Below are 57,671 nucleotides of genomic sequence, written 5' to 3'. Positions count from 1 at the left end.
AAGTCTCCAGAGACATCCCTATAGGTCAAACCACCTGAATGATCATGATGCATATGAGTCATGAGAACAACATCAATCTGACTAGTAGTCAATCCTAAGAGTTCCAAACTCTCCTCAACCCTGCTCTCTGATAAAATACCTAAATTTCGTCTTTGTTTTTCTGATAATTTAGCTGTATCAAAACTAGTATCAATAAGGTAATTTTTCTCCTTATATTGAATCAAAATTGGATCTGTTAGCTCAGCCATCATATTATCCTCATTGGTTGGATAATAGCGCGACCATACAACTTTAGGAACAGGGCCAAAAAGTGTTCCTGCATCAGTTAATTTATCTGCACCACGTAGCCAAGTCAACTTCATATCATGGAACTGGTATTCCTGTAGTGTGAGATTTGTCATTCTTTACTCCTTTAGCCACTGACAGGCAATTCGCTTGCGAATCGAATCTCCTGATTTACCATACATTTCAAGCGTTTTAGCATCTTTTAAATACCGGTCAATGGGAATATCTTCCACAGTATGCAGAGGGCTCATCAACCGAATAATATCCTCAGAAATCTCCAAGGCAACTTTTGTTGTATAAAGTTTAATCTGACATACAAACAAAAGTGCATCTCTCATGTTATCTTGATACGAATTAAAATACGCTTTTGCTGAACACAATTTTGTATACAAGTCTGCAAACTGATACTGATAAACAGTTGCATCTAGTAAACGCTTGCCAAACCCACGTTTAACTTTCACAAAAGACAATCCTTTTTCAAATGCACCTTCAGCAACTCCGAGGGAGACTGCACTAAGACCAAGCTGTAATTTTTGAAGAATATCATTCAATTGTTCAGCACCTGATAAGCTCAAACCCAATAATCTGTCTTGCGTCAGAAGCACATTGTCAAAGGCAACAGAACTGATGGGTAACCCCTTTAGACCTGGTTTGCTAATGTCATCACCAATAACAACACCTGGATCTCTTGTATCGACTATGAAAAAACCAAAAGAATCTTTTCCCCCATCTGCTTCTATCTTCGCAAGTATCAATAAAATATCAGCAAATCGACAATTAGACACAATTGATTTTTCACCTGATAAACGCCAACCAGTAGCTGTTTTCGCAGCAGTAGTTTCAATTACTGACAAACTTTCCATGGATTTTCCTTCAGAGAATCCCAAGCCTACTAATCTCTCACCTTTTACTAATGATTCAAGATAGTGAGACTGCTGGTCTATGGTTCCAAAACGCATAAAAGGGTAGATTCCATAGTAAGCTTGAGTCAATAAAATTGTAGAAAATGCTGGAAAATACTTTGCAATCAGACGAATAAGAGTTAGAAAAGGTACAGTCGACCCATCAAGCTGACTATCTACACAAGAGGAAAAAATATTATATTTATCAATAAATTTAGAGAGTAACTCTTTCGGAAATTGATTTTCATCCTCCCTGTTCCTCAAATAGGGTAAAAGTAAATTCCGTAACTCTGCATCCAGTTCATGCTCCAAGGCATTATTATCAATCATCATCTTCACCTCAATTTAATTATCAGCAACAGGTTGGTAATAATCCCTCAATAGCTCTTCGTAAACATATGATTCAACCTCACTATAGGAAGGTTTATATGGTCTACAAAACCAAATATTAAATGGAATCGAATCTTTAAAAGTCACTGCTTTAAAGCGACTACTATCTACTAGATGGCTAATCGGTTTAGGTAAAATCGCGATTAAGTCCGTTTGGTAAGTTGACTCAACCAAAAAGTCCCATGTAGAGGAAAGATAAGCAAATTTAGGAGAAATTCCCTGTGAAGCGAATTTTTCAGTAACCAAATCATAAGTAGTAAAGGACTTATTAAAGGTTGCTATCTCATAGTCAGATATATCTGACCATTCCAGCAATCCTTTATCTGAAAGTGGATGATTTTTATCCATATAAGCAACATACTCATCCAGTTGGATAATATGCTGATCAAACTTCTTTGTATCCAACAAAGTAGGCTCAATCAAAAATGCTAGGCTCAAATCTCCTTCCGTCATTTTTTGACGAATTTCTTTTCCCCCTCCTTCTGTCACTTGTATATGGATATGAGGGTTATTTTTGAAAAATTGTGGAAGCAAACTAGCAAAATACACACGTAAAATCAAGGATGGAATTCCAAGGTTTATTGTCCCTTTTTGTTTTTGCGCTTCACTATGAATCATGGAAAGCATTTCTTCATGACGATTCACAATCTCAGTAGCAAACCGATAAATCTTTCTTCCAGCTCCAGTGAGACTTTCTAATCTCCCATTTTTTCTATGAAATAACTGAACCCCTTCAGTCGCTTCAAAATTTGTTACAAACTGACTTAAGGCAGACTGACTGATGTGGATTTTTTTCGCAGCAATGGAAAGATTACATCCACATTCTATAATATTGATAAAATAATTCATTTGAATAATATCCACTGGCCAATCACCTCTCTTTCCTTCGCTACTATAGATACTATCTTTTTCACCAAACTTATACGCAAACAGGAAACTCTAAACTAACACAAGCTCAGTTCTATCTCCGTTATTTATACAAGCTACCCAATAATTAAATCTTATAGCAAATCATATAATTTAGAAATCTTTCAACCTCTTTTCATTAGGTATAGTCTGTTAGATAACTATTGCACTCTCATTTATAAATCGCTTACAAAAGTTATCAATATATATCATACCACACTATGAAAAAAATATCTTCCTACCGATTGCTCATTATCAAATAGGCATGATTTTCAAATCATCTGAAACAATAACATCTCCGTCTGTCTTTTCAAGGACTTCCTCTAAAGTCACACCAGGAGCTAATTCCTTCAATAAGAATTTACCATCTTGGATTCCAAAAACAGCTAAATCAGTAATAATCAAATCCAATACTCCTTTAGCTGACAAAGGAAGGGTACACTCTTTCAACAATTTTGATTGACCATCCCCTGTCGTATGTTGAATCGCACCAATAACACGTTTTGCTCCAACAAGTAAGTCCATAGCACCACCCATACCTGGGGCAAACTTACCTGGAATAATCCAGTTTGCGATACTACCGTCTTGGCTCACTTCAAGTGCACCTAATACTGTAGCATCCACATGACCTCCACGAATAATCGCAAAAGATGTTTGCAAATCAAACAAGGCGGCTCCTGGCAACAAGGTGATTGGGGCACCTCCCGAATTTGCCAAGTTTGCATTGTATCCATCTTTGGTAGGGGTTTCCCCAAAACGAAGAGCTCCATTTTCTGCTTGAAGAATGACATTAACTCCCTCAGGGATATAATCGGCAGATGCATTTGGAATACCAAATCCCAGATTCACAACATCCCCATCTTTAAACTCAAGCGCCACACGTCTTGCAATAATTTCTTTTGCCTTCATTTTAGTTTACCCCCGCAAGTTTCTTAGTCTCTGTCCACAAATCACCCATCATTTTATGATGCTCTTCTGGAGACAATCCCTGAACAACATAATCGACAAGGATACCTGGGATGTAAATATCATTAGGATCAATTTCTCCCACTTCTAACAACTCATTAGTTTCTACAATGACTGTATTAGCTGCCAAAGCTAGCTGAAGTGAAATATTTTTTGTCGTACCGTCCAAGTATAAGTTCCCATACTTGTCTGCCTTCGTAGCCTTAATCAAAGCTACATCAATCTTCAATGGATCATAAATTAAATATTCTTTTCCATTGCGAGTAACCTTCTCCTGATCTTTTTCCAAAATAGTACCTACACCTGTTGGTGTCAATACTGCTCCTAGACCAGCTCCAGCTGCATGTAATCGTTCAACAACAGTTCCCATTGGAGTAAATTCAACTTCCATATTTCCACTGAAATACTCGTGTTGAGCTGCTGCAGACGTTCCTACGTGAGCTGCAATGTATTTTTTAACTTGGTGATTTTCACAAAGACGCCCCACACCGACTTCCTTACCAGGTTGAGATGTTACGACTGATACCAATGTCAAATCTTGCTGGTTTTGAGAAACCAATTCTTCAATCAATTCAAGTGGTTCCCCTACTCCAAGAAAACCTGAAATTCCTACTTTATCTCCTGAGTGAATCAAGGAAATTGCATCCGATAATGTTACAACTTGCATCTTCTATCTCCTCTTTCTATTTACGCTGAAACTCAGCTTTGCGTTTCTCAACAAAAGCGCGCATTCCTTCTACCTTATCTTCTGTTGAGAAGAGGAGAGCTTCAGCTTCTGTTTCTAATCGAATCGCATTTTTCAGTGGGAGTTCTGATCCAACTTGAATAATATGCTTGGCTTTTTCAACTGCCAAAGGAGCGTTTTTCATAATAGAGACTGCCAATTCCTCAGCTGCTGTCAACAATTCCTCGGCTGCCACCAATTTATTCAAGATGCCTAATTCATAGGCTTCTTGACCTTTAACCATTCTAGCAGTAAAAATTAGTTCTTTTGTCTTGCTGGTACCAATTAAGCGAGACATTCTTTGTGTTCCAGCAAATCCTGGAATAATACCTAGGCCTACCTCTGGAAATCCTACAGTGGTCTTTTCGTAACCAATACGAATATCTGTTGATAGAGCTAATTCCAAACCACCTCCTAAAGCATAACCGTTTAGAACTGCAATAGTTGGTTGCGTTAGTTCAGATAGACGGGTAAACGTATCATTAGCATAGGTCATATAATCATGTGCTTGGATAGGAGACATTTGATCCATCTCTTTGATATCCGCTCCTGCAACAAATGCTTTTTCACCTTGTCCAGTTACAATCACAACACGAATATCATCACTTGCTTCAATTTCGTCTAAAACATGATTTAAGTCAGTCAAAACTTCTGAACTTAAAGCATTCAAAGCTGCTGGACGATTTATTGTAAGGTAACCAATCCCATTCTTCTGCTCTAATAAAACTGTTTTACTCATTATTCTGCTCCTACTTAATTTTTTTTGAGTACAGAGTACAGTGTCAACAAATACCGATACCAAATGTAAGAGCTTACATTTTTATGATAACTCATTTAAATCAATCCGTCTACTTAATCTTAGTTTATAATCCTATAAGTACAGCTTATAGTTTAATTTTGCTTCAAATAATCCCCATCAAATGAACGATAGCAATCATATAAATACATATATGACCATTAAAAAATAGTTCATTTCAACAATATCAACTACCTTAAGTCTAGGAAAATATATAGCGAAGTGAATCTGGACTAGTGCAATATCGTTTCTAAACTATTATAAATTGATTTGAATTCAAAAATTAAATTGTTAAATTCTTGTTTCACTTTAATATAGAAGTTACTTCTTAAACGCCTTTTCCTAACAGCTCTACTACAATTCTTATCCAGCAGACTTAGATCTTAATTTAATCTATGTTCCATGACTGCTACTAACTTACACTATCAAAAATACCTTATCACGCAGCATCATGAAGAGCATGCGTGATAAGGTATAAGAATTATCAGTTTCCAAATAAAACTCTATTTAATAATGGTATATTAAAAGAAAGACACACGACATAAATAGTTCATTAGCGTTCAACGATAAGAGCTGTGCCCATACCGCCTCCAATACATAGAGTCGCTAATCCAGTTTTGGCATCGCGCTTCATCATCTCATGTACAAGAGTCACTAGGATACGACAACCTGAAGCCCCGATTGGATGACCAAGAGCAATAGCACCACCGTTAACATTGACAATATCTGTATTGAAACCAAGCGTTTTACCAACCGCACAAGCCTGGGCGGCAAAAGCTTCATTTGACTCAATCAAGTCAAGATCATCAACTGTCAAATTGCCTTTTTCAAGAGCCTTGCGTGTCGCATAAATCGGTCCACATCCCATAATCTTAGGATCCAAACCTGCGCTTGCATAAGAACGAATGCGAGCAATCACTGGAAGTCCTAATTCTTCAGCTTTGTCAGCACTCATGACCAAGACAGCTGCTGCTCCATCATTGATACCAGAAGCATTCCCCGCCGTAACAGAACCGTCTTTTTTGAAAACAGGACGTAACTTAGACAAGCTTTCCAAGCTGGCATCTTTTCTAGGAAATTCGTCTGTATCAAAGACAACCGGATCTCCTTTACGTTGCGGAATGACCACTGGAACAATTTCTTCTTTAAAGCGTCCAGATTCTATAGCTGCCACTGCTCTTTTTTGTGATTCTAAAGCAAGAGCATCTTGATCATCTCTGCTAATACCATATTCTTCAGCCACATTCTCAGCTGTAATCCCCATATGATATTCGTTGAAGGCATCAGACAACCCATCTTTAATCATGGTATCAACAACGTTAGAGTCTCCCATGCGTCCTCCCCAGCGGAAGTTTGGCAATACGTATGGAGCTTGACTCATATTTTCTGCCCCACCAGCTACGATAATATCAGCATCCCCACACTGAATAGCTTGAGCAGCCAATTGTACTGCCTTCAAACCTGAACCACAAACCTTATTGATAGTAAAAGCTGGTGTAAATTCAGGGAGTCCTGCATGAATACTCATTTGGCGAGCCACGTTTTGACCTAAACCTGCGCCTAGGACATTCCCCATGATCACTTCATCTACCTGCTCTGATTTAATATTCGCTTTTTCCAAAACACTCTTAATTACCAAAGAGCCCAATTCGACAGCTGAAATATTCTTCAAGCTTCCTCCAAAGGAACCCAAAGGAGTACGTACCGCCGATACAATAACTACATCTTTCATGACTACCTCCATTTTTTCTAGTAAGTAAAGAACCCTTCTTTTGACTTACGTCCCAATTTTCCAGCCTCTACCATTTTCTTCAAAAGAGGAGCAGGACGGTATTTTTGATCACCAAATCCTTGGTTCAAAACACCCATAATTGCAAGGCAAACATCCAATCCAATCAAATCGGCCAAAGCTAAGGGACCAATAGGATGATTCGCACCTAGTTTCATTGCCTCATCTATTTCTTCAGCACTAGCAACTCCTTCTCCTAAGATATAAATAGCTTCATTGATCATAGGAATCAATACACGGTTTACTACAAATCCATAAGAATCTTTAACATCAACAGGAGTTTTTCCAATTTTCTTTGTAAGTTCACGGATTTCTGCCACTACTTCATCCGAAGTCTGCAAAGCTTTAATCACTTCAACTAATTTCATCACTGGAGCAGGATTAAAAAAGTGCATTCCAATCACACGTTCTTGGTTCTTAGTTGCGGCTGCAATATCTGTGATAGATAGAGAGGAAGTATTTGATGCTAGAATTGTTTTAGAATCTGTGATTTCGTCCAATTGTTTAAATATACTGAGTTTAATATCACGATTTTCAGTCGCAGCCTCGATAACCAATTGTACATTTTTCGCGTCTTCGTATGAAGTAGAAGGAATTAAATTGGCAACCACTTTGTCTTTCTCATCTGCAGATAGACGTCCTTTTTCAACCGAACGTTCCAACTGTTTTGTTATGTTATTCAATCCTCGTTGAACAAATTCTTCTTTAATATCATTCAAATAAACCGTAAATCCAGCTTGAGCAAATACTTGAGCAATACCACTTCCCATCTGACCAGAGCCAATTATCATTACATTTGAGATCATTTTTTCTCCTTTTTATTCTAAGTAAATCACGTTATGAAGCAAGGACGATTGAAAATAAACCCTTCAATCGTCCTAGTTCTATTAAACAAATGCACCCAATCCAGTAATTTCACGACCTACAATCAAAGCATTGACTTCGTGCGAACCTTCATAAGTATAGATTGATTCCGCATCTGCAAAGAATCGTGCCACATCTGTTTCCAAAGTAATACCATTACCACCACATGTTTCACGCGCAAGAGCTACTGTTTCACGCATTACTAAAGAGTTATGCATTTTCGCTAGAGCAGAATTGAGCATCAACTCATTACCCTCTTCCTGCATTTCAGCAATACGAGTTGAATATGCAAGAGCTGCTACAGCATTGGCTTGCATTCTAGCTAATTTTTCTTGAACAATTTGGAATTTGGCAATCGGACGTTTAAACTGTTGACGGTCTTTTGCATATTTAAGAGCTGCCACATATGAACCACATGTTACTCCCATAGCAATGTGCGCTACATCGGCACGAGTAAATGTTAAAATACGTGCTACATCTCCAAATCCATTGATGTTAACCAAACGATCTGAGTCTGGAACTTCTACATTCTTCATTGTAATATGACCATTGCGGATACAACGCAGTGCAATCTTATGTGGAATAGGCTCTGCATGGTAGCCAGGAGCACCTTTACGGACAATAAAACATTTCACCTTACCGTCTGCCACATCACGAGCAAATACAGGAACAACATCTGCTGTATCTGAGCCACCAACCCAACGCTTTTCTCCGTTCAAAATCCACTTATCTCCAACACGCTCAGCAGTTGTTGATAGACCACCAGCAATATCAGATCCAGAAAGCGGTTCTGTTAAGGCAAAACATCCTTGCCAGTCAAATGAAGCCAACTTAGGAAGAAATTCTTTCTGTTGTCTTTCATCCCCACCCAATAAAATAGTGTTATAGCAAAGTCCTCCATGAACTGTATAGAAAGTTGCGATTGAAGCATCGAAGCGAGCTAGTTCTAGATATAAAAAGGTAATATACAATTCAGATGGTTTATAACTTCCTTCACGCCCTTCAAACAATTTTGGATTGTTCATGATTTGAGCACCCTTAGCGACAGCGTAAAATTCCTCAAATGGGAAATCAGGTTTTTCCCAGTATTCGTTGATAACTGGACGTAGATGTTTTTCAATCAAACGACGAGTTTCTTGTAGTACTTCAGCTTCCCCTAATGTTAAACCATCAGCGTAATGAAAGAGATCCTCAGGATATAGTTCACGTAAAATTTCTTGTTTTGTTGCCATAGTTATGACTCCTTCTTTTATTTTAAGAACGCTTACATTTTATTGCTCGCTATTTGTTGACAAGTCCATTCTATCGCTTCAACCAGTATTTTGTCTACTTAATAAAAATGAATAGAGCTATAAGTTGAATTTATAGATAGTTCTTCCACTTACTTTTTGAAAATTTATCCATAGAGACAAGCCATCTCTCTTATATAATCAATAACTGTTTTCTTCCAAACTTCCATTCTACAATCTACATACCCTCTAATGTCTCAGTAATTATTTAGATATCTATTACTCCTCATAGCTACTTGTATTACAAAAGACAAAATAGATAAAAAATACTTAAACTAGACATAATCGCTTTATATAGTGAAATAAAATCTAAACAAATTGACTAGGAAATTCAATCCAGTTACTAGCAATATTTTAACACCTAATACGTTCAACTCTAATTTCAATTAGCTACACAAACTCCCTCTTTCTTGAAATATAAAAAGTGATTTACCCGAAAGTAAACCACTTTTTATATTTCATTTTTCTTAAGATTCTTTAACTTCTAACAAACCAATTTCGCCATCCTCACGACGATAAATCACATTAGTTGTTTGATCTTCAACATCCACATAGATAAAGAAATCATGTCCCAACAAATCCATCTGTAGAATAGCTTCTTCCAAATCCATTGGTTTTAAATCAATTTGTTTTGAACGAACAACTTTAGACTGGACAACATTTGAATCTTCCACCAAAGCATCTGTAAATAATTGACTAGTTGCTACCTTATTTTTATTTTTACGCTCGATTTTTGTTTTATTTTTACGAATCTGACGTTCAATTTTATCAGTTACAAGGTCAATTGAACCATACATATCTTGAGACACATCTTCTGCGCGGAGAGTAATAGATCCAAGCGGAATCGTTACTTCCACTTTAGCCGTTTTTTCACGATAAACTTTTAAGTTAATTCGGGCATCCAACTCTTGTTCTGGCTGAAAGTACTTTTCGATCTTTTCGAGTTTAGAAACTACATAATCACGAATTGCTTCTGTTACTTCTAGGTTTTCACCACGGATACTATATTTAATCATATGAGTACCTTCTTTCTAAACATTTTTGTTTTTATGATTTTATTATAACGCTTTCATTCTATTTTTGCAAATTTTTTCCTCATCTTACAAGGGAAAATGTTTTTACATCCTTAGCATCAGCTTCTTCCAACATTCTCTTAACACGATTTATAGTTGCTCCTGTAGTATAGATATCATCTATAAGTAGGATTTTTTTAGGAATAGTGACTCCACTTTTAATAAAGAAAGGAAGTTCTGTCCCCAAGCGCTCTGAACGATTTTTAGAAGAACTGGCTCTCTCTTCTCTTTTCCCTAGTAAATCCAGATACGAAAAACCTGCTGCCTCTACCAAGCCCTCAACCTGATTAAATCCTCTGTCAAGCAATCTTTCAGGGCTTAGGGGAATTACGACAAATCTATACTCTTTGTACTTTTTTAACTCCGCACTTAAAAATGAAGCGAAAACTTTTCTTAACAGGAAGTCTCCATCAAACTTATACCGACTGAAAAAATCCTTCATAGCTTGATTGTAAGTAAAAATCGCTCTATGACTGACTTCAACTCCTTCTTTACACCAAAGTTGACAATCTTGACATTTTGTTGACAAACCTGTTTTCATACAATTTGGACAATTCTCTTCCCCAATTCTTTCAAAAGTAAAATCACAGTCTGAACAAAGACAAGAATCATCATTCCTCAGAAGTAATAGACTACTAAAAGTTAAAACAGTCTTCATAATCTGCCCACATAACAAGCACTTCATAGACCAGCCTCCTTATTCATCATCTGAATTTCCTTAATCGCCTTCTTGATTGAAGCATTTAACCCATCATGGAAGAAAAGCAAATCTCCTGTCGGTCTATCCATGCTTCGTCCAACTCGTCCACCAATCTGAATCAAGCTTGACTTAGTAAACAGACGATGATTAGCCTCTACTACGAAAACATCCACACAAGGGAAGGTAACTCCACGCTCCAAGATCGTCGTACTGATAAGTATTGTCAGTTCTCCATCTCGAAATGCTTGTACCTGCTCTAATCTATCCTCTGTTACAGAAGATACAAAACCAATTTTCTCATTTGGAAATTGCTCCTGTAAGATTTCTTTTAACTGCTCCCCTTTCTTAATTTCTGAAGCAAAAATGAGTAACGGATAAGCTGTCTTTCTCTGTTTCTCAATATAAGTCTTTAACTTTGGTGACAAACGATTCCTATCTAAGTAGCGATTAAAATCCGATAACCAAATTGATTTTGGAATAATCAACGGATTTCCATGAAATCGTCTCGGTAAGCTCAGTCTTTTTAGTTCTCCTAAACGGACCTTTTTATCTAACTCATCGGTCGAAGTCGCTGTTAAAAAGATTCTCAATCCATTCTCCTTTACACTATTCTTGACAGCGTGGTAAAGCGTGGGATTGTCAACATAAGGAAAAGCATCTACTTCATCTACTATCAGCAAATCAAAAGCTTGATAAAATTTCAATAACTGATGGGTCGTCGCAACAACTAGTGGTGTTCGAAAATACGGCTTTGATTCTCCATGTAGGAGGGCTATCTCGCAAGAAAAATCCTTTTGCAGGCGCTTGTATAGCTCCAAACAAACATCTATGCGAGGACTAGCCAAACATACTGAACCACCCCTATTAATCACCTTAGCCACAACTTGATAAATCATTTCTGTCTTTCCAGCCCCTGTTACCGCATGTACTAAGGTTGGCTCGTGCTTGTCTACTGCTTGAAGCAGTCCCTCTGACACCTTCTCTTGAAAAGGAGTTAATTGACCACGCCATTTAAGAATATCTTGCTTCGGAAAATCCTCCTGCGGAAAATAGTATAAAGCTTGATCACTCCTGACTCGCTTCATCAGCAAGCACTCTCGACAATAGTAAGCACCGATGGGCAAATACCATTCTTCTAGAATAGTACTATTACAACGTTGACAGAAAATCTTCCCCTTTTCCTTTCTCATTGCTGGAAGTTTCTCCGCCAACTGACGCTCCTCTTCTGTTAATTCATTCTCCGTAAACAAACGACCGAGATAATTTGGATTTACTTTCATACTTCTTTATTCGTAAAAACCTAGCGCTTTAGATGATTTTTTAGTACAATTAAATCATGGAATTTAGAACAATTAAAGAGGACGGTCAAGTCCAAGAAGAAATCAAAAAATCCCGCTTTATCTGTCATGCCAAGCGTGTTTATAGCGAAGAAGAGGCTCGTGACTTCATTACTGCTATCAAAAAAGAACACTACAAAGCTACGCATAACTGCTCTGCATTTATTATTGGGGAACGTAGTGAAATCAAACGTACAAGTGATGATGGCGAGCCTAGTGGCACTGCTGGTGTTCCCATGCTTGGGGTACTAGAAAATCACAATCTCACCAATGTCTGTGTGGTCGTGACACGCTACTTTGGTGGTATTAAACTAGGCGCTGGAGGACTAATTCGTGCGTACGCAGGCAGTGTTGCCTTAGCCGTCAAAGAAATTGGCATCATTGAAATAAAGGAACAAGCTGGCATTGCTATTCAAATATCTTACGCTCAGTACCAAGAGTACAGTAACTTCCTTAAAGAACATAATCTCATGGAGCTAGATACAAATTTTACAGATCAAGTCGATACGATGATTTATGTTGATAAAGAAGAAAAAGAAACTATTAAAGCTGCACTGGTGGAGTTTTTTAATGGAAAAGTCACTTTAACTGATCAAGGTTTACGCGAAGTTGAGGTTCCTGTAAACCTAGTGTAAACAATAGATAATACAGTGTTTCACTGATATTTTCACCGCTACTTTAATTAGCAACATAAAAAGGTTCTTGCCAAGAGTTACTAGAAAATGAAGCAATTCAAAAAGAAAACTGATAACTTTCTTCTTTACACCTATTTACTAAAATTAACTTATCACAATCGCTTAAAAATTAATGGCTTAGACCTGTGATATAAAAAAATCCTATCACTTCGATAGGATTTCTATATTTTACAAATGGTATAGATAGCGTTATACTAGATATATCTTATACAAAGAGGTATTCATATGTCTATTTATAACAACATTACTGAACTAATCGGTCAAACTCCGATTGTTAAACTAAACAACATTGTGCCAGAAGGTGCTGCAGATGTCTATGTAAAACTTGAAGCATTTAACCCTGGTTCTTCTGTAAAAGACCGTATTGCTCTTAGCATGATTGAAAAAGCTGAACAAGACGGTATTCTGAAACCTGGTTCTACTATTGTTGAAGCAACAAGTGGAAACACTGGTATTGGACTTTCATGGGTAGGGGCTGCTAAAGGGTATAAAGTTGTTATCGTTATGCCTGAAACTATGAGTGTGGAACGACGTAAGATTATCCAAGCTTATGGTGCTGAACTCGTCCTAACTCCTGGTAGCGAGGGAATGAAAGGTGCTATTGCTAAGGCTCAAGAAATCGCTGCTGAACGTGATGGTTTCCTTCCTCTTCAATTTGACAACCCAGCTAATCCAGAAGTACACGAAAGAACAACAGGAGCTGAGATACTAGCTGCTTTCGGTAAAGATGGATTAGATGCCTTTGTTGCTGGGGTTGGTACCGGTGGAACAATTTCTGGTGTTTCTCATGCACTCAAATCAGCAAATTCAAATATTCAAGTTTATGCAGTGGAAGCTGATGAATCTGCTATTCTATCTGGTGAAAAACCTGGTCCTCACAAAATTCAAGGTATCTCAGCTGGATTTATTCCTGATACACTTGATACAAACGCCTATGATGGTATTGTTCGTGTAACATCAGATGATGCTCTTGCACTCGGACGTGAAATTGGTGGAAAAGAAGGCTTCCTTGTAGGGATTTCTTCAGCTGCAGCTATCTACGGAGCCATCGAAATTGCCAAAAAATTAGGTTCAGGTAAAAAAGTCCTTGCTCTAGCACCAGATAACGGTGAACGTTATCTCTCTACAGCACTCTATGAATTTGAAGTTTAGTCTCCTAAATACAATTGGCCCTTATTATAGGGCTTTTTATTTTTACCTTGAAAATAGGAAGTTCTCCCTATAAGGATCGACTGCATAGAAAAAAGGAAGCAAATTTACTTCCTTTCTATAATTAGTTATTCAAGGCTGCTGCCATTGTAGCTGCAACTTCAGCTTCAAAGTCGTTTGCAGCTTTCTCAATACCTTCACCAACTTCAAAGCGAGCGAACTCAACTACTGAAGCGTTAACTGATTCAAGATATGCTTCAACTGTCTTGCTGTCATCCATGATGTAAACTTGTGCAAGAAGTGTGTAAGCTTGGTCAACTTTAGTATTGTCAAGCATGAAGCGATCCATTTTACCTGGGATGATTTTGTCCCAGATTTTTTCTGGTTTGCCTTCTGCAGCCAACTCAGCTTTGATGTCAGCTTCAGCTTGAGCAATAACATCATCAGTCAATTGAGCTTTTGATCCATATTTCAAGTGTGGGAGAGCTGGTTTGTTAACCATTGCACGGCTTTCGTTATCTTGGTCGATAACGTGGTTCAATTGTGCCAACTCATCTTTAACAAATTGCTCATCCAATTCTTTGTATGAAAGAACTGTTGGTTTCATAGCAGCAATGTGCATTGAAATTTGTTTAGCAAGTGCTTCGTCTCCACCTTCGATTACAGAGATAACACCGATACGTCCACCGTTGTGTTGGTATGCTCCGAAGTGTTGTGCATCTGTTTTTTCAATCAAAGCAAAGCGACGGAATGAGATTTTTTCTCCGATAGTCGCTGTTGCAGATACGTATGCAGCTTCAAGAGTTTCACCTGAAGGCATAGTCAAAGCAAGTGCTTCCTCATTATTAGCTGGTTTTCCTTCAACGATTGCTTTAGCTGTTGCGTTTACCAACTCAACAAATTGAGCGTTTTTCGCAACGAAGTCAGTTTCAGCATTTACTTCAACAACTGCTGCAATGTTACCGTCAACATAAACACCAGTCAAACCTTCTGCAGCAACACGGTCAGCTTTCTTAGCTGCTTTTGCCATACCTTTTTCGCGAAGCAATTCAATCGCTTTTTCGATATCGCCTTCCACTTCAACCAATGCTTTTTTAGCGTCCATAACACCAGCACCAGATTTTTCACGCAACTCTTTAACAAGTTTAGCTGTAATTTCTGCCATTTTGATTCTCCTATATTTTTTAAAAATAGGAGAGCAGGGCTAAGCCCCGCCCTCCTAGGTAATTACTATTTATTATGAATTAAGCGTTGTCGCCTTCTACAACTTCAACGATTTCTTCAATTGAATCTGCTTGAGTTTCTGAAGCTGCAAATTCTGCTTCAACTGCTGCTGCATCCTCACCTTGACGTCCTTCGATGATAGCGTCAGCCAATTTAGCTGTGATCAATTTAACAGCGCGGATAGCGTCATCGTTAGCTGGGATGATTACATCGATATCATCTGGATCAGTGTTTGTGTCAACCATCGCTACAACTGGGATTCCCAATTTTTTAGCTTCTTTAACTGCAATTTGCTCTTTATGTGGGTCAACTACGTACATCACATCTGGGATACGAGGCATATCTTCGATACCACCCAAGAATTTTTCAAGACGCGCACGTTGTTTGTTAAGAAGTGCAACTTCTTTCTTAGGAAGAACTTCGAAAGTTCCATCTTCTTCCATACGTTTGATTTCTTTCAAACGAGCGATACGTTTTTGGATTGTTCCCCAGTTTGTAAGAGTTCCACCCAACCAACGGTGGTTGATGAAGTATTGACCTGAACGTACTGCTTCTTCAGCAACTGCATCAGCTGCTTGTTTCTTAGTACCAACGAACAATACAACTGCATCGTTAGCTGCCGCATCACGCATGAAGTCGTATGCTTGGTCAGCGTATTTTACAGTTTGTTGCAAGTCGATAACGTGGATTCCGTTACGCTCTGTAAAGATGTATTTAGCCATCTTAGGGTTCCAGCGACGAGTTTGGTGACCAAAGTGTACACCAGCCTCAAGAAGTTGTTTCATTGAAATTACTGCCATGAGTATTTCTCCTTTTTGTTTTTTTCCTCTTCTTGACTTCAACTCGCAAAACGACCCAAGAGCAACTGCTTCACAATTCATCAAGAATGAGTATTATCGTTCACACGACAATTTTCATTTTACCATACTTTTCCAATATTTTCAAGCTATTTTGATATAATTTTTAATAGTTATTGTCTCTGGTAAAACCTAAAAAAGAGGGCTCTATTCGAGTCCCTCTCTCTAATTAGTCTGCATAAATATATGTCACAAAACCTTCAGAAGTCGTTGTTGGATTAAACCATCCACGGTGGTTTCCAAGTGTGCGATTACCTGCATAGTTTGATTCTGATACTTGGATACGTGTTGTTGATTCAACAGCTGTAACAACCGCTACGTGTCCATATCCACCATCGTTCCAACATGCAATTGCTCCAACTTGAGGTGTCGATCCTGTACGGAATCCTGCTGCAGCTGCACTTGTAGCCCACTGTGCTCCATTACCCCAATAGTCTCCAGCCCAAGGTGCTAATGTTTTAACTCCCCAGGTACATTCTCCAATTGGATAAGTTGAGGCATCCGTGTTATATGTTGGACGTACTTTAGCCTGAACAGGTGCTACTGCAGATTCAGATACTGCTTGTACCTGTGCTGTTAGGTTTGTATTACCTGAAGCAAGTACTGATTGTTGTTGGCTAGCTTGTTTTTCTTTATAAGCTGCTTCTGCTGCCGCAGCTGCACGTGCCTCTGCCTCAGCTGCTGCTTTTTGTTCCAATAGACTTGCTTTTTCCCCTTCAGCTGTCGCTTTCTCAGCAGCAAGACTCAATTCAGCAGCTTTTAGTTCTGCCTGTTTAGTAGTCAATGCTTGAGCATCATCTGCCAATTTTTGTTGATTAGCAATTACAGTATTGATAGCATCATTATTTGCTACTTGTTTTTCAGAAATAGCTTTTTTATCTGCCTTTTGTTGTTCTAACATTTTGTTATTCGCAGATACGATTTCACTCATTGCAGCAACACGTGAAATAGCTTCTGTAATTGATTTTGAGTTTACGATTGTATTGATGTAGCTAGTTGCGGCTCCATTTGTTTGAGCACTACGAGCTTGTTTTTCCAAAGATTGGTTACGAGAAACAATGTTTTTAGAAAGTTCTGTAATCTCACCCTCGAGTTTCTTAGATTCTGCTTGTAATCTATCATTTTCAGATTGCAAGTTAGATTGCTCTGCTTGAATAGCAGATACTTGCTCCTGAATTTGATCAACTTGTTTTTGTGCTTCTTCTTGTTGTGCTGTTAAGTTACTAATTTTATTATCTTGAGCAGCAATTTTGTCATCAGTTGTTTCTGCATGGGCAGTCGTCAATACTGCTGCCTGGGAAACCATTACTGTACTTAATAAAAGCGAGGCTAAGATTTTTTTCTTCATGGTTAATAAATACTCCTTCTGTTTAAGACAATACTAGTATACCAAAAAAAACTCCAATAAATATTACGCCTTTGTTACATTTATATGTCGTTCTTATAGATAATATTTTTCAAAAATAAATTGAAAAACAGTAATCCATAAAAAATTTAAAATCATCGTCGGTACCAAACCATATACTATAAAAATCGACATGTTATCCACTGTCAGCCCTACCATAAAAGCCAAAAGATAACTACCCATTTCAAACAGGAAGGTCAGGACAATCATAGAGAGCATTCGTGTCCAACGATTCAACAAAATAACACTATTCAATTTATGAAGAAAGGCTCCCAATAAGATAAATAAGAGAGTTGCAATCCCTATTAGATGGAAAAAGTAAACATCGTAAACCAAGCCCACCATAAAACAATAGACTAGGTAGAGATACTCTGATACTTCTATCGTCTCAAATAAGAGAAATAGAAAAAGAAAATGACTAGCTAAATGTACATGGGGGAAAAATGAGCCCAGAAGCTGGCTAATATGGGCGTCAATTAGAACAAAGAAAGGGAGCAATAAAAACACTCCAACCCGCTTCAACTGTCTCATTATGAATTCCCCACTAATTCTATCACATCCACATTATGAGTATCTGCACTCAATTTAACAGTTACTTCTCGTGTCAAATAGTCTGTACTGTGCATTGTGGCAACCACTTCACCAACAGGAATATCCGCAACGTTAAAGTTTCCTAATCCACCCGTTGTCACCTTATCGCCTGCACTAATATCGCTATTGCTATTTAATTGGCTAATTTTAAGAACTTCATTTTCCTTGTCGTAGCCAACAATAATTCCATAAATTGTGGTAGTGCCGTGTTGAATTTTAACAGAAATCTTATCAGTATTTTCTGTGTTTGTCAGAAGGTTGACCATAGTAGAGTTGTCCTCCACTTTTGAAACACTCCCAATCAAGCCACCATTTGCAATAGCTAACATGTTCTCAGAAGCCCCTTTTGATCTACCTGCATCTAAGGTCAACTCCTGCTTCCAAGATACCGGAGAACGCATAATAACATCTGCTGCTAAAGTCTTTGTGGCTTGCAATTTAGACCTCATATCAAGCAATTGGCGCAATTGTTCATTTTCTGTCTTTAAACTTTCCGCCTCATTTGATTTAACTTCTAACTGGTAAATCTGTTTCTTCAAACTTTCATTTTCATTATATGTTCGTGTCAAATGAGCCAGATCTGATTTGACAGAATCAAACCACCGAAAAGGTTTTTGCACAACCCTATCAACCAATGAGATTCCATCTCCTAATTTTGTCACAATTGTACTTGAATAAGTCGTCGCTAAGAGAGCTGACACAAGCAGAACAGTGACAAAAACAATAATGACATATTTTGATTTTTTAAAACGGTTCATATCCCTACCTTTATATCAAGAACTGTTACAGTAACTTTTAATCAATTCTTTAAATGCTACTAAGATTTTAAGAAAAATAAGCAACAACCAAGTACGAGAATAACAAGAATGGTCAGCGTATCCTTTCGAGTCCATTTCAATTGTCGGTATTGACTTCTACCTTTTCCACCCTGATAACCACGCGCTTCCATGGCGATAGCCAAGGAATCTGCACGTTTTAAACTTGTCGCAAAAAGAGGAATCAAAATGGGAATCATCGCCTTTACTTTTTGAACGATGCTTCCTTCACCAAAATCCACTCCACGCGCTTTCTGTGCATTCATAATCCGCGTCGTATCATCCATTAAGGTCGGAACAAAACGTAGACTCATGGACAGCATCAAACCAATTTCATGAACTGGAACTTTCACACGCTTTAAAGGTGCTAATAAAGCTTCGACAGCTGATGCCAAACTTAAGGGCATGGTCGTTAAGGTTAACAAAGTTGAAAAGAAAATAATCAATACAAAACGACAAAAAATAATCCCAGCTTGTTGCAAAGCATAATCTGTGATTCTCACAAACGAAAACTCAAATAACACATTCCCATTAGAAATGAAAAATAGTTGAAAAATAGTTGTGAAGGCAATCAAGAAAAACATAGACTTCAAGCCCTGAATAAAAAATGAAAGAGATACTCCTGACAAGGCAATAAATATCCCTGTCGCTATAAAAAGAATTAGATTCGTCAAGGGATTATTAGCCCAAAAAACGATCAAAATTAGTAACATCATAGCAAGCAATTTGCTACGTGGATCCAATCGGTGAACAATCGAATCCCCTGGGATATAACGCCCCAAAATCATACTATCCATTTAGCGACTCCTTGAACTCCTCTATCTTAATCGGTAATCGTTTAAATGACACGCCTCTATCAGCCAATCGTTTACAGAAAGCCGTAATCTTAGGTACTCCCAACTGCACTTCTTCCATAAAAACAACATCTTGAAAGACATCACTCGGTTTACCACCCTTAACCAAACGTCCCTTTTCCATTACATAGACTTGATTCGCATATTCAGCAACATCATCCATCAAATGCGTTACCAAGACGATGGTCATCCCTGACTGGTGGAGTTTTTTGAACAAATTCATCAACTCTTTTCTACCCAGAGGATCTAGGCCAGCTGTTGGCTCATCTAAGACTAATATAGCTGGCTCCATGGCAAGTATGCCTGCAATGGCAACACGTCTCATTTGTCCCCCTGACAACTCAAACGGACTGCGATTAAAAAGTGATTCATCAATTCCAACCAGAGCCAGTTTCTCACGCGCAATCTTCTCCGCATCTTCTTCAGAAACTCCAAAATTTTGCGGTCCAAAAGCAACGTCTTTCAAAACCGTTTCTTCAAAAATCTGATTTTCAGCAAACTGAAATACCAAGCCAACCTGTTTTCTAATTTGACGAATATCTTTATTTTTAGAAGTCGAGGTGATTAAGGTATCAAAAACCCTCACACTCCCTTGACTTGGCACCAATAAACCATTTAAGAGTTGTAAAATAGTTGATTTACCACTACCTGTGTGCCCAATTAAAGCCGTATAAGAACCATCTTCAATCGTCAAAGAAACATCCGACAAAGCTGTTGAAGCTAAGGGAGTCCCTTCTTGATATGTAAAACTCACATTTTCTAGAGCAATTCCCATAATTTATCCTCTAGCTCACTTTCTGTCAAATAATTTTCAGGTAAATCATAGCTATTCTGGCTCAAAGAATATTTTACTTGATTGGCAAAAGGATCGTCTAATCCAATTTGATCTAAATCATTTCGAGAGAAAAGTTCTCTTGGGCTACTAGTTGATTCAATTTCCCCTTTTTTCATGACCAATACGCGGTCACTCATGGCAACTTCTTCCAAATCATGGGTAATAGAAATGACCGTCATATCATAGTCTTTCCGAATTCCCTGTACTGTCTCAATCAGTTCTCTACGCCCCTCAGGGTCCAACATACTCGTTGCTTCATCTAAGATTAAAATAGCTGGTCTTAGGGCTACAACGCCTGCAATGGCCACACGTTGCTTTTGGCCACCTGATAGACGCGCCGGCTCTCTCTTTTTAAAGTCTAACATGCCAACTAAAGCCAGAGCTTCTTCCACTCTCTTTTTCATTTCTTGACGAGAAAGGCCCTGATTTTCCAAACCAAAAGCAACATCATCTTCAACAGTCGCTCCAACAAATTGATTGTCTGGATTTTGAAAAACCATACCGATTTGACGACGTATATTCCAAACATTTTCCTCAGTCAGCCGTTGACCATCAATTACAATCTCTCCAGATTCCGCTTCCAATAAGCCATCGATTAACCGGACAGTCGTTGATTTACCACTACCATTATGCCCTACAATCGAAAGCCATTCTCCACGTTTCACGTGAAACGTAATATCTTTCACATCATAGTATTCCTGACTTTCCTTATAGCGAAAAGAAAGATTTTTTACATCAATTATTGATTTCATTTCGAACCAAATGTCCCTTTAAATACATAAGCACTACCCTTGAAATAATCATAGCCAGAGTAGATAGTGAAAAACAAGGCTACATAAAGTAGAACTTGACCAAGCAAAGTCCAATGTAATAGCAAGAAAATAATGGCAAACATCTGACTGAAAGTTTTAATTTTTCCAGGCATTGCTGCTGCTAAAACTTTTCCACCAGTTTCAACCAATAAAAGCCTTAAACCTGTCACAGCCAACTCTCGACAGATAATCACTGCAACAATCCAAGCCGGAGCCATATCTAACTCAATCAACATAATAAAAGCCGACATAACTAGTAACTTATCCGCCATGGGATCTGCAAATTTACCAAAATTACTGACCACATTCCATTTACGTGCTAAATATCCATCTAAATAGTCGGTAATACTGGCAATAGAAAAGATAATAGCTGCCACTATATGACTTTCTATCGAATTTCCTATCGTTAAAATAAAGATAAAAATAGGTATAAAGAGAATTCGACCTATTGTTAAGAGATTGGGAATTTGTTCTTTTTTCATTCGTTTTTCCTTAATTTTTAGTAAAGGTTACAGTGATTTGTCCAGTCTGCGCTGTTAACTTCGATAAATCAACAGTCTGATTATCTACTGTCAAAGTAACACCTTTTACAACACCTAATGTAATGGTTACAGGACTTTTAGTTGCAACTGTTGCTTCTGCACTTTTCTTCTCTGGCGATAGGGTTACACCGCCCTCAAGTTCGCTTTCTGAAACGCTGACCCAACTTGTAACATCTGAAACTGCCAATTGCAATTTAACTGTTTCTTTACTTGTCTTATAAGCGATTTCTACATGATTTCCTTCACCTGATACACTTATAGTTGATTCTACACTAGAAGAACTGCTAGATGAACTACTACTTGAAGAGTGGGGAACAGAGCTAGTTGAACTTATTGAACTTGTTGATTGAACCACACTGTAATTAGAAAGAGAAGACCCCTCTGGTTGAGTTTGAATATAGTTCCAAACATAATAGGTCACAAAAATTAAAATCGATAAAGCAAAAAGGATAAAATAAAATAAAGGTAAAAAGGATGTTTTTTTCTTCTTTTTCTTACTTGAACGTCTACGACCTGTCAACTCATCTTCATCAACATCTACTTCCTCATAAGTAATCATACTCCCAGAATCATAAGCATCCAAAACAATTTGATCATCTAACTCAACAGCCCATGCATATTTTTTCAAGAAAGAACGCGTGTAAAAAGGACTTGGAAGTTGATCGAAATCGTCTGCTTCCATTGCTTCCAACATATCTAACTGGATTTCTGTCTTTTTCTGCAATTCATCTAAACTCAATCCCTGATTGATTCTAGCTAATCGTAAAACCTCACCAATTGTTTTTTTCCTCATACTTGTCATCCCTTCTTTCTAGTATCTATTATGATAGGTTACTACGATGGGAATATTGTAAAATCAACTATATCCCCTTCATCTATTAAGTGATGTCCTGCTTCAAGGACATCCTCTAAAGTAATTTCCTGTAAAATCTTTGGTAAGTCAAAAATTGTCTCACCATGTTCAAAAGCATCATATCGCGTTGCAATAAATTCAAGAGAGTTCATGCTACTGAAAAATTCGCCAAACATCTCTCTTTTGATAATATCTAAATGTTCCTCTGTAATATCTAAATCCTTTGTAAAATTACGAATAGCCTTCCTGAATTGATGAGACAAAGCAACTGGCTCTTTCGTATCCATTGTCAACATGACAAAATGAAAGCGACTTGTTACTTCAATTTCAAGAGATAGGGAAGCATCTAATTTACCTGATTCATAACATTTTTGAAAACGATCCGAAGTCCAACCAAACATCATTGCAAACAATAATTTTAATAAAATATGATGTCGATAGCAATCCGCCTCAGCAACTTCTCGCTTACCTCTAACTCCAATCGCTAGTTTGGGAGAAGATACTTCCATTCTCATACTGTCTGTTGACTTCACAGCCTGTAAAACAAATTTTTCTCTTGCTAGTTCCTGAACATCTAAATCTTTCAGTTCTTTTCTTCCAAAGTAGTTCTGTACTCGCTCCACATCAAAATTACCAACTAAAAACAGAGACATGTTTACAGATTTATAAAATCTTGTAAAATTTTCTTGCAAATTAGTTAGATGGATTTGGGAAATTGACTCCTCACTGCCAACTATATCAGTTGCTAAAGGTGTGCCAGGATACAAATTCGCTAAAGTTGAAAAGAATAAACACGAATCTGGATCATCTTGATACATTTCTCGTTCTTGCTGGATAATATCCTGCTCTCTTAAAATGGAATCTTCAGTAAAGTGTGCTGATGTTACCAATTCATCAAGTAAGTCTAAATTTTCTAAAAAATGATCCGTTGCTGAAAAAAGATAGTTTGTTTTTGTAAAGCTTGTAAAGGCATTACTATCTGCACCTAGACTCGTAAAAGCAGACATCAAATCGCTAGCATCTTCTCTTTCAAATAATTTATGTTCAAGAAAATGAGCAATTCCTGCAGGATATTGTTTTACATCTCTGTCAACTTCTGTGACAAGCGTATCTACCGAACCAAACTGGACAGTTACACTCCCGTAAACCTCTTTAAATTCCTTTTTAGGCAAAAGAGCAACTGTCAATCCATTCGACAAACGAGTTCGATAAACCATTTCTTTTACAGCTGGATAGTATTTTTCTTCAAAAACAACCTTTGTCATTCTATTCCTTCCATAAAGTAAATCGCCTGTAGTTTCACATTATTAGCTGCTCTACAAATAGCATCTTTGTCAACTTGCTCGAGTTTTGCAATCCAACCTTTAAAGTCTGCTGAAGATTTTCCAAGTAAGGCATTTTGATAAGCACGTTCAATCAATGAACTTTGATTATCTTGAGAAAGCAACAAAGACCGACGAATCATTTCCTTGGTCTGCTCTAGCTCAAGCTCTGTAAAATATCCTTTTTTTAAATCAAGCAGTTGATTATTCATCATTTTTCGAGCCTGGTTACGATTTTCTCGATCAATGCCAGCATACATCCTCAAGAATCCACTAAACAAATCAAGCTGACTTGAAATAGTATAAGCCAATCCAGCATTTTCACGGACATTTGTAAAGAGCTTAGAGTGAGCAAATCCACCAAGTAAACCATTCATTACAATTATGGGTAAATGTTGCTCATCACCATATTCAGAAGGGCAATGATATCCCAACTCTAAAATAGACTGTCCCACATTTTTCCGAATCATACCTTCCTGAAGGATATTGGAATAAGGTTGACAATACTGGACCTTCACATCTCCTTCTCGATCTTTAAAGACAAATGATTCTAATACATTTTGAATTTCAACCTCATTAAAATCACCTAGGAAAAAGAAATCTATTCGATCATTGGCCAAAAATTCTTGGAAACAAGAATAAGAACTTTGTGGAGTTTCAGCTAAAATACGATTTCGTAAATCACTATATTCCAATTGAAGACGTTCATCATGAAAAAACAATTTATCCAATTCTTTATGTGCAAAATAAAAAGAATCATCCATATCAGCTGCTAAACTTGCTAGCAATTGCTTTTTCTCAATTTCAAATAAGGCGGGATCAAACCCATTATCAACTACTACGGGTGAAAAAAGAGTTTCTTTTACAAGTTCCAAAACCTGAGAAGTTAGCACATTTTTCCTACTTAAAAACTCATCACGAACATAGGTAAATGTCAATTCTACAATGTGACTTTGCCCTCTTCTGAAACAATTGGTTGACATATCTGTACCGTATAGACTGGCCAAGTGTCTCCTAAAATTTTGAGAAGTGGGGTACATCTGGTTGGCAGTTTCTAGCATACTCGCACTCAACATGCGACCTGCAATCGTATCAAGAGATAATGGAACTGTAAAACGCACGGTAATTTTGTTCGTTTTAAACTTTTTTGATTGGATAAAATGTGTTGAAATTCCATGCACTAACTCCATGATTTACCTCCTTATATACAGACTTCTATTATATCACGAAAACCTGAAATTTTCTTGTTCTCTGTAACACTTTTGAAATAAAAATCGCTTACATTTCTCCCTGTTTCTCTCACTATTTTTAGGAAAATATGGTATAATACCAAAGATTGAGGTGAATTATGGAATACAAATTATTTGAAGAATTTATTACCCTCCAAGCACTACTCAAAGAACTTGGAATCACACATAGCGGAGGAGCTATCAAATCCTTTCTCTCTGAACATTCTGTTTACTTTAATGGGGAATTAGAGAGTCGTCGCGGTAAAAAACTTCGTATTGGCGATAAAATTGACATCCCTGACATGAATATTGACATTTTGTTGACACAACCTACTTCTGAGGAGCAAGATGAATACCAAGCTGATAAAGTTGAAAAAGAACGAATCGCTAAACTTGTTAAGGAGATGAATAAAGGAATAAAAAAAGACAAATCGAAACTTTCTTCATCACCCAAAAGCAAACAAGCTCCGCGATTCCCTGGTAGATAATCATGTGGCTACAACACCTATCTCTTAAAACTTTTCGTAACTACAAAGAGACGAAAATAGACTTTAATCCTAAATTAAATATCTTTTTAGGACGCAATGCACAAGGTAAAACAAATATGTTAGAGGCTATCTATTTTTTAGCCTTAACACGTAGTCATCGAACTCGAACCGATAAAAATCTCATTCATTTTGATGAGGAACAACTTCATCTTTCAGGTCTTATTCAGAAAAAAACGGGATCCATTCCTCTAGAAATAGAACTAACACAAAAAGGCCGGGTGACAAAAGTTAATCATTTAAAACAGGCACGACTTTCAGATTACGTAGGACACATGAATGTTGTCTTATTTGCTCCTGAAGATTTACAACTAATTAAAGGAGCACCTTCAGTTCGACGAAAATTCATTGATATGGAACTTGGACAAATCAAGCCAATCTATTTATCTGACTTAACCAATTATAATCACATCCTAAAACAAAGAAACACTTACCTAAAATCAGCTCAAATAATAGATGAAACCTTCCTTTCAGTACTAGATGATCAGCTAGTTTATTATGGATGTCGTGTAATGAATCACCGCTTAGATTTCATAAAAAAACTAGAATCATTTGGGCGTAAGAAACATTTTGAACTCTCTAATCAGATTGAAGAGTTGTCAATATCCTATCAATCTTCTGTCAATATGACTGACAAACAAAACTTGTCCGAATCTTTCAAAATTGCTTTAGAAAAAAGTAGATCCAGAGATTTATTTAAAAAGAATACTGGTGTTGGTCCTCATCGAGATGATATCTCTTTTTATATAAATGGGATGGATGCTAGTTTTGGAAGTCAAGGTCAACATCGTAGTCTCGTCCTATCGATAAAATTAGCAGAAATCGAATTAATGGAAAGTATTACTACAGAATCTCCAATATTACTGCTTGACGATGTTATGAGCGAACTTGACAACACTCGACAACTAAAATTATTAGAAACGATTTCTCATTCAATCCAAACCTTTATTACAACAACAAGCTTAGATCATCTTCAAAATCTGCCAGAAAATCTAAGTATCTTCACTATTCAGGATGGTAAAGTTGCTGTAAATAGAAATTGACAACATTGTAAAAGAACTCCTGTTTTTACTGGAGTTCTTTTCATTGTTTTTTTACATAGAATAATTTGGTGCCTCATTCGTAATTTGTACATCATGAGGATGGCTTTCTTTCAAACCAGCACCAGACATTTCAATAAATTGAGCATTATCGTGTAGTTCTTTAAGGTTAGCTGCACCACAGTAACCCATACCAGAGCGGATACCTCCAATCATTTGGAAGACAATATCAGCTGCCGCACCTTTATAAGCAACACGACCTTCAATTCCTTCTGGAACGAGTTTGTTTGCTTCATTGACAGAACCTTGGAAGTAACGATCGCTTGAACCTTTCTTCATAGCAGCAATTGATCCCATACCACGGTAAGTCTTAAACTTACGTCCTTGGAAGATTTCAGTTTCGCCTGGAGCTTCATCAGTTCCAGCAAACATTGATCCAAGCATAACTGCATTTCCACCTGCAGCAAGGGCTTTTACAATATCTCCAGAATACTTGATTCCACCGTCAGCAATTATCGTTTTACCATATTCACGCGCAACAGCTGCAGCATCATAGATAGCTGTTACTTGCGGAACACCAACACCAGCAATCACACGAGTAGTACAGATAGAACCTGGGCCAATACCAACCTTGACAACGTCTACACCTGCTTCATAAAGGGCACGTGCACCTTCAGCAGTAGCAATATTTCCAGCAATCAAAGTACGATCTGGGAAGTGAGCACGAATCTCAGCAATTTTACGCAAGACACCTGCAGAATGACCATGTGCAGTATCAATAACAATCGCATCCGCCCCTGCCTCAAAAAGCGCCTCTGCACGTTCAAAGGTATCTGAAGTAACACCTACTGCACCTGCAACTAGAAGACGACCAAACTCATCTTTCGCCGCATTTGGAAACTCAATAACTTTTTCAATATCTTTGATAGTAATCAAACCAGAAAGACGGCCTTCTTCATCGACCAACGGAAGCTTTTCAATACGGTGCTCTTGAAGAATACTCTCAGCTGTTGAAAGATCTGTACCTACAGGAGCAGTCACAAGATTTTCACTGGTCATATGATTTGAGATTGGTTGGTTATAGTCTGAAATAAAACGAAGATCTCGGTTTGTCAAAATACCAACCAATTTACGATTTTCAAGTGTTTCAACAACTGGAACACCACTGATGCGGTAACGACCCATAAGCTCATCTGCTTCAGCAATTGTATGTTCAGGCGTCAAGAAGAACGGATCAATAATAACTCCATTTTCAGAACGTTTTACCTTACGAACCTCGTCTGCTTGTTGAGCAATTGACATGTTTTTATGGATAACTCCGAGACCGCCTGCACGAGCAATAGCAATGGCCATTTGACTCTCTGTAACTGTGTCCATAGCAGCGGTAATAATTGGGATATTTAAAGTCAGATTATCTGCCAATTTAGTTGTTAAATCTGCATCGTTAGGCAACACATGACTTTCAGCTGGAATAAGCAATACATCATCAAAGGTAAAACCTTTTTTCAAAAATTTAGTGTCCCAATTAGACATTCGAAGTTTCCTCTTTTCTTTATTTTTGAGCTTGACTCTTTTTATATTGTATCTATCATACCATTCTATAAAAATTTGTCAAATGTTACAGGGGTAAATAAAAAACTATCTTTTCTTTGAGATAGAAATGATAGTTTCTTGTAAAATAAACTTAGTTAAAGTAATGAAGTCCCATTGCTCCTTTAACCTCAGATAGGGTTTGACCTGCAACTTCACGCGCTCTTTCACTACCTTTTTGAAGCATATTATAAACTTCTCCCATATCCTTAGCAAATTCGATACGGCGCTCACGAATAGGACCCAGTTCACGTTCTAATATTTCAAGTAGATAACGCTTGGTCTTCACATCACCAAGACCACCTCGTTGATAATGTTCTTTCATGTCAGCAATTTCTTGAGCATCTTCTGGGCGACCAAAAACATCTAGATAATGGAAAACCATATTTCCCTCAATCTTACCTGGATCTTCCACTCGAATATGATCTGGATCTGTATACATACTCATTACTTTTTTACGCAAAGTATCCGCATCATCAGCTAAATAAATACCATTATTGAGTGATTTAGACATTTTAGCATTTCCATCTAAACCAGGCAAACGCCCTGCTCTCTCATTTTCTGGATAAATACCTTCCGGCTCTACCAAGACATCACAGTTATATGCATTGTTAAAAGAACGAACAATTTCACGAGTCTGCTCAATCATTGGTTTCTGATCTGTCCCAACAGGAACATAATTAGCCTTAAAAGCAGTGATGTCAGCTGCTTGAGCGATTGGATAGACCAAGAATCCTGTCGGAATGCTTTCTCCAAATCCTTTCTGAGCAATTTCTGTCTTGACAGTTGGATTGCGCTCCAGACGTGCTAATGACACCAAATTCATATAATACATAGACAACTCAGCCAACTCTGGAATCTGGCTTTGAATAAAAATAGTTGACTTACTTGGATCCAATCCAACTGCAAGATAATCCAAAGCCACATTTCCAATAGACTCTACAATGGTTTGAGGATCTTTGGCATGATCTGTCAAGGCTTGTTGGTCAGCCAAGAACACAAACATATCATACTTATCCTCTTCCTGTAATGATACTCGATTTTTGAGACTTCCAACATAATGTCCAATATGCAATTTTCCTGTTGGACGGTCTCCTGTTAAAATAATGGGTTTAGTCATTTTGTTCTCCTTCGATATAGTCCCTTCAATTATAGCATTTTTTTAATGAAATAACCGTAATTTATCAAAATAAATCAGTCTTGCTATTTACAGATTTGTGTAAAGGATGCTGTAAATGTAATTTACACAAAATTGACAAATAAAAATTTGAATATTTCTGTATTTTCTAGTAGAATAAATATATTACGTATATAGGAGAAAAACATTGCTTACAGTATCTGATGTTTCACTACGTTTTAGTGATCGCAAACTTTTTGATGATGTCAATATCAAATTTACAGAAGGAAATACTTACGGATTAATTGGTGCTAATGGTGCCGGAAAATCTACCTTTTTAAAAATTTTAGCCGGAGATATCGAACCTACTACTGGTCACATCTCTCTTGGTCCAGATGAACGTCTCTCTGTTCTTCGTCAAAATCACTTTGACTATGAAGATGAACGTGCCATTGATGTTGTTATCATGGGAAATGAAAAACTTTATAGCATCATGAAAGAGAAAGATGCTATCTACATGAAGGAAGATTTCTCAGACGAGGACGGGGTTCGTGCTGCCGAACTCGAAGGAGAGTTTGCTGAGCTTGGAGGCTGGGAAGCAGAAAGCGAAGCCTCTCAACTCCTTCAAAACCTAAACATTCCAGAAGAATTACACTACCAAAACATGAGCGAATTGGCCAATGGTGAAAAGGTTAAAGTTCTCCTTGCCAAAGCACTTTTTGGTAAACCTGATGTTCTTCTCTTGGACGAGCCTACCAACGGTTTAGACATCCAATCAATTACATGGTTAGAAGACTTCTTGATTGACTTTGATAACACAGTTATCGTAGTATCCCACGACCGTCACTTCTTAAACAAAGTATGTACTCACATGGCCGACCTTGACTTTGGAAAAATCAAACTCTATGTCGGAAACTACGACTTCTGGAAGGAATCTTCTGAGCTTGCTGCTAAATTGCTAGCAGACCGTAATGCTAAGGCGGAAGAAAAAATTAAGCAACTCCAAGAATTCGTTGCTCGCTTCTCTGCTAACGCATCTAAATCTAAACAAGCAACTTCCCGTAAAAAGATGCTTGATAAGATTGTCTTAGAAGAAATCATTCCATCTAGCCGTAAATACCCATTTATCAACTTTAAAGCTGAACGTGAGATCGGTAATGATCTCTTGACAGTAGAAAATCTATCTGTCAAGATTGACGGTGAAACTATTCTTGACAACATTAGCTTCATCTTGCGTCCAGGTGATAAGACAGCGCTTATTGGACAAAATGACATCCAAACGACTGCACTAATTCGTGCAATCATGGGGGACATTGACTATGAAGGAACTGTCAAGTGGGGAGTAACTACTAGCCGTTCTTACTTGCCAAAAGATAACTCGGCAGATTTTGCAGGAGGAGAGTCAATCCTTGACTGGTTGCGTCAATTCGCAAGTAAAGAAGAAGATGACAATACTTTCCTACGTGGCTTCCTCGGCCGTATGCTCTTCTCTGGAGATGAAGTTAACAAACCTGTAAATGTCTTGTCAGGGGGAGAAAAAGTTCGTGTCATGCTTTCAAAACTCATGCTCTTGAAATCAAATGTCCTTGTCCTTGATGATCCAACCAATCACTTGGACTTGGAATCTATCTCAAGCTTGAACGATGGATTGAAAAACTTTAAAGAATCAATCATCTTTGCCAGCCATGACCACGAGTTTATTCAAACTCTAGCCAACCATATCATTGTCTTGTCTAAAAATGGCGTCATTGACCGTATCGATGAAACATATGATGAATTCCTAGAAAATGCAGAAGTACAAGCAAAAGTTAAAGAACTTTGGAAAGACTAAATAAAACTTCAAAACTCAGTTGGGTTAACCAGCTGAGTTTTCTAACATTTTATGAGGTAACATGAAATTATTTTTTAAAACATATTGGACCTATTTTGTTTCTTTCATCATTCCCATAATCATTATGATAGGAGTATATCTATCTCAAGGTATCTACTGGAATAGCGATACATCTCCACTATTAGGAGATGGGTTTCATCAATACGTTATTTTTGATATATCTCTAAGAAATATCCTACACGGAAATGGTAGTTTGTTTTACACCTTTACAAGTGGCCTCGGATTAAATTTCTATGCCCTATCTAGTTATTACTTGGGTAGTTTCTTTTCACCACTAGTTTACTTTTTTGATCTAACAAATATGCCAGATGCTGTCTATCTGACAACTCTCTTAAAATTTGGATTGATTGGACTGTCAACTTACTTTAGTTTAAATAAATTATTTCAATCGATTCCTAATCCTTTAAAACTAGCTTTATCTACTTCCTATGCTCTGATGAGCTTTACCGTTAGTCAATTAGAGATAAAAACCTGGCTAGATGTTTTTATCTTGATTCCTTTAATTATCACTGGTTTACATCTACTGATAACTGAAAAGAATTTCCTATTGTACTTTACAAGTCTGTCAATCTTATTTATTCAAAATTATTATTTTGGATATATGACAGTATTGTTTCTTATTTTCTGGTATCTCTGTCAAATTTCGTGGGACTTTAAAACCCGAAAATCATCGGTTCTTGATTTCATAGTTATCTCCTTTTTAGCTGGTATGGCTAGTTTGATTATGACTCTTCCCACTCTGTTTGATTTACAGACACATGGGGAAAAATTAACTGAAGTTACAAAGTTTCAAACTGAAAGTAGCTGGTATCTTGATCTCTTTGCTAAGCAATTCATCGGTTCCTTTGATACAACAAAGTATGGGGCTATTCCAATGATTTTTGTCGGACTACTTCCCTTTATTTTGACTATTTTATTTTTTACACTGAAAACTATTAAGTTTCACGTGAAACTTACCTATGCAATCTTCTTTGCATTTCTAATTATCAGCTTTTATATAGAAGCTCTTGATTTATTTTGGCAAGGCATGCATACTCCAAATATGTTTTTACATCGCTATGCTTGGATTTTCTCTACCTTGTTAATTTACACAGCAGCAGAAGTCTTAAATCGTCTGAAAGAACTTAAAGTCTGGAATTTTTTAGTTTCGCTTTTTCTTGTAGTATCAGGATTTTTAGCTACCATCTATCTAAAATCACATTATTCTTTTTTAACAGATTTGAATATTCTACTGACTCTTGAATTTTTGGGTGTCTATTCTCTTTTACTCCTTGCAATTATCAAAAAGTTTATCTCTGTAAATCTATTTGCCATTCTAATCTCTTTATTTATAATGGTTGAAATAAGTTTAAATGCTTCATCTCAAATAGACGGAATTGCTAAAGAATGGGGATTTGCTTCTCGAAGTGCATATAGTAGAGATATCCCAGCTATGGAATCTTTCTCAACATATATTGGGAATCAATTTACCCGTACTGAAAAACTAGAAACTCAGACAGGAAATGACAGTATGAAATTCAACTACAATGGAATCTCTCAATTTTCATCTGTTCGAAATCGTTCAGCAAGCTCTACTTTGGATAAAGTTGGATTTAAATCCTCTGGAACCAATCTCAATCTCCGTTATGCCAATAATAGTATTTTGGCTGATAGTTTATTTGGCATCCAGTACAATATCTCAGACAGTCCTATTGATAAGTATGGTTTTAAAGATATCTATCAAAAAGATAATCTTACCCTATATGAAAATCAATTCTCTCTTCCGATTGCATTTGCTAGTCAATCTGTTTACAATGATGTCAAGTTCAATGAACACACTTTGGATAATCAAGCCTCGTTTTTAAATCAACTTGCTAACGTCGATTTTGATTATTTTTCTCCAATCCCCTATGAAAAAACAGAGAATACTGATGATTTGATTAGTGTTACAAGCTCTTCAAATGAGGATGCATCAATCCAGTATCAAATTGAAGTGCCAGAAAACAGCCAAGTTTATCTTTCTTTCACAAACCTTCACTTTTCTAATGACAAACAAAAGAAGGTTGACATCCTTGTAAATAGAGAAAAGAAAACTTTTACAACTGATAATGTCTTCTCCTTCTTTAATCTAGGTTATACAAAAGAGACAAAAACTTTCAATATTCATGTTAGTTTCCCTGGAAATTCACAAGTATCATTTGAATCTCCTACCTTCTACCGTTTAGATACCCAAACTTTAACTGAGGCAATTCAAAAAATTAAAGAACAACCTGTCACAGTATCAACTTCTAAAAACAAGGTCTTTGCTACATATGATGTCCAACAAGATACGTCCATTTTCTTCACCATTCCTTATGACAAAGGTTGGTCTGCCTACCAAGATGATAAGAAAACAGAAATTAAACAAGCTCAAACTGGATTTATGAAAGTTGATGTTTCCAAGGGGAAAGGAACTATTACACTTTCCTTCATTCCCAATGGGTTTATTACTGGAGCAATCTGTTCCTTTACTTCTCTCTTACTATTTGGAATCTATAATTACAGACGAAAGTTATCTAAGATATAAAAAATCGACCAGTTAATCGGTCGATTTTTTTAATCTTCTTCCATTTTCTTAGGTTGATAGGCCAGCATACCTAAACAAATAAATAGTACTAATATAACGGCAAGGAAAATAACTTGATGATGAATATTTCCTGTCATAGAGATTGTTTGTCGTAATCCCGAAACTGAATAACTCATTGGTAACCAAGGACTAATAGCTCTAAAGAAATCATTTGTCAAAGCAAGTGGGTAAGTACCTGCACTTGATGCTAACTGTAATAAAAGCAAAATAAGAGAAAAGAAAGCTCCTATACGGCTATTCCATGTTGTTAAAGCGGTCACCATGGACATGAATACTAAACTTGTTAGGATAATGAGAATAAATGTTCTCATCTCATGATTTGCAGTTAGACCAATAAGATGAACTCCTCCATATACCAAAATTCCTGCCAAAACAGCTATAATACTATTTATTTCAGCTCGAGATTTCAACCAAGCCCAACGGCTCTCCGGATGACATCCTGAAGGCAACTTCGTAAAGATCATATTCGTTGATATTGCTGCAACAAAGAGAGCAACTGATATCATATAAGGAGCTATTGCAATTCCATTTACAGGAACTTGATCATTGTCAGTTTTGGAGAGACTGAGAGGATTTGACAAAATCTCTGCATTTTTAGATTCTGTTGATGCTGATTTGAGTTGATCACTAGCATTACTTAGTCCTTGTCCTAAAGAAGCAACTCCTGTCTGTAAACCTTCCAATCCAGAAGTTAACTTTGTTCCACCTTCTGCTAGTTTCCCAGCTCCATCTGCCAATTTATTAGCTCCACTTTCTAATTGAGAAGCACCTGAAATTAACTGACTGGATTTGTCAGATAGTTGGCTAGAGCCTGACTGCAATTTATCAACTCCTGCTATCAATTCTTGACTCTTTTGATTCAATTGGTTAGAGCCAGTTGATAATTTTTCAATACTAGACACTAATTCTGGAGTTTTTTCAACTAATTGACCAACTCCTGCTGTCAAGCTAGAAGATTTTTGTGTCAAGGTGTTTGAGCCTGAAACTAGTTGACCCAAACTACCTGTCAAGGTGGCATTTTTTTTACTTAGTTGACTTGCGCCTTGAGAAACTTTATCAACACCTGCAGTATATGCATTTACACCCGATGTAATCGACTGACTGGCAGGAACTAATTTGCTAGCAACAGCTCCTTGTATCTCTGTTAATCCACTTGACAATCCTGTCAAAGAAGTAGAAGCAAGCGGTAATACTTGATTAGCTTGATTTTTTAAAGTCGAAAGATTAGAAGATTGATTTTGTAAGTTTTCTAAACTTCCTTGTAAACCTTGAACTAAAGCTACAATTGACTGTGCTGATTGAATACTATCAGTCGAATTTTGAGATACAGAAGCACTTATCTCAGCTTGTTGCTCACTTGTCAAAGATTGATAAGCTGCTGTCGATTGAATATTAGCTAATGTAGTCGCTTTATCAGACTGAGCACTTGCTAACATTTGATTAGAAAGAGATACTATACTTGATAAAACAGAATCTAATTGTTTTGTATCTCCAACATCAATATTTTGAATAGCTTGATTTAACTGATTTAGACCAGAAGATAATTGATTAATTTGATCTTTTTTCCCAGACGAAGCATCTAACTTGCTAGAAAGTTGTTGAATCCCTTCACTTAATTGCTCCATACCCATTCGAAGTGTAGCTGATTGATTAGATAACTGACTAGCACCTGTTGCAAGATTTCCCACTCCGTTTGTATAGGCACTAACACCAGATGAAAATTGATTAAGACCAGCATTAAGCTGAGAAACACCGCCAGTATAGGATTCTACACCAGTATATAACTGATTGATTCCTCTTACTAATTCAGGACTTTTAGAAGATAATTGACCTAATCCGCTATCTAATTGACTCACTGCACCAGTATATGTAACTAAACCACTATTAAAATCCCCTAAGCCAAGATGAAGTTGTTCGACACCAGAAACATAAGCAGATAATCCTTTAGTAAACTGCTCCGTTCCATTTGAAAAGGTTAAACTTGAAGCTGCTAAAGAGTGTAGGTTAGTAGTTAATGTTTGACTTCCTGTAACTAACTGATTCGCTCCATCAGTTAATTTTTCACTACCTGAAGCTGCTTGACTCATGCCATCCTTTAAATCGATCATTTTGTTAAATAAAGCTTTGGTATAGGTCTCGGTTACATTGGTAGAGACATTCTGCTTTAATTGTGTCATTGCAGAATCACTCATCTTGCTGGCAATAAAACTATGACCACTTGAAGTCTGATAATCGATTTGCATTTGTTCTGGATGATCCGTTAAAATAGAAGCTGCTTTTTCAGATAAATCACTGGGTAAAGTCACTACCATATAGTAATCGCCATCTTCCAATCCCTTCTTTCCTTCATCTTCATCCACGAAATGAAAATCCAAGGTTTTATTTTCTTTTAAATTGGACACCATGTCTTTTCCTATTGCTATATTACTACCATTATAGGAAGCCTCTTTATCATTATTGACAACTGCTACAGGTAAGTCAGACAATTGCCCATATGGATCCCACATTGATGACAAAAATATGATATTGTACAGAGCTGGAATAAGAGAAATCCCTATCATGACAATAATAAAGGTTGGTTTTTTAAAAATTGCTTTCCATTCTTTAAACATAGTTTCTCCTTTTTTAAACATATTGTCTAAAATTTTGATATAATAGATTATACATTAAAAAATCTAAATTACAAGATAAAAAATCCATTTTTAGACATATAGTCTAATTTGTTTACAAGGAGGAAATATGCAAGAAAGTAACAAACGCTTAAAAACAAAGCGAACTATTGAAAATGCTATGGTACAATTACTGATGGAACAGCCATTTGATCAAATTTCTACTGTCAAATTAGCAGAAAAAGCCGGAATTAGTCGTTCCAGCTTCTATACGCACTATAAGGATAAGTATGATATGATTGAGCACTATCAAAGCAAGCTATTTCATACATTTGAATATATTTTTCAAAAACATGCTCATCACAAAAGAGATGCTATTTTAGAAGTATTTGAATATCTAGAGTCAGAACCACTTCTGGCTGCCCTTCTTTCTGAAAATGGAACTAAAGAAATCCAAAATTTCTTACGAAATAAACTTCATATCATGCTCAGTACAGATTTACAAAAGCGATTTATGCAACTGAATCTCAATACAACTGAATTAGAATACAGTAGCATCTATCTAACTCATGCACTTTTTGGTGTCTGTCAAACTTGGATTGCACATGGAAAAAAAGAAAGTCCTCAAGAAATAACAGATTTCCTTATGAAGATGCTTGGTGATACAAATTGATACAAAAAGAGGAACACAGTTGTGTTCCCTTTTATCTATACTCCGCCAGTAGGACTCGAACCTACGACATCATGATTAACAGTCATGCGCTACTACCAACTGAGCTATGGCGGATAAAATAGTCCGTACGGGATTCGAACCCGTGTTACCGCCGTGAAAAGGCGGTGTCTTAACCCCTTGACCAACGGACCTTCTATCTGTAGCAGATATAACCATTATATCAATTTCTTACTAATTGTCAATCACTTTTTAGATTTTTTCTCTAAAATATCTTTTAATTTTCTAATTTTTAATCTTGAAATAGGACAACGATGGTCTTCATAGAAAACAATTTCTAAGTTTTTTCGATCAATTTCTCTAATATTGCCTATATTTACCAAAAATGATTTATGAGGAGAATAAAATCGCTGAGTATGTTTGTCCTTTTCCTGAATATCTGTCATGGTACCGTAAAACTCTTTGGCAAAATTCTTACCAATAATGCGCAATTTATGAGAGACTCCTGTCGTTTCAATATACAAAATATCATGGTAAGGAATTTTTAAATCATTTCCCTTGTAATTGTAGTCAAAATAATCTACAACATCTTCATTTTCAAGTAACATACTCTTCGTGTAAAAAATATTTTGCTCAATTCTCTTCTTGAACATCTCATCATTGATATCCTTATCAACAAAATCTAAGGCTGATACCTGGTATTTATAGGTTAGAGTCGCAAACTCTGATCGACTGGTAATAAAGACGATAATAGCGTAAGGATTGTAATGACGAATGAGCTGAGCCACTTCAAATCCCTTTTTCTCAATTCCATGAATATCGATATCTAGGAAATAAAGCTGATTTACTTCATCATTTTCAATGTATTCTTCAAATTCACGGACTTTTCCCGTTGTCTTGTATGATATTGGAATATTCGATTCTTTCGAAATTTCATCCAATATTCTCTCTAGTCTCACTTGATGTTCAATAACATCCTCTAAAATTAAAACTTTCATTCAAATTCCCTCTTAAATCTAATGATTTGTCTAAATGTACTGCCTTCCATCTCTGTTTCTAAAATAATATTGTTGTACTTATCTAGTAGTTCTTTCACATTATTTAATCCTACCCCGCGATTTCTTCCCTTAGTGGAGAATCCTAAAGCAAATAGATCTCCTGAAGGAGTCATCGTCATTTTACATGAATTCTGAATCACAATAACTGTTTCAGTTTCCATCTTAATAACTGCTACTTCCATCTGCTTTTTATAGCTATCAGCCGATCCTTCGACAGCATTGTTCAATAAAACGCTCATGATACGAACCAAATCCAATAGTTCAATTGGGAGCTTGGTAATCGTATCTTTTACTTCCAGTGTAAACTCTACACCATTATTTCGAGCATAGACAATAGACTGAGCAACCAAACTTCGTAAAGCTGAATCTTCTATGTTGTTCAAATCAAAGTAAGTGTACTTATCTGAACGCAATTTATGATTTGCTTTGACCAAAACTTCATTGTAAACTCTGTCAATTTCCTGTAAATCACCACTGTCAATTGCCATCTGCATACTGACAAGCATCCCAGCATAGTCATGTCGAAAACCACGAATTTCATTATACAGACCGACAATTTCATCTGTATAATTCTGTAAATGTTTCTGTTCAAATTTCTTCTGCTTCAACGCAATCTCTTTCTCCATTTGTTCTTTATGCGAATTCATTGCAAAGAAGGTCAAAAGGAGAGAAATAAAGACAATAGATGACAAGATACTTCCAAAACTATTCAAATGTTTAATCGTACTTACTATATCTGAAACGAAAGATAAAAGATGTAACAATAGTAAAGCAAAAAATACTTTTTTCAAGAAAGGATAAAGGTAGTCCTTGTCAAAATAGGTTAGTTCTAAGTGGAAATAATGAATGATTTTTAATATAACAACATAAGTCAACACCGTTACAACGAAAAAGAATGGGAAATGATATTGTGAAACAAAATTGTCTCCTGTTATAGAGGAGAAAGTTACGGACAGAAAGTTATGAGTGCTCTCATATAAAAGAGATAGTAGTAAACTTAGGAATAGTCCTCTATTCCTCTCATACTGTTTCATCCATCGAAAATAGGAATATAAGCCCAAAGGAAATAAAAATCTTTCAATCCCTATTTTATCTAAATATGGAAGATAAAAGGAAAGTTCAAGTACTGCTTCTACTAGTAATGTATAGATACCAAAAACATATAGTTCTTTTCTATTTATTTGACCTTTACAAATTAAACGGTAACTGTGACTAATAATTAAAAAATGAACAATAACTGTCCCAAATCCAAGTAAATCCATTACTCTTTCTCCTTATTTCATTACTTTTTTCGTTGGAAAAGAAAATCAAGGATGATTCTTGAAACCCTACTTTCCCCACCTCGAATCTCCTGCAAGTCTTTTTCCTTCAAGGCTACAAACTGTTCCAATTTAACTGTGTTTTTCATAATAAAATCTCCTAAAATGTTTTTTTCTTGTAAGCTAACTTACAAAAACCATTATACAAAATGGAATTTCATTTTAGATAAAATTCTCTCAACTGTCATTTTTTTCTCCCCAAGTGTACTTTTTTAAGAAAAAAGCCGGGAAAATTCCCAGCTTTGCTACTATATTGATCCCAGCAGGATTCGAACCTGCGACCGTTCGCTTAGAAGGCGAATGCTCTATCCAGCTGAGCTATGAGACCTAACACAATTATTCTACCAAAAAATCAATTAAAAGTCAATTTTCTATTTATGATAGGGTGATCCCTGCTGAATTGTAAAAGCCCGATAGATTTGTTCAACAAGGACTAGTCTCATTAGCTGATGGGGCAAGGTTAAACGACCAAAACTAACAGAGAGATTGGCTCTCTTTTTTACATCCTGTGCTAATCCCAGACTCCCTCCAATAATAAAGGTAAGAGTAGAAAATCCTTTTATAGAAGCTTCTTCTAACTGCTTACTAAATTCTTCTGAAGAAAGTGTTTTCCCCTCAATGGCTAACACAATAACAAAATCACGGTCACCAACTTTTGATAAAATCCTCTGACCTTCTATTTCTAAAATCTTTTGATTTTCTGACTCACTGGCCTTATCTGGTGTTTTTTCATCTGCTAGCTCAATCATTTCAAGCTTAGCAAATCGAGAAATTCGTTTTGAATACTCTGCAATACCATCTTTTAAATACTTTTCTTTCAGTTTCCCAACTGTTACAACTTTAATTTTCATGACTCTATTCTAACATATTCTCTATTTTTTCACATCTTATTCACAAAATAAAAAATAGATTTCAATTGAGAAAATCACAGTTTTAAAAGAGTTATCCACAGTTTGTGTAAAACTTTTATGTTTAAGTTATAATTAAGCTAGTCAGTTTATACTTTCAGTAATTCAAAAATATGGAGGCAAATATGAAACATTTAAAAACATTTTACAAAAAAGGGTTTCAATTATTAGTCGTTATCGTCATTAGCTTTTTTAGTGGAGCCTTGGGTAGTTTTTCAATAGCTCAACTAACTCAAGAAAGTAGTGTAAGAAACTCTAACAACAATAGTACTATTACACAGACTGCCTATAAAAACGAAAATTCAACAACACAGGCTGTTAATAAAGTAAAAGATGCTGTTGTTTCTGTTATTACTTATTCAGCAAATAGACAAAATAGCGTATTTGGTAATGATGAGACTGATACAGATTCTCAGCAAATCTCTAGTGAAGGATCTGGGGTTATTTATAAAAAGAATGATAAAGAAGCTTACATCGTCACCAATAATCACGTTATAAATGGTGCCAGCAAAGTAGATATTCGTTTGTCAGATGGAACTAAAGTACCTGGAGAAATTGTCGGAGCTGACACTTTCTCTGATATTGCTGTCGTCAAAATCTCTTCAGAAAAAGTTACAACAGTAGCTGAGTTTGGTGATTCTAGCAAGTTAACCGTAGGAGAAACTGCTATTGCCATTGGTAGCCCGTTAGGTTCTGAATATGCAAATACTGTCACTCAAGGTATCGTATCTAGTCTCAATAGAAATGTATCCTTAAAATCTGAAGATGGACAAGCCATTTCTACAAAAGCCATCCAAACTGATACTGCTATTAACCCAGGTAACTCTGGCGGTCCACTGATCAATATTCAAGGACAGGTTATCGGAATTACCTCAAGTAAAATTGCCACAAATGGAGGAACATCTGTAGAAGGCCTTGGTTTCGCAATCCCTGCAAATGATGCTATCAATATTATTGAACAGTTAGAAAAGAACGGAAAAGTGACACGCCCAGCTTTGGGAATCCAGATGGTTAATTTATCTAATATAAGTACAAGTGACATCAGAAGACTCAATATTCCAAGTAATGTTACATCTGGCGTAGTTGTTCGTTCTGTACAAAGTAATATGCCTGCCAATGGTCACCTTGAAAAATACGATGTTATTACAAAAGTAGATGACAAAGAGATTGCTTCATCAACAGACTTACAAAGTGCTCTTTACAATCATTCTATCGGAGACACCATTAAGATCACTTACTATCGTAACGGTAAAGAAGAAACTACATCCATCAAGCTTGACAAGAGTTCAGGTGATTTAGAATCTTAATTGACATCTATGTAAAGAAAGCTTTACATAAGAGAAAAGATGTGTTAGTGTAGAATCATGGAAAAATTTGAAATGATTTCTATCACAGATATACAAAAAAATCCCTATCAACCCCGAAAAGAATTTGATAGAGAAAAACTAGATGAACTAGCACAGTCTATCAAAGAAAATGGGGTCATTCAACCGATTATTGTTCGTCAATCTCCTGTGATTGGTTATGAAATCCTTGCAGGAGAAAGACGCTATCGGGCTTCACTTTTAGCTGGTCTAACGTCTATCCCAGCTGTTGTTAAACAGCTTTCAGATCAAGAGATGATGGTCCAATCCATCATTGAAAATTTACAGAGGGAAAATTTAAATCCAATAGAAGAAGCACGCGCTTATGAATCTCTCGTAGAGAAAGGATTCACCCATGCTGAAATTGCAGATAAAATGGGCAAGTCTCGTCCTTATATCAGCAACTCCATTCGTTTGCTTTCCTTGCCAGAACAGATTCTCTCAGAAGTAGAAAATGGCAAACTATCACAAGCTCATGCGCGTTCTCTAGTTGGGTTGACTAAGGAACAACAAGACTATTTCTTACAACGGATTATAGAAGAAGATATTTCTGTAAGGAAGTTAGAAGCTCTGCTGACAGAGAAAAAACAAAAGAAACAGCAAAAAAATGATCATTTCATACAAAATGAAGAAGAACAGTTAAAAAAACTACTCGGATTAGATGTAGAAATCAAACTGTCTAAAAAAGATAGTGGAAAAATCATTATTGCTTTCTCAAATCAAGAAGAATATAGTAGAATTATCAACAGCCTGAAATAAGGCTGTTCTTTTATTTTTTTATCTCACAAGGTTATCCACTATGTTTTTCGATAAAAAGCTTAATAAAACAATAGTTTCTGACTTTATCCCCAATCTGTGGATAAAACTTGGTAACATTGTGGATTATTTTTCACAGCTTGTGGAAAATTCTTACTATCTATGGTAAAATATCTCTAGTATTAAACTTTTAAATAGTAAAGGAGGAGAAAGGATTGAAAGAAAAACAATTTTGGAATCGTATATTAGAATTTGCTCAAGAAAGACTGACTCGATCCATGTATGATTTCTATGCTATTCAAGCTGAACTCATCAAGGTAGAGGAAAATGTTGCCACTATATTTTTACCACGATCTGAAATGGAAATGGTCTGGGAAAAACAACTAAAAGATATTATTGTAGTTGCCGGATTTGAAATTTATGATGCTGAGATAACTCCCCACTATATTTTCACTAAACCTCAAGATACGGCTATCTCACAAGTTGAAGAAGCTACAAATTCAACTCTTTATGATTATAGTCCAAAGTTAGCATCTATTCCTTATTCGGATACTGGGTTAAAAGAAAAGTATACCTTTGATAACTTTATTCAAGGGGATGGAAATGTTTGGGCAGTATCAGCCGCTTTGGCTGTCTCTGAAGATTTGGCTCTGACCTATAACCCTCTTTTTATCTATGGAGGACCGGGACTTGGTAAGACTCACTTACTTAATGCCATTGGGAATGAAATTTTGAAAAATATTCCAAATGCGCGTGTCAAATACATACCTGCTGAAAGCTTTATTAATGACTTTCTTGATCACCTAAGACTTGGGGAAATGGAAAAGTTTAAAAAGACCTATCGTAGTCTTGATCTTTTGTTAATCGATGATATCCAGTCACTCAGCGGAAAAAAAGTCGCAACTCAAGAAGAATTTTTCAATACTTTTAATGCCCTTCATGACAAGCAAAAACAGATTGTCCTAACCAGTGATAGAAGTCCAAAGCATTTAGAAGGACTCGAGGAAAGGCTTGTAACGCGCTTTAGTTGGGGGTTGACCCAAACTATCACCCCCCCTGACTTTGAAACACGTATTGCCATTTTACAAAGTAAAACGGAACATTTAGGCTACAATTTTCAAAGTGATACTCTAGAATACCTAGCTGGGCAATTTGACTCAAATGTTCGAGATCTTGAGGGAGCTATCAACGACATCACTTTAATTGCCAGAGTAAAAAAAATCAAGGATATCACTATTGATATTGCTGCAGAAGCTATTAGAGCTCGCAAACAAGATGTTAGCCAAATGCTCGTCATCCCAATTGACAAAATTCAAAATGAAGTTGGTAACTTTTATGGTGTCAGCGTCAAAGAAATGAAGGGAAGCAGACGCCTTCAAAATATTGTGTTAGCCCGTCAAGTAGCCATGTATTTATCTAGAGAACTGACAGATAATAGTCTTCCAAAAATTGGGAAGGAATTTGGAGGAAAAGATCATACAACAGTCATTCATGCCCATGCAAAAATTAAATCTTTGATTGATGAAGACGATAATTTACGTTTAGAAATTGAATCAATCAAAAAGAAAATCAAATAACTTGTGGATAACTTTTACTTTATTATCTTTTTTATCCACATTTTTTAAACAAGCCCAAAAACTTGATATGACTTGTTTAAAGTCTGTTTTCCACAGATTTCACAGACTCTATTATTACTATTATCCTTCTAATACTAAAAATAAATAAAGGAGAATCCATGATTCATTTTTCAATTAATAAAAATTTATTTCTACAAGCATTAAATATTACTAAGAGAGCTATTAGTTCTAAAAATGCCATTCCTATTTTATCAACTGTCAAAATTGACGTGACCAATGAAGGTGTTACTTTAATTGGATCAAATGGTCAAATTTCAATTGAAAATTTTATTTCTCAAAAAAATGAAGATGCTGGTTTGTTAATTACTTCTCTAGGTTCAATCCTTCTTGAAGCTTCTTTCTTCATCAATGTGGTATCTAGTCTACCTGATGTGACTCTTGATTTTAAAGAAATTGAACAAAATCAAATTGTTTTAACCAGTGGCAAATCAGAAATTACCCTAAAAGGAAAAGATAGCGAACAATATCCACGAATTCAAGAAATTTCAGCAAGTACTCCTTTAATTCTTGAAACAAAATTACTCAAGAAAATTATCAATGAAACAGCCTTTGCTGCAAGCACACAAGAGAGTCGTCCGATTTTAACAGGTGTTCATTTTGTATTGAGTAACCACAAGGAGCTCAAAACAGTGGCAACAGACTCTCATCGTCTAAGCCAGAAAAAATTAACGCTTGAGAAAAATAGTGATGATTTTGATGTTGTAATTCCTAGCCGTTCTTTACGCGAATTTTCAGCGGTATTTACAGATGATATTGAAACTGTAGAGATTTTCTTTGCTAACAATCAAATCCTCTTTAGAAGTGAAAATATTAGCTTCTATACTCGTCTCCTCGAAGGAAACTATCCTGATACAGATCGTTTGATTCCAACAGATTTTAACACTACTATTACTTTTGATGTTGTAAACTTACGTCAGTCAATGGAGCGTGCTCGCCTTTTATCAAGTGCGACTCAAAATGGTACTGTGAAGCTTGAAATTAAAGATGGGGTTGTTAGCGCCCATGTTCACTCTCCAGAAGTTGGTAAAGTAAATGAAGAAATCGATACGGAGCAGGTTACTGGTGATGATTTGACTATTAGTTTCAATCCAACTTATTTGATTGATTCTCTTAAAGCTTTAAATAGCGAAAAGGTGACCATTAGCTTTATCTCAGCTGTTCGTCCATTTACTCTTGTGCCAGCAGACACTGATGAGGACTTTATGCAGCTTATCACCCCAGTCCGTACAAATTAAGTTAAAGAGGTTGAGCTTAGCTCGCCTCTTTTATGATATAATCGAAAAAGAAAAGGAGAGTAGTATGTATCAAGTTGGAAATTTTGTTGAAATGAAAAAACCACACGCTTGCACCATCAAGTCAACAGGTAAAAAGGCTAATCGTTGGGAAATTACGCGTGTAGGAGCAGATATCAAAATCAAATGTAGCAATTGTGACCATGTTGTCATGATGGGACGCTATGATTTTGATCGAAAAATGAATAAAATTATTGACTAGGAAGCCTTAGTTAGAGGGTTAGCAAGTTTTCCCTTTTTGTGTTATAATATTAGGGATTGAAATGAAAACGGAGAATGAGAAAATATGGCTTTAACAGCAGGTATCGTTGGTTTGCCAAACGTTGGTAAATCAACACTATTTAATGCAATTACAAAAGCAGGAGCAGAGGCAGCGAACTACCCATTTGCGACTATTGATCCAAACGTTGGAATGGTGGAAGTTCCAGATGAACGTCTACAAAAATTGACTGAAATGATCACTCCTAAAAAGACAGTTCCAACAACATTTGAATTTACAGATATTGCAGGGATTGTAAAAGGAGCTTCAAAAGGAGAAGGGCTAGGGAATAAATTCTTGGCTAATATCCGTGAAGTAGATGCGATTGTTCATGTAGTTCGTGCTTTTGATGATGAAAATGTGATGCGCGAGCAAGGACGTGAAGATGCCTTTGTGGATCCACTTGCAGATATTGATACCATTAACTTGGAGTTGATTCTTGCTGACTTAGAATCAGTTAATAAGCGCTATGCGCGTGTAGAAAAGATGGCACGTACGCAAAAAGATAAAGAATCAGTAGCAGAATTCAATGTTCTTCAAAAGATTAAACCAGTTCTTGAAGATGGAAAATCAGCTCGAACTATTGAATTTACAGATGAAGAACAAAAAGTTGTCAAAGGTCTCTTCCTTTTGACAACTAAACCAGTTCTTTATGTTGCTAATGTAGATGAGGATGTAGTTTCAGATCCAGATTCTATCGACTATGTCAAACAAATTCGCGAATTTGCAGCGACAGAAAATGCAGAGGTAGTAGTGATTTCTGCGCGTGCTGAGGAAGAAATTTCTGAGTTAGACGATGAAGACAAGCAAGAGTTTCTTGAAGCTCTTGGGTTGACAGAATCAGGCGTTGACAAGTTGACTCGTGCAGCTTACCACTTACTTGGACTTGGAACTTACTTCACAGCTGGTGAAAAAGAAGTTCGTGCTTGGACTTTCAAACGTGGTATGAAGGCTCCTCAAGCAGCTGGTATTATCCACTCAGACTTTGAAAAAGGTTTTATTCGTGCAGTAACTATGTCATATGAGGATTTAGTGAAATATGGATCTGAAAAGGCCGTAAAAGAAGCTGGACGCTTGCGTGAAGAAGGAAAAGAATATATCGTCCAAGACGGCGATATCATGGAATTCCGCTTTAATGTCTAAAAAATTAATAAATAGTGTCAATTAGGTTGGAAAAAAATTCCAACCCTTTTGGCTTTTGAAAGGAAAAATAAATGACCAAATTACTTGTAGGCTTGGGAAATCCAGGGGATAAATATTTTGAAACAAAACACAATGTTGGTTTTATGTTGATTGATCAACTAGCGAAGAAGCAGAATGTCACTTTTACACACGATAAGATATTTCAAGCTGATCTAGCATCTTTTTTCTTCAATGGAGAAAAAATTTATCTCGTCAAACCAACGACATTTATGAATGAAAGTGGAAAAGCAGTTCATGCTTTATTGACTTACTATGGTTTAGATATTGAAGATTTACTCATCATTTACGATGATCTTGATATGGAAGTTGGAAAGATTCGTTTAAGAGCAAAAGGCTCAGCAGGTGGTCATAATGGTATCAAGTCTATTATTCAACATATTGGAACTCAGGTCTTTAACCGTGTTAAGATTGGAATCGGAAGACCTAAAAATGGCATGTCAGTTGTTAACCATGTTTTGAGTACCTTTGACAAGGATGATTATATCGGTATTTTACAGTCTATTGACAAAGTTGACGATTCTGTAAATTACTATTTACAAGAGAAAAACTTTGAGAAAACGATGCAGAGGTATAACGGATAAATGGCGACCTTATTAGATTTATTCTCAGAAAATGATCAGATCCAAAAATGGCATCAAAATCTGACAGATAAGAAAAGACAATTAATGTTAGGTTTGTCAACTTCTACAAAAGCTTTAGCAATCGCTAGTAGTTTGAAGAAAGAAGATAAGATTGTTCTATTGCTATCAACTTATGGAGAAGCAGAAGGTCTTATTAGTGATCTTATCTCTATCTTGGGTGAGGAACTTGTCTATCCATTTTTGGTAGATGACTCCCCTATGGTCGAGTTTTTGATGTCTTCACAAGAAAAAATTATTTCACGGGTTGAAGCCTTGCGTTTTTTGACTGATCCGTCTAAGAAAGGGATTTTAGTATGTAATATCGCAGCAAGTCGATTAATTTTACCGTCTCCCAATGTATTCAAAGATAGTATTGTAAAAATCTCAGTTGGTGAAGAATATGATCAACATGCGTTTATCCATCAGTTAAAGGAAATAGGCTATCGAAAAGTTACACAAGTACAAACTCAGGGAGAGTTTAGTATACGAGGAGATATTTTAGATATTTTTGAAATATCCCAGTTAGAACCTTGCCGAATTGAGTTTTTTGGTGATGAAATTGATGGTATCAGGTCATTTGAAGTAGAAACACAATTATCGAAAGAAAATAAGACAGAACTCACAATCTTTCCAGCTAGCGACATACTTTTGAGAGAAAATGATTATCAAAGAGGTCAGTCAGCTTTAGAAAAACAAATTTCAAAGACTTTATCACCTATTTTAAAATCATACTTAGAAGAAATTCTTTCAAGTTTTCACAAAAAACAAATTCATTCTGATTCTCGGAAGTTTTTATCTTTGTGCTATGATAAGACATGGACTGTCTTTGATTATATTGAAAAAGATACTCCAATATTCTTTGATGATTATCAAAAATTGATGAATCAGTATGAAGTCTTTGAAAGGGAGCTAGCGCAATACTTTACAGAAGAATTACAGAATGGTAAAGCATTTTCTGAGATGCAGTATTTTGCAGATACAGAACAAATCTATAAAAAACAGAGTCCGGTTACCTTTTTCTCTAATCTACAAAAGGGGTTAGGAAATCTCAAGTTTGACAAAATTTATCAATTCAATCAATATCCTATGCAGGAATTTTTCAATCAGTTTTCTTTTCTAAAAGAAGAAATTGAACGATACAAAAAAATGAATTATACTATTATCTTGCAATCTAGCAATTCAATGGGAAGTAAGGCATTGGAGGATATGTTAGAGGAATACCAGATTAAATTGGATTCCAGAGATAAGTCAAGTATCTGTAAAGAATCTGTAAACTTAATCGAGGGCAATCTCAGACATGGTTTTCATTTTGTAGATGAAAAGATTTTATTGATAACTGAACATGAGATTTTTCAAAAGAAATTGAAACGTCGTTTTCGAAGACAACATGTTTCAAACGCAGAGAGATTAAAAGATTACAATGAACTTGAAAAAGGAGATTACGTTGTTCACCACATTCATGGAATTGGTCAATATCTAGGGATTGAAACAATTGAAATCAAAGGGATTCACCGTGATTATGTTAGTGTTCAATACCAAAACGGGGATCAAATCTCTATCCCAGTGGAACAGATTCATCTACTTTCCAAATACGTTTCAAGTGACGGTAAAGAACCTAAACTCAATAAATTAAATGATGGTCATTTCAAAAAAGCAAAGCAAAAAGTTAAGAACCAGGTAGAGGATATAGCAGACGATTTAATCAAACTCTATTCTGAGCGTAGTCAGTTGAAAGGCTTTGCTTTCTCAGCCGATGATGAAGGGCAAGATGCTTTTGATGATGCCTTCCCTTATGTTGAAACAGATGATCAACTTCGTAGTATCGAGGAAATCAAGAGAGATATGCAAAATTCTCAGCCAATGGATAGGCTATTGGTTGGGGATGTTGGTTTTGGAAAGACCGAAGTTGCAATGCGTGCAGCCTTTAAGGCAGTCAATGATCATAAACAGGTGGTCGTTCTAGTTCCAACGACGGTTTTAGCGCAACAGCACTATACTAATTTTAAGGAACGATTCCAAAATTTTGCTGTTAATATTGATGTGTTGAGTCGCTTTAGAAGTAAAAAAGAGCAGGCAGAGACACTTGAAAAATTAAAGAATGGTCAAGTTGATATTTTGATTGGAACGCATCGTGTTTTGTCAAAAGATGTTGTGTTTGCTGATTTGGGCTTGATGATTATTGATGAGGAACAGCGATTTGGTGTCAAGCATAAGGAAGCCTTGAAAGAACTGAAAAAACAAGTAGATGTCCTGACCTTGACAGCAACGCCAATTCCTCGTACCCTTCACATGTCTATGCTGGGAATCAGAGATTTGTCTGTTATTGAAACTCCGCCGACTAATCGTTATCCAGTGCAAACCTATGTTTTAGAAAAGAATGATAGTGTCATTCGTGATGCTGTCTTACGTGAAATGGAGCGTGGAGGTCAAGTTTACTATCTTTACAATAAAGTTGACACGATTGACCAGAAGATTTCTGAATTACAGGAGTTGATTCCAGAGGCTTCGATTGGTTATGTTCATGGGCAAATGAGTGAGATTCAGTTGGAAAATACTCTATTAGACTTCATTGAGGGACAATACGATATCTTGGTGACAACTACCATTATTGAGACAGGAGTGGACATTCCAAATGCCAATACTTTATTTATTGAAAATGCGGACCATATGGGCTTGTCAACCTTGTATCAGTTAAGAGGAAGAGTCGGTCGTAGTAATCGTATTGCTTATGCCTATCTAATGTATCGTCCAGAAAAATCAATTAGTGAAGTCTCTGAGAAGAGATTAGAAGCGATTAAAGGATTTACAGAATTGGGATCCGGATTTAAGATTGCTATGCGAGATCTTTCGATTCGTGGAGCAGGGAATCTCCTAGGAAAATCCCAGTCTGGTTTCATTGATTCTGTTGGTTTTGAATTGTATTCGCAGTTATTAGAGGAAGCTATTGCTAAACGAAACGGTAATGCTAACGCTAACACAAGAACTAAAGGGAATGCTGAATTGATTTTGCAAATCGATGCCTATCTTCCTGATACTTATATTTCAGACCAACGACATAAGATTGAAATTTACAAGAAAATTCGTCAAATTGACAACCGTGTCAATTATGAAGAGTTACAAGAGGAGTTGATAGACCGTTTTGGAGAATACCCAGATGTAGTAGCCTATCTTTTAGAGATTGGTTTAGTCAAGTCATATTTGGACAAGGTCTTTGTTCAACGTGTGGAAAGAAAAGAAAATAAGATTACAGTTCAATTTGAAAAAGTCACTCAACGACTGTTTTTAGCTCAAGATTATTTTAAAGCTTTATCCGCAACGAACTTAAAAGCAGGCATCGCTGAGAATAAGGGATTAATGGAGCTTGTATTTGATGTTCAAAATAAGAAAGATTATGAAATTTTAGAAGGTCTGCTGATTTTTGGAGAAAGTTTATTAGAGATAAAAGAGTCGAAGGAAGAAAATGCCATTTGATATTTTTCTTCTATAAAATAGATAAAAATGGTACAATAATAAGTCGAGGTAATAAGGATGAGATTAGACAAATATTTAAAAGTATCGCGAATTATCAAGCGTCGTACAGTCGCAAAAGAAGTAGCAGATAAAGGCAGAATCAAGGTGAATGGAATCTTGGCCAAAAGTTCAACGGATTTGAAAGTTAATGACCAAGTTGAAATTCGCTTTGGCAATAAGTTGCTACTTGTAAAAGTACTAGAGATGAAAGATAGTACAAAAAAAGAAGATGCAGCAGGCATGTATGAAATTATCAGTGAAACACGGGTAGAAGAAAATGTCTAAAAATATCGTACAATTGAATAATTCTTTTATTCAAAATGAACACCAACGCCGTCGCTACCTGATGAAAGAACGGCAAAAACGGAATCGTTTTATGGGGTGGGTATTGATTTTGATTATGCTATTATTTATCTTGCCAACTTTTAATTTAGCGCAGAGCTATCAGCAATTACTCCAAAGACGTCAGCAATTAGCAGACTTGCAAACTCAGTATCAAACTTTGAGTGATGAAAAGGATAAGGAGACAGCATTTGCTACCAAGTTGAAAGATGAGGATTATGCTGCCAAATATACACGAGCGAAGTACTATTATTCTAAGTCGAGGGAAATAGTTTATACGATTCCTGACTTGCTTCAAAGGTGATAAAATGGAAAATTTATTAGACATAATTGAGCAATTTTTGAGTTTGTCAGATGAAAAGCTGGAAGAATTGGCTGATAAAAATCAATTATTGCGTTTACAAGAAGAAAAGGAAAGGAAGAATGCGTAAATTCTTAATTATTTTGTTGCTACCAAGTTTTTTGACCATTTCAAAAGTCGTTAGCACAGAAAAAGAAGTAGTCTATACTTCGAAAGAAATTTATTACCTTTCACAATCTGACTTTGGTATTTATTTTAGAGAAAAATTAAGTTCTCCCATGGTTTATGGAGATGTTCCTATTTATGCGAATGAAGATTTAGTAGTGGAATCTGGAAAATTGACTCCCAAAACAAGTTTTCAAATAACTGAGTGGCACTTAAATAAACAAGGGATTCCGGTATTTAAGCTATCAAATCATCAATTTATAGCTGCGGACAAACGATTTTTATATGATCAATCGGAGGTAACTCCAATAATAAAAAAAGTATGGTTAGAATCTGACTTTAAACTGTATAATAGCCCTTATGATTTAAAAGAAGTGAAATCATCCTTATCAGCTTATTCGCAAGTATCAATCGACAAGACCATGTTTGTAGAAGGAAGAGAATTTCTACATATTGATCAGGTTGGATGGGTAGCTAAAGAATCAACTTCTGAAGAAGATAATCGGATGAGTAAAGTCCAAGAAATGTTATCTGAAAAATATCAGAAGGATTCATTCTCTATTTATGTTAAGCAACTGACTACTGGAAAAGAAGCTGGTATCAATCAAGATGAAAAGATGTATGCAGCTAGTGTTTTGAAACTCCCTTATCTCTATTATGCGCAAGAAAAAATAAATGAGGGTCTTTATCAGTTAGATACGACTGTAAAATACGTATCTGCAGTCAATGATTTTCCAGGTTCTTATAAACCAGAGGGAAGTGGTAGTCTTCCTAAAAAAGAGGATAATAAAGAGTATTCTCTCAAGGACTTAATCACAAAAGTATCTAAAGAATCTGATAATGTAGCTCATAATATATTGGGTTATTACATTTCAAACCAATCTGATGCCACATTCAAATCCAAGATGTCTGCCATTACGGGAGATGATTGGGATCCAAAAGAAAAATTGATTTCTTCCAAGATGGCTGGGAAGGTTATGGAAGCCATTTATAATCAAAATGGATTTGTGCTAGAGTCTTTGACTAAAACAGATTTTGATAATCAGCGAATTGCCAAAGGTGTTTCTGTGAAGGTAGCTCATAAAATTGGGGATGCGGACGAATTTAAGCATGATACGGGTGTTGTCTACGCAGATTCTCCATTTATTCTTTCTATTTTCACTAAGAATTCTGATTATGATACGATTTCTCAGATAGCCAAGGATGTTTATGAGGTTCTAAAATGAGGGAACAAGATTTTTTAAATCATTTTCTCAAGAAGGGATATTTCAAAAAGCATACTAAGGTGGTGCTAGCTCTTTCTGGTGGATTAGATTCTATGTTTCTATTTAAGGTATTATCTACTTATCAAAAAGAGTTAGAAATTGAATTGATTCTAGCTCATGTGAATCATAAGCAGAGAGTAGAATCAGATTGGGAAGAAAAGGAATTAAGGAAGTTGGCTGCTGAAGTAGAGCTTCCTATTTATATCAGCAATTTTTTAGGAGAATTTTCAGAAGCGCGTGCAAGAAATTTTCGTTATGATTTTTTTCAAGAGGTCATGAAAAAGACAGGTGCGACAGCTTTAGTCACTGCCCACCATGCTGATGACCAGGTGGAAACGATTTTGATGCGTTTGATTCGAGGTACTCGTTTGCGCTATCTATCAGGAATTAAGGAGAAGCAAGTAGTAGGAGAGATAGAAATCATTCGGCCCTTCTTGCATTTTCAGAAAAAAGACTTTCCACCAATTTTTCACTTTGAAGATATATCAAATCAGGAAAATCATTATTTGCGCAATCGTATTCGAAATTCTTATTTACCAGAATTAGAAAAAGAAAATCCTCGATTTAGAGATGCAATCTTAAGTATCGGCAATGAAATTTTAGATTATGATTTGGCAATAGCTGAATTATCTAACAATATTGATGTGGAAAATTTAGAGCAGCTATTGTCTTACTCTGAGTCAACACAAAGAGTTTTACTTCAAACTTATCTGAATCGTTTTCCAGATTTGAATCTTACAAAAGCGCAGTTTGCTGAAGTTTGGCAGATTTTAAAATCTAAAAGCCAGTATCGTTATCCGATTAAAAATGGATATGAATTGATAAAAGAGTATCAACAGTTTCAGATTTGTAAAATCAGTCCGCAGGCTGATGAAAAGGAAGATGAACTTGTGTTACACTATCAAAATCAGGTATCTTATCAAGGTTATTTATTTTCCTTTGGACTTCCATTAGAAGGTGAATCAATTCAACGAATACCTGTTTCACGGGAAACATCAATACTCATTCGTCATCGAAAAAGAGGAGATTTTTTGATTCAAAATGGGCATAGAAAAAAACTCAGACGTCTATTTATTGATTTGAAAATCCCTATGGAAAAGCGAAAATCTGCTCTGATTATTGAGCAATTTGGTGAAATTGTCTCAATTTTGGGAATTGCGACTAGTGATTTGAGTAAAAACACGAAAAATGATATAATGAACACTGTACTTTATATAGAAAAAATAGATAGGTAAAAAAATGTTAGAAAACGATATTAAAAAAATCCTCGTTTCACACGATGAAATTACAGAAGCTGCTAAAAAATTAGGTGCTCAATTAACTAAGGACTATGCAGGAAAAAATCCAATCTTGGTTGGGATTTTAAAAGGATCTATTCCTTTTATGGCTGAATTGGTCAAACATATTGATACACATATTGAAATGGACTTCATGATGGTTTCTAGCTACCATGGTGGAACAGCAAGTAGTGGTGTCATCAATATCAAGCAAGATGTAACTCAAGATATTAAAGGAAGACATGTTCTATTTGTAGAGGATATCATTGATACAGGTCAAACTTTGAAGAATTTGCGAGATATGTTTATTGCAAGAGAAGCAGCTTCTGTTAACATTGCAACCTTGTTGGATAAACCAGAAGGACGTGTTGTAGAAATTGAGGCAGACTATACCTGCTTTACTATCCCAAATGAGTTTGTAGTAGGTTATGGTTTAGACTACAAAGAAAATTATCGTAATCTTCCTTATGTTGGAGTCTTAAAAGAAGAAGTGTATTCAAATTAGAAAGAACAATTTTTAATGAAAAAACAAAATAATGGTTTAATTAAAAATCCATTTCTATGGTTATTACTTATTTTTTTCCTAGTTACAGCTTACCAGTATTTTAGTACAGGTAGTGTTGCAGGGAAAAGTGAGCAAATTAATTATACAGAATTGGTAAAAGAAATTACCGATGACAATGTAAAAGAATTGACTTACCAACCAAATGGCAGTGTTATAGAAGTTTCGGGTGTCTATAAAAATCCTAAAACAAGTAAAGAAGAAACAGGCATTCAGTTCTTTTCTCCATCTGCTACAACAGTAGAGAAATTTTCAAGTATTATTCTTCCCTCTGATACCACAGTATCAGAATTGCAAAAACTTGCTTCTGACCATAAAGCAGAAGTAACTGTTAAGCATGAAAGTTCAAGTGGTATGTGGATTAATCTACTCGTATCCATTGTGCCATTTGGGATTCTTTTCTTCTTCCTATTCTCTATGATGGGAAATATGGGGGGAGGCAATGGTCGTAACCCAATGAGTTTTGGACGTAGTAAGGCTAAAGCTGCAAATAAAGAAGATATTAAAGTAAGATTTTCAGATGTTGCTGGAGCTGAGGAAGAAAAACAAGAACTAGTTGAAGTTGTTGAATTCTTAAAAGATCCAAAACGATTTACAAAACTTGGGGCTCGTATTCCAGCAGGTGTCCTTCTGGAGGGACCTCCGGGAACAGGTAAAACTTTGCTTGCTAAAGCAGTCGCCGGAGAAGCAGGTGTTCCATTCTTTAGTATCTCAGGTTCTGACTTTGTAGAAATGTTTGTCGGAGTTGGAGCTAGTCGTGTTCGTTCTCTTTTTGAAGATGCCAAAAAAGCAGCACCAGCTATTATCTTTATCGATGAAATTGATGCTGTTGGACGTCAACGTGGAGTCGGTCTCGGCGGAGGTAATGACGAACGTGAGCAAACCTTGAACCAACTCTTGATTGAGATGGATGGTTTTGAGGGAAATGAAGGAATTATCGTCATCGCTGCTACAAACCGTTCAGATGTACTTGACCCTGCCCTTTTGCGTCCAGGACGTTTTGATAGAAAAGTATTGGTTGGCCGTCCTGATGTTAAGGGGCGCGAAGCAATCTTGAAAGTTCATGCTAAGAACAAGCCTTTAGCAGAAGATGTTGATTTGAAATTAGTTGCTCAACAAACTCCAGGTTTTGTTGGTGCTGATTTAGAGAATGTCTTGAATGAAGCGGCTTTAGTTGCTGCTCGTCGCAATAAATCGATAATTGATGCCTCAGATATTGATGAAGCAGAAGATAGGGTTATTGCTGGACCTTCTAAGAAAGATAAGACTGTTTCACAAAAAGAACGTGAATTAGTTGCCTATCATGAGGCAGGACATACCATTGTTGGTCTAGTCTTATCGAATGCCCGAGTTGTCCATAAGGTTACAATTGTACCACGTGGTCGTGCAGGTGGTTATATGATTGCACTTCCTAAGGAAGACCAAATGCTTCTATCTAAAGAAGATATGAAAGAGCAATTGGCTGGCTTAATGGGTGGACGTGTAGCTGAAGAAATTATCTTTAATGTCCAAACTACAGGAGCTTCAAACGACTTTGAACAAGCGACACAAATGGCGCGTGCAATGGTTACAGAGTACGGTATGAGTGAAAAACTTGGCCCAGTACAATATGAAGGAAACCATGCTATGTTTGGGGCACAGAGTCCTCAAAAATTAATTTCAGAACAAACAGCTTATGAAATTGACGAAGAAGTTCGTTCATTATTGAATGAAGCACGAAATAAAGCTGCTGAAATTATTCAGTCAAATCGTGAAACTCACAAGTTGATTGCAGAAGCATTATTGAAATACGAAACATTAGATAGTACACAAATTAAAGCTCTTTACGAAACAGGAAAGATGCCTGAAGCAGTAGAAGAGGAATCTCATGCACTATCCTATGATGAAGTAAAGTCAAAAATGAATGACGAAAAATAACCCAAAGAGAGGCTTGTCCTCTCTTTTTTGTGCAGTTGAGGATCTAAAGGGTGCAGAATGGAGGAAATGTGCCAAAAGTGTTTCTGAATCTGTTAGACTGTATCTAGAAAGGGGAAGATTATGCTTAAAAAAATGTATGAAGAAGTCCAAGGAATTGTATACAAGTGTAGAAATGAATATTACCTTCATTTATGGGAGCTATCGGACTGGAACCAAGAGGGAATGATTTGCTTACATGAATTGATTAGTAGAGAAGAAGAATTGGTAGAAGATATCCCTCGTTTAAGGCAATATTTCAAAACCAAGTTTCGAAATCGAATTTTAGACTATATCCGTAAGCAAGAAAGCCACAAACGAAGATATAATAAAGAACCTTATGAAGAAGTAGGCGAGATCAGTCATCGTATAAGTGAGGGAGGTCTGTGGCTAGATGACTATTATCTCTTTCATGAAACACTAAGAGATTATAGAAACAAACAAACTAAAGAGCAACAAGAAGAGCTAGAACGCATTTTAAGAAATGAACGATTCCGAGGGCGTCAAAGAGTCCTAAAGGACTTACGTATTGTGTTTAAGGAGTTTGACATCCGTACCCATTAGGAATTCATGCAAAAAAATAAAAAAAGTTTAAAAAAGGTGTTGACA

General features: G+C 36.3%; 54 protein-coding genes, 3 tRNA genes and 1 pseudogene (1 of these 58 running past the window's edge). 24 read left to right on the top strand and 34 right to left on the bottom strand.

Annotated features, from left to right (window positions below; translation table 11 throughout):
• The 12 genes from HT697_RS06650 to HT697_RS06595 form a co-directional block, all read right to left on the bottom strand.
• Positions 1 to 401: the start of an MBL fold metallo-hydrolase gene (locus HT697_RS06650; protein ID WP_050242826.1), read on the bottom strand. The gene continues 517 nt to the left of window position 1, outside the view; only the first 401 of its 918 coding nucleotides appear in the window; the start codon lies at positions 399 to 401; its stop codon lies off the left edge, out of view.
• A gap of 3 nt (positions 402 to 404) precedes the next feature.
• Entirely contained in the window at positions 405 to 1,517 is a 1,113-nt protein-coding gene (locus HT697_RS06645) for an acyl-CoA dehydrogenase family protein (RefSeq protein ID WP_173218768.1), read from the bottom strand.
• A 15-nt stretch (positions 1,518 to 1,532) separates the two neighbouring features.
• Positions 1,533 to 2,441, bottom strand: coding sequence for a LysR family transcriptional regulator (locus tag HT697_RS06640; RefSeq protein WP_173262608.1), 909 nt, complete (start codon positions 2,439 to 2,441; stop codon positions 1,533 to 1,535).
• A gap of 297 nt (positions 2,442 to 2,738) precedes the next feature.
• Positions 2,739 to 3,392: a 3-oxoacid CoA-transferase subunit B gene (locus HT697_RS06635; RefSeq protein WP_050242829.1), complete on the bottom strand. Its 654-nt coding sequence runs from the start codon at positions 3,390 to 3,392 to the stop codon at positions 2,739 to 2,741.
• 1 nt (position 3,393) lies between these two features.
• Positions 3,394 to 4,116, bottom strand: coding sequence for a 3-oxoacid CoA-transferase subunit A (locus tag HT697_RS06630; RefSeq protein ID WP_050242830.1), 723 nt, complete (start codon positions 4,114 to 4,116; stop codon positions 3,394 to 3,396).
• Between the two features lie 16 nt (positions 4,117 to 4,132).
• Positions 4,133 to 4,912 carry an enoyl-CoA hydratase-related protein gene (locus tag HT697_RS06625; protein ID WP_050242831.1) on the bottom strand — a complete coding sequence of 260 codons (780 nt, stop codon included), beginning with the start codon at positions 4,910 to 4,912 and terminating at the stop codon, positions 4,133 to 4,135.
• A gap of 610 nt (positions 4,913 to 5,522) precedes the next feature.
• Complete coding sequence (locus tag HT697_RS06620) at positions 5,523 to 6,701, bottom strand: acetyl-CoA C-acetyltransferase (RefSeq protein WP_050242832.1); 1,179 nt, start codon at positions 6,699 to 6,701, stop codon at positions 5,523 to 5,525.
• A gap of 17 nt (positions 6,702 to 6,718) precedes the next feature.
• Positions 6,719 to 7,564, bottom strand: coding sequence for a 3-hydroxybutyryl-CoA dehydrogenase (locus HT697_RS06615; RefSeq protein ID WP_050242833.1), 846 nt, complete (start codon positions 7,562 to 7,564; stop codon positions 6,719 to 6,721).
• 81 nt (positions 7,565 to 7,645) lie between these two features.
• Complete coding sequence (locus HT697_RS06610; RefSeq protein WP_050242834.1) at positions 7,646 to 8,854, bottom strand: acyl-CoA dehydrogenase family protein; 1,209 nt, start codon at positions 8,852 to 8,854, stop codon at positions 7,646 to 7,648.
• Positions 8,855 to 9,378: 524 nt separating this feature from the next.
• Positions 9,379 to 9,927: a ribosome-associated translation inhibitor RaiA gene (gene raiA / locus HT697_RS06605; RefSeq protein WP_050073478.1), complete on the bottom strand. Its 549-nt coding sequence runs from the start codon at positions 9,925 to 9,927 to the stop codon at positions 9,379 to 9,381.
• A gap of 79 nt (positions 9,928 to 10,006) precedes the next feature.
• On the bottom strand, positions 10,007 to 10,669 hold the full coding sequence (locus tag HT697_RS06600; RefSeq protein ID WP_173262605.1) for a ComF family protein: 663 nt from the start codon (positions 10,667 to 10,669) through the stop codon (positions 10,007 to 10,009).
• Positions 10,666 to 11,964, bottom strand: coding sequence for a DEAD/DEAH box helicase (locus HT697_RS06595; RefSeq protein WP_112444670.1), 1,299 nt, complete (start codon positions 11,962 to 11,964; stop codon positions 10,666 to 10,668). Before HT697_RS06595 ends, HT697_RS06600 begins: the two co-directional genes overlap by 4 nt.
• A 56-nt stretch (positions 11,965 to 12,020) precedes the next feature.
• Here HT697_RS06595 and HT697_RS06590 point away from each other — a divergent pair, with 56 nt between their 5' ends.
• The 3 genes and pseudogenes from HT697_RS06590 (at position 12,021) to cysK (ending at position 13,868) form a co-directional block, all read left to right on the top strand.
• Positions 12,021 to 12,656, top strand: coding sequence for a YigZ family protein (locus tag HT697_RS06590; protein ID WP_112444668.1), 636 nt, complete (start codon positions 12,021 to 12,023; stop codon positions 12,654 to 12,656).
• A 75-nt stretch (positions 12,657 to 12,731) separates the two neighbouring features.
• Positions 12,732 to 12,845, top strand: a pseudogene (locus HT697_RS10345) (PH domain-containing protein); the annotation flags it as partial.
• A 96-nt stretch (positions 12,846 to 12,941) separates the two neighbouring features.
• Entirely contained in the window at positions 12,942 to 13,868 is a 927-nt protein-coding gene (gene cysK / locus HT697_RS06585) for a cysteine synthase A (RefSeq protein WP_112444666.1), read from the top strand.
• 121 nt (positions 13,869 to 13,989) lie between these two features.
• On the opposite strand, the gene tsf is transcribed toward cysK, so the two are convergent.
• From tsf to HT697_RS06525, 12 genes are all read right to left on the bottom strand, one after another.
• Positions 13,990 to 15,030, bottom strand: coding sequence for a translation elongation factor Ts (gene tsf, locus HT697_RS06580; RefSeq protein WP_000808091.1), 1,041 nt, complete (start codon positions 15,028 to 15,030; stop codon positions 13,990 to 13,992).
• A 79-nt stretch (positions 15,031 to 15,109) separates the two neighbouring features.
• Positions 15,110 to 15,889, bottom strand: coding sequence for a 30S ribosomal protein S2 (gene rpsB / locus HT697_RS06575; RefSeq protein ID WP_014017378.1), 780 nt, complete (start codon positions 15,887 to 15,889; stop codon positions 15,110 to 15,112).
• A gap of 226 nt (positions 15,890 to 16,115) precedes the next feature.
• Positions 16,116 to 17,294 (bottom strand): CHAP domain-containing protein, encoded by a 1,179-nt coding sequence (locus HT697_RS06570; RefSeq protein WP_112445445.1) that lies wholly within the window; start codon positions 17,292 to 17,294, stop codon positions 16,116 to 16,118.
• A gap of 93 nt (positions 17,295 to 17,387) precedes the next feature.
• Positions 17,388 to 17,882 carry a rod shape-determining protein MreD gene (gene mreD, locus HT697_RS06565; RefSeq protein ID WP_112445443.1) on the bottom strand — a complete coding sequence of 165 codons (495 nt, stop codon included), beginning with the start codon at positions 17,880 to 17,882 and terminating at the stop codon, positions 17,388 to 17,390.
• Positions 17,882 to 18,700: a rod shape-determining protein MreC gene (gene mreC / locus HT697_RS06560; protein ID WP_112445441.1), complete on the bottom strand. Its 819-nt coding sequence runs from the start codon at positions 18,698 to 18,700 to the stop codon at positions 17,882 to 17,884. Before mreC ends, mreD begins: the two co-directional genes overlap by 1 nt.
• 59 nt (positions 18,701 to 18,759) lie before the next feature.
• Positions 18,760 to 19,554 carry an energy-coupling factor transporter transmembrane protein EcfT gene (locus tag HT697_RS06555; RefSeq protein ID WP_084930564.1) on the bottom strand — a complete coding sequence of 265 codons (795 nt, stop codon included), beginning with the start codon at positions 19,552 to 19,554 and terminating at the stop codon, positions 18,760 to 18,762.
• Positions 19,547 to 20,386: an energy-coupling factor transporter ATPase gene (locus HT697_RS06550; RefSeq protein ID WP_061088579.1), complete on the bottom strand. Its 840-nt coding sequence runs from the start codon at positions 20,384 to 20,386 to the stop codon at positions 19,547 to 19,549. Before HT697_RS06550 ends, HT697_RS06555 begins: the two co-directional genes overlap by 8 nt.
• Positions 20,371 to 21,198, bottom strand: coding sequence for an energy-coupling factor ABC transporter ATP-binding protein (locus tag HT697_RS06545; RefSeq protein WP_173253019.1), 828 nt, complete (start codon positions 21,196 to 21,198; stop codon positions 20,371 to 20,373). The genes HT697_RS06550 and HT697_RS06545 overlap by 16 nt, the downstream gene beginning before the upstream one ends.
• Positions 21,195 to 21,740 (bottom strand): CDP-diacylglycerol--glycerol-3-phosphate 3-phosphatidyltransferase, encoded by a 546-nt coding sequence (pgsA, locus tag HT697_RS06540; RefSeq protein ID WP_061654441.1) that lies wholly within the window; start codon positions 21,738 to 21,740, stop codon positions 21,195 to 21,197. Before pgsA ends, HT697_RS06545 begins: the two co-directional genes overlap by 4 nt.
• Before the next feature lie 10 nt (positions 21,741 to 21,750).
• A complete protein-coding gene (rodZ, locus tag HT697_RS06535) occupies positions 21,751 to 22,593 on the bottom strand; it encodes a cytoskeleton protein RodZ (RefSeq protein ID WP_173253033.1) in 843 nt (280 codons plus the stop codon).
• Between the two features lie 41 nt (positions 22,594 to 22,634).
• Positions 22,635 to 23,918: a pitrilysin family protein gene (locus HT697_RS06530; protein WP_173262602.1), complete on the bottom strand. Its 1,284-nt coding sequence runs from the start codon at positions 23,916 to 23,918 to the stop codon at positions 22,635 to 22,637.
• Entirely contained in the window at positions 23,915 to 25,165 is a 1,251-nt protein-coding gene (locus HT697_RS06525; RefSeq protein ID WP_173262599.1) for a pitrilysin family protein, read from the bottom strand. Before HT697_RS06525 ends, HT697_RS06530 begins: the two co-directional genes overlap by 4 nt.
• 158 nt (positions 25,166 to 25,323) lie before the next feature.
• On the opposite strand from HT697_RS06525, the gene yaaA reads away from it, so the two are divergent.
• A complete protein-coding gene (gene yaaA / locus HT697_RS06520; protein WP_000455895.1) occupies positions 25,324 to 25,692 on the top strand; it encodes a S4 domain-containing protein YaaA in 369 nt (122 codons plus the stop codon).
• A gap of 2 nt (positions 25,693 to 25,694) precedes the next feature.
• Positions 25,695 to 26,792 carry a DNA replication/repair protein RecF gene (gene recF, locus HT697_RS06515; protein ID WP_173262597.1) on the top strand — a complete coding sequence of 366 codons (1,098 nt, stop codon included), beginning with the start codon at positions 25,695 to 25,697 and terminating at the stop codon, positions 26,790 to 26,792.
• Positions 26,793 to 26,843: 51 nt separating this feature from the next.
• Here the strand turns inward: recF and guaB are convergent, their stop codons facing one another.
• Entirely contained in the window at positions 26,844 to 28,322 is a 1,479-nt protein-coding gene (gene guaB, locus HT697_RS06510; RefSeq protein ID WP_000073430.1) for an IMP dehydrogenase, read from the bottom strand.
• A gap of 151 nt (positions 28,323 to 28,473) precedes the next feature.
• Complete coding sequence (gene trpS, locus HT697_RS06505) at positions 28,474 to 29,499, bottom strand: tryptophan--tRNA ligase (RefSeq protein ID WP_000165479.1); 1,026 nt, start codon at positions 29,497 to 29,499, stop codon at positions 28,474 to 28,476.
• 205 nt (positions 29,500 to 29,704) lie between these two features.
• Here trpS and HT697_RS06500 point away from each other — a divergent pair, with 205 nt between their 5' ends.
• Both HT697_RS06500 and HT697_RS06495 read left to right on the top strand, forming a co-directional pair.
• Positions 29,705 to 31,327, top strand: coding sequence for an ATP-binding cassette domain-containing protein (locus tag HT697_RS06500; protein WP_173262594.1), 1,623 nt, complete (start codon positions 29,705 to 29,707; stop codon positions 31,325 to 31,327).
• A 61-nt stretch (positions 31,328 to 31,388) separates the two neighbouring features.
• Positions 31,389 to 33,932, top strand: a complete 2,544-nt coding sequence (locus HT697_RS06495; protein ID WP_173262592.1) for a YfhO family protein — start codon at positions 31,389 to 31,391, stop codon at positions 33,930 to 33,932.
• A 29-nt stretch (positions 33,933 to 33,961) separates the two neighbouring features.
• Here the strand turns inward: HT697_RS06495 and HT697_RS06490 are convergent, their stop codons facing one another.
• Positions 33,962 to 36,604, bottom strand: a complete 2,643-nt coding sequence (locus HT697_RS06490) for a YhgE/Pip domain-containing protein (RefSeq protein ID WP_173262590.1) — start codon at positions 36,602 to 36,604, stop codon at positions 33,962 to 33,964.
• 127 nt (positions 36,605 to 36,731) lie between these two features.
• Between HT697_RS06490 and HT697_RS06485 the strand changes: the two genes are divergently transcribed.
• Entirely contained in the window at positions 36,732 to 37,274 is a 543-nt protein-coding gene (locus HT697_RS06485; protein ID WP_001158275.1) for a TetR-like C-terminal domain-containing protein, read from the top strand.
• Between the two features lie 40 nt (positions 37,275 to 37,314).
• Here HT697_RS06485 and HT697_RS06480 read toward each other — a convergent pair.
• From HT697_RS06480 to rlmH, 7 genes are all read right to left on the bottom strand, one after another.
• Positions 37,315 to 37,388 (bottom strand) — tRNA-Asn (locus tag HT697_RS06480).
• 5 nt (positions 37,389 to 37,393) lie between these two features.
• Positions 37,394 to 37,465 (bottom strand) — tRNA-Glu (locus HT697_RS06475).
• A gap of 51 nt (positions 37,466 to 37,516) precedes the next feature.
• Complete coding sequence (gene comE / locus HT697_RS06470; RefSeq protein WP_000866064.1) at positions 37,517 to 38,269, bottom strand: competence system response regulator transcription factor ComE; 753 nt, start codon at positions 38,267 to 38,269, stop codon at positions 37,517 to 37,519.
• Positions 38,266 to 39,591 carry a competence system sensor histidine kinase ComD gene (gene comD, locus HT697_RS06465; RefSeq protein ID WP_173218749.1) on the bottom strand — a complete coding sequence of 442 codons (1,326 nt, stop codon included), beginning with the start codon at positions 39,589 to 39,591 and terminating at the stop codon, positions 38,266 to 38,268. Before comD ends, comE begins: the two co-directional genes overlap by 4 nt.
• 20 nt (positions 39,592 to 39,611) lie before the next feature.
• Entirely contained in the window at positions 39,612 to 39,737 is a 126-nt protein-coding gene (gene comC, locus HT697_RS06460) for a competence-stimulating peptide ComC (RefSeq protein ID WP_173218747.1), read from the bottom strand.
• A gap of 165 nt (positions 39,738 to 39,902) precedes the next feature.
• A tRNA-Arg gene (locus tag HT697_RS06455) sits at positions 39,903 to 39,976 on the bottom strand.
• Positions 39,977 to 40,019: 43 nt separating this feature from the next.
• Positions 40,020 to 40,499: a 23S rRNA (pseudouridine(1915)-N(3))-methyltransferase RlmH gene (gene rlmH, locus HT697_RS06450; RefSeq protein WP_000695935.1), complete on the bottom strand. Its 480-nt coding sequence runs from the start codon at positions 40,497 to 40,499 to the stop codon at positions 40,020 to 40,022.
• 182 nt (positions 40,500 to 40,681) lie between these two features.
• Between rlmH and HT697_RS06445 the strand changes: the two genes are divergently transcribed.
• The 16 genes from HT697_RS06445 (at position 40,682) to HT697_RS06375 (ending at position 57,626) form a co-directional block, all read left to right on the top strand.
• A complete protein-coding gene (locus HT697_RS06445; RefSeq protein WP_173218745.1) occupies positions 40,682 to 41,863 on the top strand; it encodes a S1C family serine protease in 1,182 nt (393 codons plus the stop codon).
• Positions 41,864 to 41,920: 57 nt separating this feature from the next.
• Positions 41,921 to 42,679: a ParB/RepB/Spo0J family partition protein gene (locus tag HT697_RS06440; protein WP_173218743.1), complete on the top strand. Its 759-nt coding sequence runs from the start codon at positions 41,921 to 41,923 to the stop codon at positions 42,677 to 42,679.
• 212 nt (positions 42,680 to 42,891) lie between these two features.
• Positions 42,892 to 44,253: a chromosomal replication initiator protein DnaA gene (gene dnaA / locus HT697_RS06435; protein WP_023944973.1), complete on the top strand. Its 1,362-nt coding sequence runs from the start codon at positions 42,892 to 42,894 to the stop codon at positions 44,251 to 44,253.
• A gap of 158 nt (positions 44,254 to 44,411) precedes the next feature.
• Complete coding sequence (gene dnaN / locus HT697_RS06430) at positions 44,412 to 45,548, top strand: DNA polymerase III subunit beta (RefSeq protein ID WP_173218741.1); 1,137 nt, start codon at positions 44,412 to 44,414, stop codon at positions 45,546 to 45,548.
• Positions 45,549 to 45,612: 64 nt separating this feature from the next.
• The gene (locus HT697_RS06425; protein WP_000285186.1) at positions 45,613 to 45,807 is read left to right on the top strand and encodes a DUF951 family protein; all 195 of its coding nucleotides are present in this window, start codon (positions 45,613 to 45,615) and stop codon (positions 45,805 to 45,807) included.
• Between the two features lie 84 nt (positions 45,808 to 45,891).
• Positions 45,892 to 47,007, top strand: coding sequence for a redox-regulated ATPase YchF (gene ychF / locus HT697_RS06420; RefSeq protein WP_001218700.1), 1,116 nt, complete (start codon positions 45,892 to 45,894; stop codon positions 47,005 to 47,007).
• A 71-nt stretch (positions 47,008 to 47,078) separates the two neighbouring features.
• On the top strand, positions 47,079 to 47,648 hold the full coding sequence (gene pth / locus HT697_RS06415; protein WP_173218739.1) for an aminoacyl-tRNA hydrolase: 570 nt from the start codon (positions 47,079 to 47,081) through the stop codon (positions 47,646 to 47,648).
• Positions 47,649 to 51,158: a transcription-repair coupling factor gene (gene mfd / locus HT697_RS06410; protein ID WP_173218737.1), complete on the top strand. Its 3,510-nt coding sequence runs from the start codon at positions 47,649 to 47,651 to the stop codon at positions 51,156 to 51,158.
• Positions 51,159 to 51,215: 57 nt separating this feature from the next.
• The gene (locus tag HT697_RS06405; RefSeq protein ID WP_001234978.1) at positions 51,216 to 51,482 is read left to right on the top strand and encodes an RNA-binding S4 domain-containing protein; all 267 of its coding nucleotides are present in this window, start codon (positions 51,216 to 51,218) and stop codon (positions 51,480 to 51,482) included.
• Positions 51,475 to 51,843 (top strand): septum formation initiator family protein, encoded by a 369-nt coding sequence (locus HT697_RS06400; protein WP_000041903.1) that lies wholly within the window; start codon positions 51,475 to 51,477, stop codon positions 51,841 to 51,843. Before HT697_RS06405 ends, HT697_RS06400 begins: the two co-directional genes overlap by 8 nt.
• Before the next feature lie 4 nt (positions 51,844 to 51,847).
• On the top strand, positions 51,848 to 51,970 hold the full coding sequence (locus HT697_RS10470) for an SP_0009 family protein (protein WP_000429331.1): 123 nt from the start codon (positions 51,848 to 51,850) through the stop codon (positions 51,968 to 51,970).
• Complete coding sequence (locus tag HT697_RS06395) at positions 51,963 to 53,231, top strand: serine hydrolase (protein ID WP_173218735.1); 1,269 nt, start codon at positions 51,963 to 51,965, stop codon at positions 53,229 to 53,231. Before HT697_RS10470 ends, HT697_RS06395 begins: the two co-directional genes overlap by 8 nt.
• Positions 53,228 to 54,505 carry a tRNA lysidine(34) synthetase TilS gene (tilS, locus tag HT697_RS06390; protein ID WP_173218733.1) on the top strand — a complete coding sequence of 426 codons (1,278 nt, stop codon included), beginning with the start codon at positions 53,228 to 53,230 and terminating at the stop codon, positions 54,503 to 54,505. Before HT697_RS06395 ends, tilS begins: the two co-directional genes overlap by 4 nt.
• 4 nt (positions 54,506 to 54,509) lie before the next feature.
• Entirely contained in the window at positions 54,510 to 55,052 is a 543-nt protein-coding gene (gene hpt, locus HT697_RS06385) for a hypoxanthine phosphoribosyltransferase (RefSeq protein ID WP_000892176.1), read from the top strand.
• Positions 55,053 to 55,067: 15 nt separating this feature from the next.
• Complete coding sequence (ftsH, locus tag HT697_RS06380; protein WP_173218731.1) at positions 55,068 to 57,026, top strand: ATP-dependent zinc metalloprotease FtsH; 1,959 nt, start codon at positions 55,068 to 55,070, stop codon at positions 57,024 to 57,026.
• A gap of 120 nt (positions 57,027 to 57,146) precedes the next feature.
• Positions 57,147 to 57,626: a sigma-70 family RNA polymerase sigma factor gene (locus HT697_RS06375; protein WP_173218729.1), complete on the top strand. Its 480-nt coding sequence runs from the start codon at positions 57,147 to 57,149 to the stop codon at positions 57,624 to 57,626.
• Positions 57,627 to 57,671: the final 45 nt, after the last annotated feature.

The sequence above is a fragment of the Streptococcus sp. 1621 genome (assembly GCF_013276615.1).
Classification (GTDB): domain Bacteria; phylum Bacillota; class Bacilli; order Lactobacillales; family Streptococcaceae; genus Streptococcus.
This window is presented reverse-complemented; position numbering and strand designations above follow the sequence as displayed.

Bases quoted from the DNA above. Each gene is read 5' to 3' on its own strand.
- HT697_RS06645 (WP_173218768.1), bottom strand. From the start codon at position 1,517: ATGATTGATAATAATGCCTTGGAGCATGAACTGGATGCAGAGTTACGG.
- HT697_RS06635 (WP_050242829.1), bottom strand. From the start codon at position 3,392: ATGAAGGCAAAAGAAATTATTGCAAGACGTGTGGCGCTTGAGTTTAAA.
- HT697_RS06630 (WP_050242830.1), bottom strand. From the start codon at position 4,116: ATGCAAGTTGTAACATTATCGGATGCAATTTCCTTGATTCACTCAGGA.
- HT697_RS06625 (WP_050242831.1), bottom strand. From the start codon at position 4,912: ATGAGTAAAACAGTTTTATTAGAGCAGAAGAATGGGATTGGTTACCTT.
- HT697_RS06620 (WP_050242832.1), bottom strand. From the start codon at position 6,701: ATGAAAGATGTAGTTATTGTATCGGCGGTACGTACTCCTTTGGGTTCC.
- HT697_RS06615 (WP_050242833.1), bottom strand. From the start codon at position 7,564: ATGATCTCAAATGTAATGATAATTGGCTCTGGTCAGATGGGAAGTGGT.
- HT697_RS06610 (WP_050242834.1), bottom strand. From the start codon at position 8,854: ATGGCAACAAAACAAGAAATTTTACGTGAACTATATCCTGAGGATCTC.
- raiA (WP_050073478.1), bottom strand. From the start codon at position 9,927: ATGATTAAATATAGTATCCGTGGTGAAAACCTAGAAGTAACAGAAGCA.
- HT697_RS06600 (WP_173262605.1), bottom strand. From the start codon at position 10,669: ATGAAGTGCTTGTTATGTGGGCAGATTATGAAGACTGTTTTAACTTTT.
- HT697_RS06595 (WP_112444670.1), bottom strand. From the start codon at position 11,964: ATGAAAGTAAATCCAAATTATCTCGGTCGTTTGTTTACGGAGAATGAA.
- HT697_RS06590 (WP_112444668.1), top strand. From the start codon at position 12,021: ATGGAATTTAGAACAATTAAAGAGGACGGTCAAGTCCAAGAAGAAATC.
- cysK (WP_112444666.1), top strand. From the start codon at position 12,942: ATGTCTATTTATAACAACATTACTGAACTAATCGGTCAAACTCCGATT.
- tsf (WP_000808091.1), bottom strand. From the start codon at position 15,030: ATGGCAGAAATTACAGCTAAACTTGTTAAAGAGTTGCGTGAAAAATCT.
- rpsB (WP_014017378.1), bottom strand. From the start codon at position 15,889: ATGGCAGTAATTTCAATGAAACAACTTCTTGAGGCTGGTGTACACTTT.
- HT697_RS06570 (WP_112445445.1), bottom strand. From the start codon at position 17,294: ATGAAGAAAAAAATCTTAGCCTCGCTTTTATTAAGTACAGTAATGGTT.
- mreD (WP_112445443.1), bottom strand. From the start codon at position 17,882: ATGAGACAGTTGAAGCGGGTTGGAGTGTTTTTATTGCTCCCTTTCTTT.
- mreC (WP_112445441.1), bottom strand. From the start codon at position 18,700: ATGAACCGTTTTAAAAAATCAAAATATGTCATTATTGTTTTTGTCACT.
- HT697_RS06555 (WP_084930564.1), bottom strand. From the start codon at position 19,554: ATGGATAGTATGATTTTGGGGCGTTATATCCCAGGGGATTCGATTGTT.
- HT697_RS06550 (WP_061088579.1), bottom strand. From the start codon at position 20,386: ATGGGAATTGCTCTAGAAAATGTGAGTTTTACATATCAAGAAGGGACT.
- HT697_RS06545 (WP_173253019.1), bottom strand. From the start codon at position 21,198: ATGAAATCAATAATTGATGTAAAAAATCTTTCTTTTCGCTATAAGGAA.
- pgsA (WP_061654441.1), bottom strand. From the start codon at position 21,740: ATGAAAAAAGAACAAATTCCCAATCTCTTAACAATAGGTCGAATTCTC.
- rodZ (WP_173253033.1), bottom strand. From the start codon at position 22,593: ATGAGGAAAAAAACAATTGGTGAGGTTTTACGATTAGCTAGAATCAAT.
- HT697_RS06530 (WP_173262602.1), bottom strand. From the start codon at position 23,918: ATGACAAAGGTTGTTTTTGAAGAAAAATACTATCCAGCTGTAAAAGAA.
- HT697_RS06525 (WP_173262599.1), bottom strand. From the start codon at position 25,165: ATGGAGTTAGTGCATGGAATTTCAACACATTTTATCCAATCAAAAAAG.
- yaaA (WP_000455895.1), top strand. From the start codon at position 25,324: ATGGAATACAAATTATTTGAAGAATTTATTACCCTCCAAGCACTACTC.
- recF (WP_173262597.1), top strand. From the start codon at position 25,695: ATGTGGCTACAACACCTATCTCTTAAAACTTTTCGTAACTACAAAGAG.
- guaB (WP_000073430.1), bottom strand. From the start codon at position 28,322: ATGTCTAATTGGGACACTAAATTTTTGAAAAAAGGTTTTACCTTTGAT.
- trpS (WP_000165479.1), bottom strand. From the start codon at position 29,499: ATGACTAAACCCATTATTTTAACAGGAGACCGTCCAACAGGAAAATTG.
- HT697_RS06495 (WP_173262592.1), top strand. From the start codon at position 31,389: ATGAAATTATTTTTTAAAACATATTGGACCTATTTTGTTTCTTTCATC.
- HT697_RS06490 (WP_173262590.1), bottom strand. From the start codon at position 36,604: ATGTTTAAAGAATGGAAAGCAATTTTTAAAAAACCAACCTTTATTATT.
- HT697_RS06485 (WP_001158275.1), top strand. From the start codon at position 36,732: ATGCAAGAAAGTAACAAACGCTTAAAAACAAAGCGAACTATTGAAAAT.
- comE (WP_000866064.1), bottom strand. From the start codon at position 38,269: ATGAAAGTTTTAATTTTAGAGGATGTTATTGAACATCAAGTGAGACTA.
- comD (WP_173218749.1), bottom strand. From the start codon at position 39,591: ATGGATTTACTTGGATTTGGGACAGTTATTGTTCATTTTTTAATTATT.
- comC (WP_173218747.1), bottom strand. From the start codon at position 39,737: ATGAAAAACACAGTTAAATTGGAACAGTTTGTAGCCTTGAAGGAAAAA.
- rlmH (WP_000695935.1), bottom strand. From the start codon at position 40,499: ATGAAAATTAAAGTTGTAACAGTTGGGAAACTGAAAGAAAAGTATTTA.
- HT697_RS06445 (WP_173218745.1), top strand. From the start codon at position 40,682: ATGAAACATTTAAAAACATTTTACAAAAAAGGGTTTCAATTATTAGTC.
- HT697_RS06440 (WP_173218743.1), top strand. From the start codon at position 41,921: ATGGAAAAATTTGAAATGATTTCTATCACAGATATACAAAAAAATCCC.
- dnaN (WP_173218741.1), top strand. From the start codon at position 44,412: ATGATTCATTTTTCAATTAATAAAAATTTATTTCTACAAGCATTAAAT.
- HT697_RS06425 (WP_000285186.1), top strand. From the start codon at position 45,613: ATGTATCAAGTTGGAAATTTTGTTGAAATGAAAAAACCACACGCTTGC.
- ychF (WP_001218700.1), top strand. From the start codon at position 45,892: ATGGCTTTAACAGCAGGTATCGTTGGTTTGCCAAACGTTGGTAAATCA.
- pth (WP_173218739.1), top strand. From the start codon at position 47,079: ATGACCAAATTACTTGTAGGCTTGGGAAATCCAGGGGATAAATATTTT.
- mfd (WP_173218737.1), top strand. From the start codon at position 47,649: ATGGCGACCTTATTAGATTTATTCTCAGAAAATGATCAGATCCAAAAA.
- HT697_RS06405 (WP_001234978.1), top strand. From the start codon at position 51,216: ATGAGATTAGACAAATATTTAAAAGTATCGCGAATTATCAAGCGTCGT.
- HT697_RS06400 (WP_000041903.1), top strand. From the start codon at position 51,475: ATGTCTAAAAATATCGTACAATTGAATAATTCTTTTATTCAAAATGAA.
- HT697_RS10470 (WP_000429331.1), top strand. From the start codon at position 51,848: ATGGAAAATTTATTAGACATAATTGAGCAATTTTTGAGTTTGTCAGAT.
- HT697_RS06395 (WP_173218735.1), top strand. From the start codon at position 51,963: ATGCGTAAATTCTTAATTATTTTGTTGCTACCAAGTTTTTTGACCATT.
- tilS (WP_173218733.1), top strand. From the start codon at position 53,228: ATGAGGGAACAAGATTTTTTAAATCATTTTCTCAAGAAGGGATATTTC.
- hpt (WP_000892176.1), top strand. From the start codon at position 54,510: ATGTTAGAAAACGATATTAAAAAAATCCTCGTTTCACACGATGAAATT.
- ftsH (WP_173218731.1), top strand. From the start codon at position 55,068: ATGAAAAAACAAAATAATGGTTTAATTAAAAATCCATTTCTATGGTTA.
- HT697_RS06375 (WP_173218729.1), top strand. From the start codon at position 57,147: ATGCTTAAAAAAATGTATGAAGAAGTCCAAGGAATTGTATACAAGTGT.